The sequence below is a fragment of the Streptomyces sp. ISL-12 genome (assembly GCF_018614415.1).
GTDB lineage: Bacteria > Actinomycetota > Actinomycetes > Streptomycetales > Streptomycetaceae > Streptomyces.
Genome location: NZ_JAGGOO010000019.1, coordinates 1 through 56,232, shown reverse-complemented (window position 1 = coordinate 56,232; position 56,232 = coordinate 1). Strand labels below are relative to the sequence as shown.

Here is a 56,232-nt window from a genome sequence, read left to right as displayed (position 1 = left end):
CCGCCCGGGGGCGCGGGGTGCGCGAGCGACCGCGGACGGCCCGCACCCCGCGCACCACGGACCGTCCGACGGTGAAAGCCGGTGCTACCCCTTCTGCTCGTTCCACTCGGCCTGCGCCTCGTTGAGCTGGTCGGCCACCGTGTCCAGGAAGTCCTTCGCGCTCATCTTGCCGAGCAGCACCTTCTGGAAGTTCGGCTCGTTGTCGGCCTTGGAGATCGTGTTCCAGTCCGGCAGGTAGTACGGCAGCTGCACGATCGTCGTCGAACCGTCCGACAGCGCCTGGGCGGCCAGCTTCGTCGGCTCCGACTCCGAGACCCACCCGTCCTTCGCCGCGTCGGTGTTGGCCGGCACCTGGCCCGCCGACTCGTTGAACTTCGAGTTCGCCTCGTGCGAGACGGCGTACTCGATGAACTTCCAGGCCGCCTCCTTGTTCTTGGAGCTCTTGAACACGCCGAGCCCGTCGACCGGGTTGGAGACCTGCACCCGCTTGCCGCCGGGTCCGACCGGCTGCGGGATGCCGCGGAACTTGTCCTCGCCGAACGCCTTCACATGGTCCTGGTAGGAGCCCAGGTTGTGGTTGAGCATGCCGATCGTGCCCGAGTCCCACTGGGCGACCATCTTGGTGAAGTCGTTGTTGAGGTCGGCGGCCGGCGTGACCTTCTTGTAGAGCGCGGCGTACTTCTCCAGCGCCGCCACGTTCTTCGGGTCGTTGACGGTGGTCTTCTCCCCGGCGGCGTCCCAGAAGGAGGTGATCCCGGACTGCCCGTACATCGCGTCGAGGGCCTGGGCGACGGAACCGGCGCCGCCGCGGATGGTGTACCCGAACTCGTTGTCGCCGGCGTCGGTGAGCTTGTCGGCGGCCTCGAAGAAGGCGTCCCAGGACGAGGGCTCCTCCAGTCCCGCCTTCTCGAACAGGTCGGTGCGGTAGTACAGCACACCGTTGTTGGCGGAGGTCGGCACCGAGTACAGCGTGCCGTCGCCGCCGCCGGCCGCCTTCAGCGACTCGACCATGTCCTCGTTGAGCTTGCCGTTCAGGGAGGAGTCCGCGAGCCGGTCGTCCAGCGGCTCCAGCGCGTTCTGCGCGGCGAACCCGGCGAGCATGGCCGCGCCGACCCCGCCGACGTCGGGCAGCCCGCCGCCCTGGATGGACGTGTCGACCTTCGACTGGTACTCGGTGGAGGCGATGCCGACGTACTCGACGTCGATGTCCGGGTTGGCCTTCTCGAAGTCGGCGATGATCTCCTTCCAGATGTCGGTGCGGACACCGCCGTTGTTGTCCCAGAAGACGATCTCCCCCTTGCCGCTGCCCTCGGCCCCCTCGCTGCCGCCCGTGCCGCTGCCGTCGTCCCCGCAGGCGGTGGCGGTCAGCGCGAGTACGGCCCCCAGGGCGACGACGGCCGGTGTCCGGCGCCTGCCGGTGCTGCTGCGCATGCTGATCTTCATGAGTCGGCTCTCTTCTTCTGGATCAGGCTGGATGAAGCGGAGTGGAGCGGAGTGCTGGACGTACGGACGTGCTGAACGCGTGGGGGGAGTCAGTGGACCCCGATCCGCCGCTGCGGACCGGAGAAGCGCTCGACCAGTGCCGGGACGGCCGCCGCCGGGTCGAGCCGGTAGGTGTAGAAGTCGCCCGGCTCGAAGGCGTCGCCCCAGGTGTCGTGCCGGCCGGTGGTGTTCTCGGTCACCGAGCCGCGCTGCACCAGTTCGGCGGTGGCGTCCGCCTGGTAGGGGTGCTGGACACCGTCGTAGTAGCTGTTCTCGATGACCATCCGGGTGGCGCCCCGCGCCCAGTTCCCGTAGGTCCAGACGGGGTCGCCGTCGGCCACCTGGGCCGACAGGTAGTTGTTGTAGAGGTGCGCGTAGGCGCAGTTGTCGGCGGACGGGTTGCGCTGCTTGGTGCCGGCGAACCAGTTGTGGTCGATGGTGATCTCGGTCCGCGTGTTCTCCGTCCAGCCGATGCCCATCGCCTTGTTGTGGTCGGTGAAGCGGTTGTAGGAGACGGTGACGTACCGGCTGTCCTTGCGGATGTCGAGCAGTCCGTCGCCCATGTGCGTGAAGTGGTTGTGGTCGATCCAGACGTGGTGGACGGAGTCCATCTGGATCGCGTCGAAGTCGGTGGTCTTGCCGTCCCAGTCGCCCTCGACGTAGGAGTCACGGATCGTCAGGTTGCGGATGACGACGTTGTGCGTGCCGGGGTTCAGGTGCAGCTCGCCGTGGACGATCTCGCCGCTCGTGCCGACGCCGACGATCGTCTTGTCGGAGGCGACCGTGATGTCCGAGCCGAACGGCTCCACGGCGATCGAGCCCGCCACCCGGATGACGTACGGCTCCTCGGCCGCCGCGTACTTGGCCAGCGCGGCCTGGTCGGTGACGGTGACGACCTCGCCGCCCGCGCCGCCCGTGGTGCCGCCGGCCAGGGAGGCGAAGCCGTGCGGCCGGTCGGAGAAGCGGTCGGTCCCCGGCGGGGCAGCCGCGGCGGCCCGGGCCTCCCCGAGCGTCCCGAGGGTCAGGGCGGCCACCAGGCCGAGGACGGCGGCCAGTGTTCTGCCACCGCCTGGCAAGCGCTTGCTACGGAAGTGCGTCATTGCGGCTCCCCACAGGCGTACGGAGGTAGGAGGTACGGAGGTACGGGGGTACGGGGGTACGGGGGTACGGAGTTACAAGGCGGTGATCCGGAACCCGGTGGAGTCGGCCGTGCCCGCGGCCGGCTCTCCGGTGGGTGCGGCCTGCTCTCCGGTGGGTGCGACGGCGAACAGGCCGAGCAGGGCGCCGACCCAGCGCCAGGGAGTGGCGGCGAAGACCTGCCCCGAGGGGCGGAAGCCGTCCCCGGTGTCGGCGTGGAAGCGGCAGCGCGCGTGCGGGCCGATCTCGATCCGCAGCCGGGCCCGGCCCCCGGGGGCGAGCCGCGCGTGCGCCGCGTCCCGTTCCGCCTCCGCGACCGTCTCGCCGAACCGGTGCACCAGGTGCACCGCCCCGTCCGCGCCCCGCTGGAGCCCGATCCAGCTGAACGCGTCCCCGAGCACCACGAGCCCGGCCCGCGCGCCCGGTTCGTCGCTGTCGAGGCGCAGTTCCACCTCGACCGCGCACGGGGTGCCGGGCAGCCGCTGGGTGAGCACGTTCGGCAGCCTGCGCGGGTCGTGCGCGTCGGCCGAGCGGACGCAGGCCAGCCGCAGTCCGTCCCCGGTGTGCGGGACGGTCCAGCCGCCTCGGGGGTTGGCGGTCCAGGACCACTGGGGGCCGAACCGTCCGCCGGGGAAGTCGTCGTCGGTGGCGGGTGTTCCCGCCGAGGGCGGCAGCGCGGGCCGCCGGTGCTCGGTGACGGGCGCGCCGTCGTCGCCCAGCACCGGCCAGCCGTCCGGGTCCCAGCGCATCGGCTGGAGGTGCACCACCCTCCCGTACGCCCCCCGCTGCTGGAAGTGCAGGAACCAGTCCTCCCCGGCCGCCGTGCGCACCCAGCCGCCCTGGTGGGGGCCGTTGACGTCGGTGTCCTTCTGCTCCAGGACGATCCGTTCCTCGTACGGTCCGAAGAAGTCGCGGGAGCGGAAGGCGCCCTGCCAGCCGGTCTCCACCGACCCGGCGGGCGCGAGGATCCAGAACCAGCCGTCGTGCCGGTAGAGCTTGGGGCCCTCCAGGGTGAACCAGCCGGGGATGCGGTCGGCGTCGACGATCACCTTGCCGTCGTCGAGCAGGCCGGTGCCGTCGGGGCGCATGCGGTGGCCGGTGAGGCGGTTCTTGATACCGGAGCGGGACCGGGCCCAGGCGTGCACGAGGTACGCCTCGCCGGTCTCCTCGTCCCACAGCGGGCAGGGGTCGATCAGGCCCTTGCCCGCCTTGACCAGGTGCGGGCGGGTCCACGGGCCCTGGGCGTCGGGGGCGTTGACCTGGAAGATCCCCTGGTCGGGGTCGCCCCAGAAGATCCAGAGGCGGTCGTCGTGGTGCCGGATGGACGGGGCCCAGACGCCGCAGTCGTGCCGGGGCGCGGCGAAGGTCTCCGCCGGTTCCAGCCGGTCGAGCGCGTGGCCGAGCAGGGTCCAGTCGACCAGGTTCCGGGAGTGCAGCAGCGGCAGGCCGGGGGCGCGGCCGAAGCTGGAGGCGGTCAGGTAGAAGTCGTCGCCGACGCGCACGACGTCCGGGTCGGACCAGTCGGCGTTCAGGACGGGGTTGCGGTACGTACTGCTGCTGCTCACGGGCTGACCGCCTTCCGTACGAGGGCCGCGGCGCCGTCGGCGTCGAGGCGGCCGTCGGCGACGACGGTGACGATCCGGCGAACGGCCGTGTCGCCCGGGGCGACCGCCAGCCGGGTGGCGTGGGCGAGCGAGGAGCCGACGCCGGGATACTCCTCGGTGCGCACGAACCAGGGGTCCTCGCGGGTCCGTTCGGTGGCCCCGGCGAACACCAGCGACCAGCCGGCGCCGACCAGGGCGAGCCAGTCGGCGCGGCGGCCGTGCGCGGCGGCCTCGCCCTCGGCGTCCGGGGTGAGGACGTCCGGCGCCGCGTCCTCCTTGCGGGCCCGCCAGAAGAAGCCGCCGTAGGCCGCGCCGGGGCGGCCGTTGGTGGCGGGGCTGCCGAGGGTGAGCGGGCCGGAGGTGATGTTGGTGAGCGAGAAGGTGAGGTCCAGGGCCCAGGCCCGGTCGGTGAGCGCGGTGGCGGCCACCGTACGGCGCTCGCGCAGCAGCTCGGTGCCGGCGGCGACCCAGGACAGCTCCTGGACGAACCCGTCGGAGTCGCACAGCGGGAAGGCGGTGTGCCGCTGGGCGCCGTGGTTGTCCAGCTCGGTCGGGCCCCGGTCGCGGACGAAGGTGCGCCCGCCCCAGAAGTTGTGCCCCTCGACGTCGGGAACGGCGACACCGACGCCGAGGTGGTGGGCGTGGTCGGCGGGCGCGGACTCGGTGACCGGCGTGCCGGCCAGGGTGGTGACGGGGTGCAGGTAGGGGCGTGGGGAGAGGCGGGCGGGCAGCTCGGGCCGGGTGACGTACCGGGCGACGGGGCGGCCGGCGACGCGCAGGACCGGGGCGTCGGTGCCGGTCATCGGGCGGTCACCTCCTTGGCGGCCCAGGGGGCGCCGAGTTCGGAGTAGAGGGAGAGGGTGCCGGCGGCGGACTCGACCAGGGCGTCGACGCCGGGGACCACCCGGCGGGCCTCGGCGGCGATCCGGTGCCAGGCCGTCTCGGGCAGCGGTCGGGGGTCGGGGGCCCGGCGGATCGCCTCGACGACCCGCATGAAGGCGCCGGTGCCGTCGGGGGTGACCAGCAGATCGGTGCCGTCCGCCAGGTGGTCGAGGAGGTTCTCCAGCAGGTCGGTGCGGCCGTGCTCGTGCTCCTCGGGGCCGTGGCCGGCGCGCTGGATCAGGACGCGGTCCTGCTTGTACCAGAAGGTGATCCGGCCGCGGGTGCCGTGCACCAGGACGTACGGTTCGGCGGCGCGTTCGGCGCACAGGGTGGCGGCGACGGTGATCCGCAGGCCCGTCGGGGCGGTGACGCGGACGCAGGAGGTGTCGTCGGCCTCGATGTCGTTGGCGCGGTGCAGTTCGGTCTCGACGGCGGCGACGTCCTGGTCGCGGGTGGCGCCGCCGAGGGTCAGGGCGGTGGCGACGGCGTGCGCGAGGGGGTTGGTCAGCGCCCCGTCGACCACGTCGGTGCCGTCGTCCATGCGGCGCCGTCCGGCCCAGGGCGAACGCCGGAAGTACGCCTCGTCGCGCACCCAGGCGCCGGCCCCGCCGATGCCGGTGACCTCGCCGACCGCGCCGTCGGCGATCAGCTCCCGGACGGCGGGCACCGCGTGCGAGCCCAGCGACTGGAACCCGATCTGGCAGGCGACGCCCGCCTCGGCGACCCCGTCGGCCATCCGGCGGAACTCCGCGAACGACGGTGCCGGGGGCTTCTCCAGGAGCAGGTGCACGCCCCGGCGGGCGGCGGTCAGCGCGAGGTCGGTGTGGGTGGGGATCGGCGTGCAGACGACGGCGACCCGGGCGCCGGTGGTGTCGAGGAGGGCACCGAAGTCGGCGGACTGGGCGGGGAGTTCACCGCCGTACTCTCCCTCCGTCAGGGGGGTCAGCTCGCAGAGGCCGGCCAGCCGGACGCGGCCCGCCCGCTCCAGGCGGCGGAGGTTGGCGAGATGCCAGCGGCCGTGCCCGCGGGCGCCGGCGAGGACGACGGGCAGGGGTGCGCTCATGAGACCCTCCCCGCGGTGCCGGCGGTCAGGTCACGCTCGCCGGCGAAGCCGTAGGTGTGGTGGATGGTGCGCGGGTCGGCCGGTCCCCGTCTCATCAGCCCTTCACCGCCCCGGCGCTGAAGCCCGTGATCAGCCACTTCTGGATGAAGGCGAAGACGATGACGACCGGGACGGCCGCGATGATGCCGCCGGCGGCGAGCGCGCCGAGGTCGACGCTGTCCGCGCTCATCAGGGAGTTGAGGCCGACCGGGATGGTCTGCTTGTCCTGGTTGTTGAGGAACATCAGGGCGAACAGGAAGTGGTTCCAGGAGTGCACGAAGGCGAAGGAACCCACCGCGATCAGACCGGGCCGCAGCAGCGGCAGGACGACGATCCGGAAGGCCCGCATCCGCCCGCAGCCGTCGACCCAGGCCGCCTCCTCCAGGGAGTACGGCACGTTCTTGATGAAGTTGCTGATCAGGATCATCGACAGCGGCAGCTGGAAGACCGTCTCGGCGATGATGACGCTGCCGAGGGAGTTGATCATCTGGAGTTCGGCGAAGATCTCGAAGAGCGGCACGAGGAGCAGCGCGCCGGGCACGAACTGGGAGCAGAGCAGGGCGAGCATGAAGCCCCGCTTGATCCTGAAGTCGAACCGGGCGAGGGCGTAGCCGCCGGCCAGGGCGACGACCGTGGTCATCACCAGGGTGGCGACGCCGACCAGGACGCTGTTGCCGAAGTAGGTGCCGAAGTTGCGCTCCGTCCAGACCTTCTCGAAGTGGTCGAAGGTCATCGGCCAGGGCACCAGCGAGGTGGAGCCGGCCGGGCGCAGGGAGAAGAGCAGGATCCAGTAGAACGGGATGAGGGTGAAGACGAGGTAGATCCCGAGCGGGAGGTAGATCTGCCAGCGGGGGATCTGGTCCCAGGCGGGGCCCTCCTTCTTCGCCGGGCGCGGCGGGGCGGGGGCGGCCCGCTCGGCGGCGGGGGCGGCCGTGGTGGCCTCCTTGGTGATCACTTGTTCTCGCCTCCGAACTTGCTCAGCCGCAGGTAGACGATCGAGCAGAAGAGCAGGATCACGAACGCGACCGTGGTCAGCGCCGACGCGTAGCCGAAGTCATGGGCGTCGACGGAGGTGTTGGCGATGTAGAGCGGGAGGGTCGTGGTCTCGCCGGCCGGACCGCCGCCGGTCAGGGTGTAGAGCAGGTCGACGTTGTTGAACTCCCACACCGCGCGCAGCAGCGTGGAGAGGATGATCGCGTCCTTCAGGTGCGGCAGGGTGATGTGCCAGAACTGCTTGATCCGGCCGGCCCCGTCGACCTCGGCGGCCTCGTACAGGTCCTTCGAGACGGACTGGAGGTCGGCGAGGATGAGGATCGCGAAGAAGGGCACCCCGCGCCACAGGTCGGCGACGACCGCCGCCGGGAACACGGTGGAGGTGTCCGACAGCCAGCTCGTGCCGTAGGAGCCGATGCCCATGTCGGCGAGGTAACGGGTGATGCCGGTCTGGGAGTTGTAGAGCAGCACCCAGATCGCGGAGGTCAGCACGCCGGAGACGGCCCACGGGGAGAAGACCAGGGCGCGGCCCAGCCCCCGGCCCACGAAGGTCTGGTTGACGATCAGGGCGAGCGCGAGTCCGAAGAGCAGTTGCAGGCCGACCTCGACGAAGACCCACTTGGCGCTGAAGACCAGGGTGTCCCAGAAGACCGGGTCGTCGGTGAAGATCTTGGTGAAGTTGTCGAAGCCCGCGTAGCCGTTCCGCCACGGCTTGGTGGGGTTGTACTCCTGCAGGCTGTAGTAGAAGACGCTGATGACCGGGTAGGCGATGAAGCCCAGCATCAGCAGACCCGCCGGGGCGATCAGCAGGTACGGGAGCCTGCGCGGCGTGGCGGAGGCACGGCGCCGCCTCGGTGGCGCGGGCGGTTTCGCCACGGCTGCGGCTTGGGCCATGACTGTTCTCCGTTCTGGTACGTCGTGCGTGGGGCTTGCTTGCGTGGGGCGTGCTCGCGCGGGTCGTACGCGCGCGGGGCGTTCACTTGCGTAGTCGGATGTGCGTGGTGCGTACAGGAAGCGCTTTCTGTCGGTACAGGGGTGTGCGGAGGTTTTCTGTTGTCCGGGGGGTGTCAGCCCGCGTACGGGTCCTGCACCTTGCCGGGGCGGGCCAGGAACTCGAAGTCGCAGCCGGTGTCGGCCTGGGTGATCTGTTCGTTGTAGAGCGCGCCGTAGCCGCGCTCGTACCGTGCCGGGGGCGGCGTCCACGCGGCGCGGCGGCGCTCCAGCTCCTCGTCGTCCACGTTGAGCCGGAGGGTGCGGGCGGCGACGTCCAGGGTGATGGTGTCGCCGGTGCGGACCAGGGCGAGCGGTCCGCCGATGTACGACTCGGGCGCGACGTGCAGCACGCAGGCGCCGTAACTCGTGCCGCTCATCCGGGCGTCGGAGATCCGCACCATGTCCCGTACGCCCTGCTTGAGGAGGTGGTCGGGGAGGGGCAGCATGCCGTACTCGGGCATGCCGGGGCCGCCCTTGGGGCCGGCGTTGCGCAGCACCAGCACGTCGTCGGCGGTGATGTCCAGGGCGGGGTCGTTGATGGTGCGCTGCATCGTGCGGTAGTCGTCGAAGACGACTGCGCGGCCGGTGTGCTTGAGCAGGTGCGGTTCGGCGGCGATGTGCTTGATGACGGCGCCGTCCGGGCAGAGGTTGCCGCGCAGCACGGCGACGCCCCCCTCGGCCGCGACCGGGTTGTCGCGGGGGCGGATCACGTCGTCGTTGTGGACGAGGGCGCCTTCGAGCTGCTCGCGCAGGGTGTCGTGGCAGACCGTGGGCCGGTCCAGGTGGAGCAGGTCGGGGATGCGGGAGAGGAAGCCGGGCAGTCCGCCGGCGAAGTGGAAGTCCTCCATCAGGTACGTCTGTCCGCCGGGGCGGACGTTGGCCAGCACCGGGACGGTGCGGGCGATGCGGTCGAAGTCGTCGAGGGTGAGGGTGACGCCCGCGCGGCCCGCCATCGCGATCAGGTGGATCACGGCGTTGGTGGAGCCGCCGAGGCCGAGCACGGTGGTGACGGCGTCCTCGAAGGCGTCCGCCGTGAGGATGTCGCTCAGCTTGCGGTCCCGGTGGACCAGTTCGACGATGCGCAGCCCGGCCGCGGCGGCCATCCGGTCGTGCCCGGAGTCGACGGCGGGGATGCTGGAGGCGCCCGGCACGGTGACGCCGAGGGCCTCGGCGGCGGCGGTCAGGGTGGACGCCGTACCCATCGTCATGCAGTGACCGGGCGAACGGGCCAGCCCGCTCTCCAGTTCCTGCATCTCGCAGTCGCCGATGAGCCCGGCCCGCTTGTCGTCCCAGTACTTCCACATGTCGGTGCCGCTGCCGAGGGTCTCGCCCCGCCAGTGCCCGGGGAGCATCGGCCCCGCGGGCACGAACACGGCCGGCAGGTCGGCGGAGGCCGCGCCCATCAGCAGCGCGGGCGTGGACTTGTCGCAGCCGCCCATGAGGACGGCGCCGTCCACCGGGTAGGACCGCAGCAGCTCCTCCGTCTCCATGGCGAGCATGTTGCGGTAGAGCATCGGGGTCGGCTTCTGGAAGGTCTCGCTGAGCGTGGAGACCGGGAATTCCAGGGGGAAGCCGCCCGCCTGCCACACGCCCCGCTTCACGGCCTGGGCGCGGTCGCGCAGGTGGACGTGGCAGGGGTTGATGTCGGACCAGGTGTTGAGGATGGCGATGACGGGCTTGCCGAGGTGCTCCTCGGGCAGGTAGCCGAGCTGGCGGGTGCGGGCGCGGTGGCTGAAGGTGCGCAGGCCCTCGGTGCCGTACCACTGGTGGCTGCGCAGCTCCTCCGGGCGCTTGCGGCCGGTCATATCGACCACCCCGCGGCGATCTCGGCGACCTCGGCCCGCTCGCTCTCGGGGAGCGGGCGGCTCGGCGGGCGGACGTCGCGGCGGCACAGGCCGAGCGAGGCGAGGGCCTCCTTGACGACGGTGACGTTGTTGGCGGAGCCGTTGGCGGCGCGCAGTTCCTCGAAGCGGCGGATCTGCTCCCAGACCTTCATGGCGGCCGGGTAGTCGCCCGCCCGCAGCGCCTCGATCATGTTCCGGGAGACGGCCGGGGCGACGTTGACCAGCCCGGAGGTGAAGCCGGTGGCGCCGGCCGAGAAGTAGGCGGGGGCGTACGGTTCGGCCAGCCCCGCCACCCACACGAACCGGTCGAGCCCGGCGTCGCGGGCGAAGGCGGCGAACTTGGCCGCGTCCGGCACGGCGTACTTCACGCCGATGACGTTGGGGCAGGTGTCCGCCAGCTCGGCCAGCCGCGCCCCGGCCAGCTGCGGATTGCGGATGTAGGGGACGACGCCCAGCTCGGGGACGGCCTCGGCGACGGCGCGGTGGTAGTCGACCCAGCCGGCCTGGGAGACGTAGGGGTGGACGGGCTGGTGCACCATCACCATGGTGACGCCCAGGTCCCGGGCGTGCCGGGCGGAGGCGATCGCGGTCGGCACGTCGTGGCCGACGCCGGCCAGGATGCCGGCCCGGCCGCCGGCCTCCTCGACGGTCAGCTCGGTGACCTGACGGCGCTCGGCCGGGGTGAGGGCGTAGAACTCGCCGGTGTTGCCGTTGGGGGTGAGGGTGGTGATGCCGGCGTCCAGCAGGCGACGCAGCAGGGCCCGGTACGTGGCGGGGTCGACGGAGCCGTCCGCGGCGAACGGGGTCACCGGGATCGCCACCACGTCGGCCAGGGCCGCCCGCTGGGTCTCGAACGTCGTTGTCATGCCTGACCGTCCTCTTCCTGGGTCCGCCCGGCCTCGTGGTCCGCTGCCGGGAAGGCCCGCTCGACGAAGAACGCGATGTGCGCGTGGAGGGCGCGTGCGGCACCGTCCGCGTCCCCGGCCAGGGCGAGCCGCAGGATCTCCTGGTGCTCGCCCGCCTCCCGCTCCCAGGAGGGGTCGGCGGCCCAGGCGACGGCGGAGACCAGGGCCGCCTGGTCGCGGACCTCGTCGAGCATCCGGCCGAGCAGCGGGTTGCCGCAGGGCAGATACAGGGCGCGGTGGAACTCCCGGTTGGCCAGCGACCGTTCGGCGGTGTCGGTGGCCCGGTCGGCGCGGGCCAGCGCGGACCGGGCGGCGTCCAGGGAGGCGCCGCGCCGCACGGCGCGCTTGAGTGCCTCCGGCTCCAGGAGCAGCCGCACGTCGTAGACCTCGCGTGCCATGTCCGCGTCCACCATGCGCACCGTGGCGCCCTTGTACTGGCTCATCACGACCAGTCCGGTGCCGGCCAGGGTCTTGAGCGCCTCGCGCACCGGGGTCTTGGAGACCCCGAACTGTGCGGCGAGCTCGGTCTCGACCAGGGCCTGACCGGGTGTCAGCCGGCCGGTGAGGATGCGGCGTTTGATCTCCTGGAGCACGTACTGCGTGCGGGAGGGGATCGGCGTGGGCACAGAGGTCATGTGCGCCTCTCGGATCTCGCATATCGCGTCTCATATATGACGTACGGAGTACGACGCGTTGAAGGTAGGAGGGGCGCAATGTTTCGTCAATGCTTCTGACAGAAGAAGCGCGGATCGGTTCTTCAGGCGCTGGTGGTGACGCCCTCGCCGGCAGTCCCGGCCGGCCCGCCGAACACCGCGGCGGCCACGGTCGCCGCCCCGGCCGTCAGGGAGCCCTGCGCGGGTCACTGCGGCGCCCGGCAACCGCGCCGTGGCACCACAGGCCCGGAACTGTCGGATGATCCAAACGTTCGCTACTCGAACATTCGAACTTTCTCACAAATGAGTAACAGGAGAGCCCAGCATCTACGCGCGTAGGAACCAGGGCTCTACAGTGACGAGCGCCGCCGCCAGGGTGGCGGTGAGCCTCAGATCGGAGGAACGATGTCCGAAAACACCAATACGTCGGCATGGGAGAAGATGCGAAGTATTTCGGGCGTGACTGCGTCTCTCTGCGGAATCGCGTTCTACGCCCTTTCTGGTCTTTTCCTTGTCGACAGCGCGTGCCGGACCGACGCACACACGCTCCCACTTGCCGAATCCATCTGCACCGCGGTACTTCCTGCTGATAACGACGTCAATGATGACGCTACGCATGCTGATGACCCGAGTTCCACGCCGAAGTAGAATCGGAAGTTATACGTAACACTCGATGAGTCACCGGGGCGTTCTCCCTCAGGGGAGGACGCCCCCACTGGGTCCGGACGACGCCCGGCACGGTCACCCCCGGTACGGACGCCCGCCCAGCCCCCTCCGCACCGCCGCCAGATCCCCGTCCGACGCCAGTCCGGCGTGGTACAGCCGCAGTTCCGTGGCCCCCAGGTCGGCGGCGCGGGCCGCGTCGGCGGCGAGGGTGCCGGGGCTGCCGCCCATGCCGGAGACGACGGTGAAGTTGGCGGCGATGACCGTGCCGTCGTGGGCCTGCTCGGCGAAGGGGGTGAGCAGGCCCGCACCGCCCGTGCAGGGCACGACCACCCCGTCCGCGACGGACAGGATGTGCGCGGGGTCGACCCCGGCGTTGGCGCCGCAGTGGTACGAGACCGGGTCGGCGTGCAGCAGGACCTGGAAGCCCTCGGGAGCGGCGGCGCGGACCGCCGCGACGGCCGCCTCCTGCAGCGAACGGGCGGTGGTGTCCCGCCACGCGCGCGTGGCGCCCGCCCGCGTCTCGCCGAGCAGCTTCTCCACGCCCGCCCAGCCCCCGTCCGAGGGCGCCGTCCCCCGCCACACCGGCTCCAGCGCGTCGCGGACGGCGACGGCCAGTTCGTCCGGGTCCAGGCCCTGTCCGCCGTACCCAGCCCGGCAGTCGGGGCAGAAGCAGAGCGACATCAGGTACTGCCCGGCGTCTCCGAGGCCCACGCCGGCGGTCTTGTCGTGGGCGTGCAGATGGGCCAGGCCGTACCAGCCGAGGGACTCCAGTTCGGTGCCGCGCGCCCCCGGCCGCACCGCCGCCTCGGCGGCCAGGTCGACGAGGTACGCGCGCGTGGCGGGCTGCGCGATGCAGGGCGCCCAGGGGTAGCGGTCGCCGTAGGCGTTGACGACGGAGGTGTGCGGATGCTCGGCGCCGAGACGGGAGTTGTGGGCCAGCACGACCCAGGTGTGCACCTCCAGGCCCGCGTCCGCGAGCGCGTCGGCAGCCACGCCGTAGGCGTCCCCGGGCGCCCAGTCACCGGCCGGGTACGGGCGCGGGTCCCGTCCGGCCCAGCGGCCGGCGTCCGGCGGGTAGAGGACGGCGGCGTGCTCGGCGGTGACGATCCGGTGGCGCGGGTGGCGGGGGGTCAGGGCGCGGGTGGAGTGGTAGGCGGCGGCGAGCGTCACCTGTTCCACGCCGAGTCCCGCGACCGTCTCCGGCGCCCGCGGGTCGCCGTCGACGTCCCAGGGGTAGACGAATGCCGATGCCTTCACCGTGCCTCCTCCAGGAGCGCGTGGCCGCGCTCGATCACCTCGGCGAGCCGCTTGACATGATCCCCGGTCGGCTCGTGCAGCGGGGGCCGCACCTCGCCCACGTCCAGGCCGCGCAACCGTACCCCGGCCTTCACCAGGGCGACGGCGTACCCGCGTCCCTGGGCGCGCAGTTCGGTGAAGGGCCGGTAGAAGCCGTCCAGCAGGCGGTGCGCGGTGGCGTCGTCGCCGGTGCGCAGCGCCCGGTGGAAGGCGAGGGCGATCTCGGGGACGAAGCAGAACACGGCCGAGGAGTACAGCGTGACGCCGAGTCCGCGGTAGGCGAGCTGGGTCTGCTCGGCGGTCGGCAGCCCGTTGAAGTAGAGGAAGTCACCGGGCACCTCGGTGCGCACGGCGCTGACGGTCCGCTGCATCAGGTCGAGGTCGCCGAGGCCGTCCTTGAGGCCGACGATCCCCTCCGTGCGGGCCAGTTCGACCACCGCGCGGGGGGTGAACACGGCGTTGTCGCGCTGGTAGACGATGACGGGCAGGGACGTCGCGGCGGCCACCTCCCGGTAGTGCCGCAGCAGCCCCTCCTCCCCGGCGAGCACCAGGTACGGCGGCATGGCGAGCAGCCCGTCGGCGCCGGCCTCCTCGGCGAGGCGCGCGTAGCGGACGGCGAGGGCGGTGCCGTAGCCGGCGCCCGCCAGGACCGGGACGCGGCCCGCCGTCTCCTCGACGGCCGCCCGGACGCAGTCCTGGAACTCCTCGGGCGTGAGCGCGTGGAACTCCCCGGTGCCGCAGCAGGCGAACACGGCGGCGGCGCCCGCCTCCACCCCCTGGCGCACATGGGCGCGGTAGACGTCGAGGTCGACCTCGCCGCCGGGGCCGTACGCCGTGACCGGAAAGAACAGCGGGCCCCGAGGGGCGGTGAGCCGAGCGGCGAGCGGGGCTGACGTCACAGGTTCTCCCGTTTGCATGCGTGTCCGGTGTTTATATTTCTGAACATGCTCACGCTAAGACGCCCCTGGAGGGCGGTCAAGCGTCCGCGCTCTTGACGCGTGACGACGCGCATCTTTAGCGTGTCCACGCTTGTGAATGACGTATTCAGATGTGTACTCACATGTGCACTTTGACACCCGTACTCAGATGTGCACTCAGATGCGTACTCGTGCAGTCAAGGAGACCCGAGGATGCCCGCTCCCCGCACCGTTCTGCTCACCGGCGCCGCCGGCGGCCTCGGCACCCTGATGCGGGAGCTGCTCCCCGCCCACGGCTACGACCTGCGCCTGTTCGATCTGCGTCCGATCGAGGGCGCACCGGACGCCATCGTCGCCGACCTCGCCGACAAGGACGCCGTGCGCGAGGCGGTCCGCGGCGTCGACGCGATCGTCCACCTGGCCGGCATCTCCCTGGAAGCGTCCTTCGACAAGATCCTGAAGGCCAATATCGAGGGCACGTACAACGTCTACGAGGCCGCCCGCGAGGAAGGCGTCGGCCGCGTCGTCTTCGCCTCCTCCAACCACGCCGTCGGCTGGACCCCGCGCCCCCAGGGCGACGACCCCCTCATCCCCATCGACATCCGGCGCCGCCCCGACACCTTCTACGGCCTGTCCAAGTCCTTCGGCGAGGACCTCGCCCAGTTCTACTGGGACAAGCACGGTCTGGAGACCGTCTCCGTCCGCATCGGCTCCTGCTTCCCCGAGCCGACCAGCGTCCGGATGCTCTCGGTGTGGATGAGCCCCGCCGACGGCGCCCGGCTCTTCCACGCCGCGCTGACCGCCGAGGGCGTCGGCCACACGGTCGTCTACGGCTCCTCCGCCAACACCCGCCTGTGGTGGGACCTCACCACCGCGCGCGCCCTCGGCTACGAGCCGCAGGACGACTCCGAGCCGTACGCCGCGAAACTCATCGCCGAACAGGGCGAACTGGACCCGGACAACCCGGCCCACGCCCGCCTCGGCGGCCACTTCGTCACGGACCCGCCGATCTGGCCGTACTGACCGAAACACACGGCAGCACCGAGGAGGACGGGCACCGAACGGGCCCGTCCTCCTCCCCGTTCGGGCATCCGCGCTGCCCGATCAGACGTCCCGCCTCGCCGCACCCCTGGTCCACGACGCTCCCCCGTCCACCGAAACGGGCCCAAGCGGGCAGTATCGGCTCCGCAACAGACCTGGTCAGCGCCGCGTACCCGCTGTAGAACTCTTCACCGGGGCCTTACCGGGCCCGAACGGGCAACGGCGCGCGTGAGGCAGGTGTGACATGGGCACGAGATCGGCGGAAGAGCGCCAGCGGGAGATCGTGCGGGCCGCCCGTGCCTCCGGCTCGGTCGACGTCACCGTCCTCGCGGCCGAACTCGGCGTGGCCAAGGAGACCGTGCGCCGGGATCTGCGCGCCCTGGAGGACCACGGTCTGGTCCGCCGCACCCACGGCGGCGCCTACCCCGTGGAGAGCGCCGGGTTCGAGACGACCCTCGCCGTGCGCGCCACCAGCCACGTCCCCGAGAAGCGCCGGGTCGCCGCCGCGGCGGCCGAACTGCTCGGGGACGCCGAGACGGTCTTCGTCGACGAGGGCTTCACCCCCCAGCTCATCGCCGAGGCACTGCCCGTGGACCGGCCGCTGACCGTGGTCACCGCGTCCCTGCCGGTGGCCGGCGCGCTCGCCGGGCGCGGCGACACCTCCGTGCTGCTGCTCGGCGGCCGGGTCCGCCCGGGCACGCTGGCCACCGTCGACCACTGGACCACCAAGATGCTGGCCGGCTTCGTCCTCGACCTGGCCTTCATCGGCGCCAACGGCATCTCCCGCGAACACGGCCTGACCACGCCCGACCCGGCGGTCAGCGAGGTCAAGGCACAGGCCGTGCGGGCGGCGCGGCGCACGGTGTTCGCGGGGGTGCACACCAAGTTCGGGGCGGTCAGCTTCTGCCGGTTCGCCGAGGTCGGCGCCCTGGAGGCGATCGTCACCAGCACCCAGCTGCCCGCGTCCGAGGCCCACCGCTACTCCCTGCTGGGCCCTCAGGTCATCCGAGTCTGACCCCGTCCCCTTCCTCCCCCTCGTGGGACGGGGTCACCCCTTACCGCCCGATACCTCCCCCTATGTTCAGGAGCGATCCATGCGAACCCAGAGCCGACGGAGGCCGCGAGCCACGCTCGCCACGGCCGCCGCAGGGACGCTGCTCGCCCCGCTGCTCTCCGGCTGCTGGGTCGGGGCGGGCGGGGCGGGGTCCGGCGGCGACGCCATCAACGTCCTGATGGTCAACAACCCCCAGATGGTCGAGTTGCAGAAGCTCACCGCCGACCACTTCACCGAGGAGACCGGCATCAAGGTGAACTTCACCGTGCTGCCGGAGAACGACGTCCGCGACAAGATCAGCCAGGACTTCGCCAACCAGGCGGGCCAGTACGACGTCGCCACCCTCTCCAACTACGAGATCCCCATCTACGCCAAGAACGAGTGGCTGCACGAGATGGACTCCTACGCCGCGAAGGACACCGCCTACGACGAGCAGGACGTCCTCAAGCCGATGCGCGAGTCCCTCACCGGCGAGGACGGCAAGCTCTACGGCCAGCCCTTCTACGGCGAGTCCTCCTTCCTGATGTACCGCAAGGACATCTTCGAGAAGGAGGGCCTGACCATGCCCGACCACCCCACCTGGCAGCAGGTCGCCGACCTCGCCGCGAAGGTCGACGGCGCGGAGTCCGGCATGAAGGGCATCTGCCTGCGCGGCCTGCCCGGCTGGGGCGAGGTGATGGCCCCGCTCACCACGGTCGTCAACACCTTCGGCGGCACCTGGTTCGACCAGGACTGGAAGGCCCGCCTCGACTCCCCCGAGTTCGAGAAGGCGGTGAAGTTCTACGTCGACCTGGTGCGCGAGCACGGCGAGTCCGGCGCCCCGCAGGCCGGCTTCGCCGAGTGCCTGAACAACATGACCCAGGGCAAGGTCGCCATGTGGTACGACGCCACCTCCGCCGCCGGCTCCCTGGAGGCGGCCGACTCCCCCGTCAAGGGCAAGCTGGGCTACGCCCCCGCCCCGGTCGAGAAGACCGAGTCCTCCGGCTGGCTCTACACCTGGGCCTGGGGCATCCAGCAGGCCTCCCGCAACCCCGACAAGGCGTGGAAGTTCGTCTCCTGGGCGTCCAGCAAGGAGTACGAGCAGCTCGTCGGCGACGAGATCGGCTGGTCCAACGTCCCGGCCGGCAAGCGCGCCTCCACGTACGAGAACCCGGCCTACCGCGCGGAGGCCGGCGCCTTCCAGGAGATGACCCGGGAGGCGATCGAGGCGGCCCGGCCCAACGACCCGGGGGTGCAGCCGCGCCCGGCGCCCGGCATCCAGTTCGTCGGCATCCCGGAGTTCACCGACCTCGGCACCAAGGTCTCCCAGGAGATCAGCGCGGCCATCGCCGGACGCCAGTCCGTCGAGTCGGCCCTGAGGAAATCGCAGGAGCTCGCCGAAGAGATCTCCGAGGAGTACGAGGGACGATGACCGCCACGACAACGGCCCCCGTGGCCGCACCTGAGCTGCGCACCCCGCCGAACCAGCCCTCCGCGCGGCTGCGCGCCTGGGCCACCCGGGCCCCGCTCCTCCCGGCCCTGATCTTCATGATCGCGGTCACCCAGCTGCCCTTCGTGGCGACGCTGGTGATCTCCTTCTTCGACTGGAACGCGCTCTACCCCGACGCCCGCCACTTCACCGGCCTCTCCAACTACGGCGACGTCCTCACCGACCCCGACCTGCGCAAGTCGGTCTGGACGACGATCCTGCTGACGGTCGCGGTGGTGCTGGCCAGCCTGGTCCTCGGCCTCGCCCTCGCGCTGCTCCTGGACCGGAGGTTCAAGGGCCGCGGCGTGGTCCGCACCCTGCTGATCGCCCCGTTCCTGGTGGTCCCGGTCGCGGCGGCCCTGCTGTGGAAGCACGTGCTCTACAACCCCGAATACGGCCTGCTGAACGGGTTGTTGCACTACGTCGGCGGCCCCCAGCCCGACTGGATCTCCAACACCCCGCTGCTCGCGGTGGAGCTGTCCCTGGTCTGGCAGTGGACGCCGTTCATGATGCTGATCCTGCTGGCGGGGCTGCAGAGCCGCGACCAGCAGCAGATCGAGGCGGCCCGGGTGGACGGCGCCGGCGACTGGCAGATCTTCGTCCACCTCACCCTGCCCCACCTGCGCCGCTACCTCGAACTCGGCGCCCTGCTCGGCTCGATCTACATCGTGCAGAACTTCGACGCGGTCTTCACGATCACCTCCGGCGGCCTGGGCACCGCCAACCTGCCGTACACCGTCTACCAGAGCTTCTACCAGGCCCACGAGAACGGCCTCGCCTCGGCCGCCGGCGTCCTGGTCGTCATCGGCTCGATCATCATCGCGACCTTCGCCCTGCGCGTGGTGTCGTCCCTGTTCCGCGAGGAGGTGGGCCGCGCATGAGCGCCGTGACCACGACTGCAGGAGTCAGCCGTCGCAAGCGCGGGGCCGGTCTGGGCCTGGTGGCCTGGCTGCTCGGCATCGTCTTCTTCCTCCCCATCGCCTGGATGGCGCTGACCTCCTTCCACTCGGAGGAGGACGCCGCCACCAACCCGCCGTCCTTCGCGGCCGCCCTGACGCTGGACGGCTACCGCGAGTTCTTCGGCGCGGACGGCGGCGCGAGCCCCTGGCCGGCGCTGGCCAACTCGGTCGTCGCGTCGGTCGCGTCGACCCTGTTCGTCCTCGTCCTCGCCCTCCCGGCGGCGTACGCGCTGTCCATCCGCCCGGTGAAGAAGTGGACGGACGTCCTGTTCTTCTTCCTGTCGACGAAGATGCTGCCGGTGGTGGCCGGCCTGCTCCCGATCTACCTCTTCGCCAAGAACACCGACATGCTGGACAACATCTGGCTGCTGGTCATCCTCTACACCTCGATGAACCTGCCGATCGCGGTGTGGATGATGCAGTCCTTCCTCGCCGAGGTCCCGGTCGCCATCATCGAGGCGGCCCGGGTGGACGGCGCGAAACTGCCGACGATCCTGGCGCGGGTGGTCGCCCCGATCGCCCTGCCCGGCATCGCCGCGACCTCCCTCATCTGCTTCATCTTCAGCTGGAACGAACTGCTCTTCGCCCGGGTGCTGACGGGTGTGGTCGCCGAGACCGCCCCCGTCTTCCTGACCGGTTTCATCACCAGCCAGGGCCTGTTCCTGGCCAAGGTGTGCGCCGCGTCGCTCGTCATCTCCCTGCCGGTGCTCGCCGCGGGGTTCGCCGCCCAGGACAAGCTGGTCCAGGGCCTGTCGTTGGGAGCCGTGAAATGAAGGCCGCCGTCATCGAGTCCGTGGGCCGCGCCGTCGTCGCCGAGATCCCGGACCCGACGCCAGGACCGCGCGAGGTCGTCGTCCAGGTCGCCGCGTGCGGGCTGTGCGGCACCGACCTGCACATCCTCCAGGGGGAGTTCGCGCCCAAGCTGCCGATCACGCCGGGGCACGAGTTCGCCGGCGAGGTGGTCGGGGTCGGCACGCGGGTCACCGAGGTGTCGGTCGGCGACCGGGTCGCGGTGGACCCGTCCCTGTACTGCTACGAGTGCCGCTACTGCCGTAACGGCCACAACAACCTCTGCGAGCGCTGGGCGGCCATCGGCGTGACGACGGCGGGCGGCGCGGCCCAGTACGCGGTGGCGCCCGTGGCGAACTGCGTGAAGCTCCCCGAGCACGTCCGCACCCAGGACGCGGCCCTGATCGAGCCCCTGTCCTGCGCGGTGCGCGGCTACGACGTCCTCCGGTCCCGCCTCGGCGCCCACGTCCTGATCTACGGCTCCGGGACGATGGGCCTGATGATGCTGGAGCTGGCCAAGCGGACCGGCGCGGCCAGCGTCGACATGGTCGACCTCAACCCGGCCCGCCTGGAGACCGCCAAGGGCCTGGGCGTCTCGGGTGCCGCCGCCACCCCCGACGAACTGGACCGCCCTCAGGGCTGGGACCTGGTCATCGACGCGACCGGCAACGCGGCGGCGATCCAGGACGGCCTGGACCGGGTCGCCAAGGCCGGTACGTTCCTCCAGTTCGGCGTGGCGGACTACGCGACGCGGGTCCAGATCGACCCGTACCGCATCTACAACCAGGAGATCACCATCACCGGCTCGATGGCGGTCCTGCACAGCTACGAGCGGGCGGCGGAACTGTTCGCGAACGGCGTCCTGGACCCGGACGCCTTCATCAGCGACCGCATCCCGCTGGAGCGGTACCCGGAGGCACTGGAGCAGTTCGCGGCGGGGGTGGGCCGCAAGATCGTGGTGGTGCCGTAGCTCACCATGTGAACGCCGGAGGGGCTGATTCCAGCCCGTCCGGCGTTTTGCAGCCCGTCCGGCGTTCGCGGACGAGGCCGTTCAGGCCGAAGCGGGGGTCCGGGGCGGCAGTCCCCGGGGACGGGAAGGGCAGGGGCGGCGGGGGCGAGAAACACCCGGTCACCGATCAGCCCACGGTAAGGGAACGGCAAAACGCCCCCGCTCGTTCACCCGGCATGACAGCTATGACCCCCGGCTCGAACATCCCCCTGTCCGCCGCCCGCGTGACGGTGGACGTCGCCGCGCCCGTGCGCCTCGACGTATCGGGCCTGCTGCTCACCGCCGACGGCAAGGTGCGCTCCGACGACGACTTCATCTTCTACAACCAGCCCACCGGTCCGGGCGTGACCTACCGCTCCGGCGGCGGCTCCGCCCCGGACGCGATCACGATCGACACCAGCGCGGTCCCCCCGGGCATCGAGAAGATCGTCGTCACCGCCAGCCCGGACGCCGCGGGCCAGACCTTCCAGGGCATCGAGCCCACGGCCACCATCCGCAGCGCGGACGACAACTCCGTCCTGGCCACCTTCACGCCCCCGCAGCTCGGCAGCGAGACGGCCCTGGTGATCGTCGAGGTCTACCTCCGCAACGGCGCCTGGAAGGCCCGCGCGGTCGGCCAGGGCTACGCCAACGGCCTCGCCGGCATCGCCACCGACTTCGGCGTCTCGGTGGAGGAGCCGGCCGCGCCCGCCGCCCAGCCGGTCACGCCGCCCCCGGCCCCGGCCGCCGTACAGCCGCCGCCCGCGCCGGTCGCCACCCCCGCCGCCCCGCCGGCCCCGCCCGCCGCGCCCGCGGCCCCCGCCCCCGGGGCCGGGAAGATCAACCTGGACAAGGGCCGCGTCAGCCTCCAGAAGAACCAGACCGTCTCCCTGGTCAAGGGCGGCCGCCCGGTCCTCTCCCAGGTCAAGATGGGCCTGGGCTGGGAGCCGGCGTACCGCGGCAAGGACATCGACCTGGACGCCTCGGTCATCGCGTACGGCCCGCAGCGCAACCACATCGACAGCTGCTACTTCGGCAAGCTGTCCATCGTCGGCGGCGCCATCAAGCACTCCGGTGACAACCTCACCGGCGAGGGCGGCGGCGACGACGAGGTGATCGTCGTCGACCTCGGCCGGCTCCCGCAGGAGGTCACCGGTCTGGTCTTCACGGTCAACTCCTTCACCGGGCAGAAGTTCACCGAGGTCGCCAAGGCGTACTGCCGCCTGCTGGACGCCGCGACCGGCGAGGAACTGGTCCGCTTCGACCTCACCACCGCCGAGCCGCAGACCGGCGTGATGATGGCCAAGCTGATCCGGCAGTTCTCCGGGGAGTGGGACATGACGGCGATGGGCGAGTTCGTCAAGTCCCGCACGGTCCGCGGGATGGTGAAGCCGGCCGCCAAGTCGCTGTGACCGCGGACGGCCCGGGTCCGGCACGGAACCCGGGCCGTCCCGCTCAGCGCCGCTTCTGCCGCTTCCAGGGCCCGGTGATCGCCAGCATGATGCCGGGCGTCTGGATGTTCGCGTAGAGGGTGCGTCCGTCGGGCGAGAAGGTGACACCGGTCATCTCGCTGTACTCGGGCTCCTCCTCGGTCCCGGTGTTCAGCTCGTTGCGGGCGATGGGGTACGTCCGTCCGCTGTCGGTGGCGCCGAACAGGTGCTGCACACCGTCGCCGTCCTCGGCGATGACCAGACCGCCGTACGGGGAGACGGTGATGTTGTCGGGGCCGTCGAAGGCGCCGTCCGCCGACGGGTCGGGGTTGACGCCGAGCAGCACCTTCAGGGTGAGGGTGCGGCGCTTGGGGTCGTAGAACCAGACCTGGCCGTCGTGCGGCTTGCCGGGGCTCTCGTCGCGGGCGAAGGACGAGACGACGTAGGCGCCGCCGTCCGCCCACCACATGCCCTCCAGCTTGCGGGCGCGGGTGACCTGGCCGTCGGTGAACTGCTTGCGCACGGAGACGGTCTTCGCGTCACGGTCGGGGACCTCGACCCAGTCGACGCCGTACACGGTGCCGGTCTTCGTCGCGCGGGAGAGGTCGTCGACGAACTTGCCGCCGGAGTCGAAGCACTTGAACGCCTCCAGGCGCCCGGCGTCGTCGGCGAGGGTGCGGAGCCTGCCGCGGCCGTGCCGGAAGCCCTCCGGCGGGGTCCAGCGGTAGAACAGGCCGTTGGGTCCGGAGGCGTCCTCGGTGAGGTAGGCGTGGCCGCGCCTGGGGTCGATGACGACGGCCTCGTGGGCGTACCGGCCGAGCGCCTTGACGGGCTTCGGGTCGCGGTTGGCGCGGCGGTCGGCGGGGTCGACCTCGAAGACGTAGCCGTGGTCCTTGGTCATGCCGTTGGACCCGGCCTTGTCCTCGGTCTCCTCGCAGGTCAGCCAGGTGTTCCAGGAGGTGGCGCCGCCCGCGCAGTTGGTGGCGGTGCCGGCGATGCCGACCCACTCGGCGACCTCGCCGCCGGGGCGGACCTCGACGACGGTGCAGCCGCCGGAGGCCGCCGGGTCGTAGACGAGGCCCTCGGTGAGCGGGACGGGGTGCGGCCAGTTGGCGCGGGGACCGCCCAGTTCGTGGTTGTTGACCAGCAGGGTGGTGCCGCGCGGGCCGTCGAAGGTGGCGGTGCCGTCGTGGTTGGAGGGGGTGTACTCGCCCGACTCCAGCTTGGTGCGGCCGCTGTAGGTGATGACCCGGTAGGAGAAGCCGGCGGGCAGCGCGAGGATGCCGTCCGGGTCGGGGAGCAGCGGCCCGTAGCCGACCCCGCCGTGCCCGTGCTCGTCGTCCGTCCCCTCGGTCTCCGTGGAGGCCAGGGCGTTCGGAGCGGTGGCGAGGGCGCCGACGCTGCCCGCCAGCGCGACCCCGGCGCCGGTGAGCGCGGAGCGGGTGGCGAAGTCCCTGCGGGTGAGCGACATGGTGTGTCTCCTGTGACGGTGGGCGTGCCAGGAAGGGGGGTGGCGCTGCGCGGTGCGGCGCAACCGTCCCGCCCACCGCTTAACGGAGGCTGAACTCCGTACGACACTCCGTGCCCCGCTTGTGTGAATCCGCCCGGCGGCGCGTCACGAGGCCGCCATCGGCGGTCATCCCCGGGCGGTCACCGGCCGTCCTCCCCCGGGCCGCCACCGGCCGTCATCCGCCGGGCGGTCACCGGCCGTCCTCCCTCAGGCCACCACCAGCCGTCATCTCCCAGGCCACCACAGCCGTCCTCCCCAGGCCACCACAGCCGTCCTCCCCAGGCCGCCACCAGCCGTCGTCCGCCGGGCGGTCACCGGCCGTCATCCGCCGTGCTGCGACCGCGCCTTGAACGCCGCCTTGCGGGCCTCCTTGGCGATCTTCTTGTCGGGGTGCAGCCGCCCCATCGCCTCCAGGACGTCGGCGGTGGCGGGGTGGTCGACCCGCCAGGCGGTGGCGAAGAAGCCGCTGTGCTGCGCGGCCAGTCCCTCCACCAGGGCGCGCAGTTCCTCGGAGTTGCCCTCGGCGGCGAGCTGCGCGGCCACCGTGTCGACGGTCAGCCAGAAGACCATGGACTCCGGCGGCGGCGGAACGTCGCGGGCCCCGTGCTCGGCCAGCCACACCCGGGCCAGCCCGCCCAGCTCCGCGTCGTCGAGGACCTCGCGCAGCGCGGGCTCGGCGTCGGCGCCGACCAGGGCCAGCGCCTGCTGGCAGCGCAGCCGGCGCAGCGGCGCCCCGGCGTCCGCGCCGCGCGCCGCCGCCAGCAGCTCCCGGGCGGCGGCCAGCGGCTCGCGGCGGGCCAGCCACCCCTCGGTCTCGGCGTGCGCGGCGGCCGGCGGGAAGCCGGCCGTGCCGTCGAGCAGGGTGTCGGCGCCCTTGTCGGCGAGTTCACCGACGGCCGGGGCGGTGAACCCGGCCTCCAGCAGCCGGGCGCGCAGCCCGTACAGGCCGAGCGGGGTCAGCCGCACCATGCCGTAGCGGGAGACGTCGGTGTCGTCGACGGGCGCGGCGGGCTCCTCGTCGCCCTCGGCCATCAGCGCCTCGTCGACCGGCTGGTAGGTGACCAGCCCGATCGGCTCCAGCAGCCGGAACTGGTCGTCCAGCCGCATCATCGCGTCGGAGACCTGCTGCAGCACGTCGTTGGTGGGCTCGCCCATGTCGCTGGGGACGAGGACGGAGGCGGCGAGCGCGGGCAGCGGCACCGGGGCGTCGCCGGGCGCGTCCTCACCGACGGTGAGCAGGTACAGGTTGCCGAGCACCCCGTCGAGGAACTCCGCCTCGGCCTCGGGGTCCCAGTCCAGGGAGGAGAGGTCCAGCTCGCCCTCGCCCTCGGCCATCGCGTCGACCAGGGCACCGAGGTCGGGCGCGCTCGCGTCGGCGAGGACGGTCTCCAGGGCGGCGAGCCACACGCCGAGCACGTCCTGCGGGGAGCCGCCGGTGAGCAGCGCCAGTTCCTCGCCCGCCGTGACGGTGCCCTCGTCCTCGTCGACGATCTCGACCAGCCCGGCGTCCAGGGCGACCCGCCACGCCTCGCTCGCGTCCGCCACCGCGTCGCCGCCGCTGAGCCCGAGCGCCTCGGCCGCCGCGCCGAGCTGTTCCTCGACCAGCTCTCCCCCGGCCTCCACCCGGGTGTCCGGCCCGGCCCAGCGGGCGAGCCGGACGGCCCGGGAGAGCAGCGGGGCGGAGAGCGCGTCGCGGGCCAGCTCCGCTTCGGGGTGGAGCCGCGCGGGCGGCAGGGTGGAGCTGTCTGACATGGGCTGTTTTCTCCTCGCGCGCCTCGACGGCCGTACGGCCACCTGGACGCCGTACGGCTCAGCCGCTCAGCCTAGACGGGTTTCCACCCATGCCGCCCGGTTCATCTCCCTGTCGGCTGCCGTACATGGCCGAAACCTTGACAAGGACCTTGGCCGCACAGGAGATTGACGCGCGTAGAAACAGGGGGGGCACGAGTGTTCATGCGGGCATGCGCGCTCCCCTCCCGATGCTTCCCGCCCCACGCTTCCCGGCGCTTGACGTCACGTCCCCGGAGGGACCCCATGCCGAGCAAGTCGTCCGCGCGCCTCGCCGCGCTCACCGTCGCCGCCGTCTGCTCAGCGGCGTCCACCGTCGTCCTCGTCCCGTCCGCGCACGCGGCCTCGGTGCGCGTCCACGACGTCCAGGGCACCACGAGGCTCTCCCCGTACGCCGGTCAGCAGGTCACCGACGTGGCCGGAATCGTCACCGGCACCCGGACCTACGGCTCCTCCAAGGGCTTCTGGATCCAGGACCCGTCCCCGGACGCCGACCCGGCCACCAGCGAAGGCATATTCGTCTTCACCAGCTCCACCCCGAAGGTCACGGTCGGCGACGCGGTCACCGTCTCCGGCACGGTCTCGGAGTACGTCCCCGGCGGCACCTCCTCCGGCAACCAGTCGCTGACCGAGATCACCCGCCCCACGGTCACCGTCGTCTCGTCCGGCAACACGGTCCCGGCCGCGACCCGGATCACCGCCCGCTCGGTGCCGCGCGCCTACACCCCCGAGGCCGACGGCGGCTCCGTCAACACCCTGCCGCTGCGCCCCTCCCGCTACGCCCTGGACTACTACGAGTCCCTGGAGGGCATGAACGTCCAGGTCACCGACACCCGCGTGGTGGGCGCCACCGACCCGTACACCGAGCTGTGGGTGACGGTGAAGCCCGAGGAGCACCCGAGCGCGGGCGGCGGCACGGTCTACGGCTCCTACGACTCCCAGAACACCGGCCGGCTCCAGATCCAGTCCCTGGGCGCGGTCGCCGACTTCCCCGACGCGACCGTGGGCGACACCCTCGCCGGCACCACGGCGGGCCCGCTGGACTACAACCAGTACGGCGGCTACACCCTCGTGGCCAACCGGCTCGGGACCCTGCGCGACGGCGGCACGGAGCGCGAGACCACCCGCGCGCAGCAGCGCGACGAGCTGGCGGTGGCGACGTACAACGTCGAGAACCTCGACCCGTCCGACGACACCTTCGCCGCGCACGCGGAGGCGATCACGCACAACCTCGCCTCGCCCGACATCGTGTCCCTGGAGGAGATCCAGGACGACAACGGTGCCGTGAACGACGGCACGGTCGCCGCCGACGAGACGATGGCGAAGCTGATCGACGCGATCGTGGCGGCGGGCGGCCCGCGCTACGACTGGCGCTCGGTCGACCCGGCCGACGGCGAGGACGGCGGCGAGCCCGGCGGCAACATCCGCCAGGTGTTCCTGTTCAACCCGGAGCGGGTCTCCTTCACCGACCGCGCGGGCGGCGACGCGACGACGGCCACGGAGGTGACGAAGGTCCGCGGCAAGGCGGCGCTCACCCTCTCCCCCGGCCGCGTCGACCCGACGGACGAGGCCTGGGAGAACAGCCGCAAGCCGCTGGCCGGCGAGTTCGTCTTCCGCGGCAAGACGGTCTTCGTCATCGCCAACCACTTCGCCTCCAAGGGCGGCGACCAGGGGCTGACCAGCCAGTACCAGCCCCCGACGCGCGGCTCCGAGACGCAGCGCCACCTCCAGGCCACGGCCGTCAACGCCTTCGTCAAGGACATCCTCGCCACCCAGAAGAACGCCGACGTCGTCACCCTCGGCGACATCAACGACTTCGAGTTCTCCACGACCACCAAGCTCCTGGAGGACGGCGGGGCCCTGTGGTCGGCGGTCAAGTCGCTGCCGCGCGACGAGCGTTACTCGTACGTCTACCAGGGCAACAGCCAGGTCCTGGACCAGATCCTGGTCAGCCCGTCGATCCGGCGCGGCGGGCACTTCCGTTACGACAGCGTGCACGTCAACGCCGAGTTCCACGACCAGATCAGCGACCACGACCCGCAGGTGCTGCGGTTCCGTCCGTAGCGGACGGGCCCGGCACGAGGCCGAGGGCGTGGCCGTACCGGCCGCTGGTGAAGCCGCGCAGCCCCGGCCAGGTCCGGGCCCCGTCCCAGTGAGCGGCCGGCACGTCGTCGTACGCGCCGGCGCTCTCCCACTCGGCGTAGTTCAGGACGTGGGTGCCGTCGGTGCTCAGGTGGAAGTGGGCGGAGATCAGCCCGTGGCCGCGCTCGACCGTCCCGAGGAGCAGGTCGACCCAGCCGGCGCGGCGCTCCGCGGCCTCCGGTGCGAAGTCGGCGCGCACGATGACGACGAGGCCGGGGACGCGCGTGTCCCCGGCCGCCCGCTCCAGGCCGCCGTGCCGGCGGTACCGCCCGAGCCCCAGCCGCTCGATCCCCGGCACGGCGGTGTCGATCTCGTCGACCCGTTCCTGCCGGTGCGTCTTGACGAACGCCTCGTACGCCTGCTCGCTCGCCCACTGGGAGTGGTGCAGCAGGGTCTCACCGTCATGGCCGGTGTAGACGTGATAGCTCCGCAGGCCGTCGGCGGGCCACGGCCGCCGCTCCCAGGTCCGGGCGATCGCCTCCACCGCCTGTCGCTGCCGCTCGGGCGTGCCTACCCGCCAGGTACTGAAGAAGGGTGCCCCGGCGTCCGGACGGGTGAGATCGGGGTGGGTGTCGGTACGGCGGGTCATGCCGGCCTCCGTCGAGTGGGTGATCGTCGCCTGCGCCCACCACCCTCCGACCTCAACCGGACTTGAGGTCAAGGAAGACCCCCGACTCCACGTCAGCGGCGTCCGCCGCCCCGCCGCCACAGCACCCCGACCGCGACGACCGCGCCCACCACCGCGCCGGCGATCAGCACCGGCCGCGGCTGCCGCAGCCCCGTCCGCACCGGTTCCGGCACACCGCGGCCGGCCCGGCTCGCCCGGTCCTGCACCGTGTGCCCGGCCCGCGCGGCGCTGCTGCGCAGTTGCACGGTCAGCGCACCGGCCTTGTCCCGCAGGTCGGCGGCGCGTGCCGTCGCCCGCCCCTTCACATCCGCCCGGCCCGCCAGCTCCCCGACGGTGTCCCCGAGCCGCTCGCGGACCTCCTCGATCTGACGCCGCAGCTCGTCGGGCCCCTTGGCCCCGACCGCCGCCGTACCGCTGCCGCCCCTCGACTTCGTCATCAGTGCGCCCTCCCTCGGCCTGCTCCGTTCCTGGCGGCCCCGGGTACCCGGCCCCGCCGCCCGCTACGCACGCTCCTTCCCGGGCGGCCCGGTGCGCGGCCGTGCACGACATTTCAGCGACGCTTACCGGAAATCGGTAGGGATATTAAGTGGAGCTGCACACTCCACCGGCCGACACTCCTCCCATGACGACCACCGCCCCTCCCTTCGGCCGCGCCCTGTGCGCCATGGTCACGCCCTTCACCGACGCCGGCGCCCTCGACCTCGACGGCGCCGGCCGCCTCGCCGACCACCTCGTGACGCGGGGCTGCGACGGCCTGGTCCTGTCGGGGACGACGGGCGAGTCCCCCACCACCACGGACACCGAGAAGACCGAGCTGATCTCGGCGGTACGGGAGGCGGTGGGCGACCGGGCGACGATCGTGGCCGGGGTGGGCAGCGCCGACACCCGCCACACCACGGCCCTGGCCCGCGCGGCCCAGCGCGCCGGCGCGGACGGCCTGCTGGTGGTCACGCCGTACTACAGCAGGCCGCCGCAGGACGCGCTGGAGGCCCACTTCCGCGAGGTCGCCGACGCGTCGGACCTCCCGGTCATGCTCTACGACATCCCGGCCCGCACCGGCACCCGCGTCGAACCCGCCACACTGCTCCGCCTCGCCGGCCACCCCCGGATCGTCGCCGTCAAGGACTGCGCGTACGACCTCCTCGGCACCCAGCGGGTGCTGTCCCGCACCGACTTGGCGTACTACACCGGCTGCGACGAGTACGCCCTGGCGCTGTACGCGACGGGCGGCACCGGCTACGTCAGTACGGTGGCGAACGTGATCCCGGGCCGCATGCGCGCGATCCTGGACGCCCACGACGCGGGCCGCACGGCCGAGGCGGCCCGGCTCCAACTGGGGGCGAGCGAGCTGATCGAGGCGATGATGGCCGCGGGCCTGCCCGGAACGGTGACCGCCAAGGCCCTCCTCCACCACCTCGGCCTCCCCGGGGGCCCGGTCCGCGCGCCCCTGCGCCCCGCCGGCCGGGAGGCGGCCGACGGGCTGCGGGCGGCGTACGAACGCCTGGCCGCGGACGTCACCGGGTGACGAACACGGGCTCCCACTCCTGACGGTCGAAGTCGTCGTCCGGCACCCGCGTACCGGACAGCTGGGTCACTTCGTCGCTCCCGAGGGTCACCAGGACCAAGCGTGGCCGGTACTCCGCCACTCCCGGCGCCCGTTCCCAGGCGATGAGCCGACGGTCGTCCGCCCAGGCGAGCAGGGTGGCACCGCGCACCTCGGTGACCTCCTCGCCGGTCCGCGGATCCCGGATCGACGACCATGACGTGTCCTTCCGCTCCTTGGCCAGCCCGAGCGCGGCGAGCCGTCCGTCCGGGGAGAGCCGGGCGGGTACGTCGGAGCGCAGATACCGCTCGTCGGCGGGCGCGGCGGTCTTCGCTCCGCTCAGGTCGTAGAACCGCTGGAGTCCGTCCCGCTCACCGACGACCCGCGAGTAGACCAGCTGTCCGGTGCGGGAGAAGGCGAAGTCCTCGCGGGCGTTGACGTCACGGCCGGCCGGTACGGCGCTCCAGGTGCTCTCGTCGGTGACGACGTCGAGGACCAGGAACCCGGTACGGCTCGTCCCGCCGGACTCCGACATCCACGCCTCGCCGCCGCCCTCGGCGGCCTGGACCCGTACCCGCAGATCGGGGTTCTCGTCGTAGGTCGTCGCGACGATCCGGCCGCCGTCCCGGGAGTAGGCGAGCCCGCCGACCCCGTGGCCCACCTTGACCCACCGGTCGACGTCTCCCGTGGCGAGGTCGAGGATGCCGATGCGGTCGGCCGGCAGGTCCCGTTCCAGGACGGCCGCCGTCCGCATCCCGGGCGCGACGGCGACGTACGACCACCGGTCGTCCTTCTCGTACCGTCCCGTGGCCGGGTCGAGCAGCCAGTAGGTGCGCCGGCTGACGCCCTCGCCGGCGGTCCGTTCGACGGTCTCGGCCGTGTAGTAGGCGGCCAGGGCCACGTCCCCCGCCGCGATGAGATCACGGGGTGGCGACTGGTCCGGGTGGGCGCTGATCCCGTTCCCGGCGGCCGGGGGTTCGTGCCGGCCGGAATCCCGGCCGGAGTCCAGCAGGGGGACCCCCACGGCGATCGCGATCACGGTGGTGACGACGGCGGCCACGGACGCCAGCCCCCGCACCCTGCGCCGACGCCGACGGACCGCGAGCACCCGGTCGGCGAACCCGGGCTCCACCGCCCGCTGCCCGGCGGCCTGTTCCCGCAACGTGTCCCGCACCAGGCTCTCGACGTTCACGAACGCACCTCCAGGGGCGAGGGGTTGCCGACCGGCCGCGGCCCCGCCGGGCCCAGGGCGGCCAGTTCGGGGGCGACGGCCCGCAGCCGGGCCAGCGAACGATGGGTGGTGGACCGTACGGTGCCGACGGAACACCCCAGCAGCCGGGCGACGTCGGCCTCGGGAAGGTCCTCGAAGTAGCGGAGCACCAGCACCGTCCGCTGCCGCGCGGTCAGCCGGGCGAGCGCCCCGCGCATGACGAGCCGCAGGTCGGCGGCGGCCACGGCGTCGGCGTCCGTACCGGTCTCGGGCGGCCGGCCGACGCTCACCTCCCGCCTCGGCCACTTCAGCCGCCAGCGGCTGACCTGCTGCCGGTACAGGACCTGCCGGACGTACGCCTCGGGCTCCTCGACCCGGTGCCAGCGCCCCGCCACCTTGATCAACGCGTTCTGCAGCAGGTCCTCGCCCGCGTGCCGGTCGCCGCCGCTCAGCAGGACGGCGGTCTTCAGCAGCGCGGACGACCGGTTCGCCACGAACTCGCGGAAACTCTCCTCGGCCTGCGCATCCATCGTCACCTTCTCGTGCCCCGGGCGGACCCGCTGTCCGGCCCCCGTGCCCCTGGTGACGCGTGCGACCACCCACCACTATGCCTGCGCGCCGGAACCCGCGTGACGGCCCCCGGCGCTCACCGGCACACGTACGTCAGGTCACTGCCAGCGGTAACCGTCCCCGAACAGCAGCGTGTGCTCCAGCACGTCCTCCATCGGGTCGTCGACCTGCCCGACGTTCACCAGCCCGATCCGGGGCCCGTTGTGCGAGTCGGTGTTGGTCTCGTCGGCGTGCGCGGCCCCCGCCGGAAGCCAGCAGACCACGGCCGCGGCCCCCGCCCCGGTCACCCAACGCGCCACACCCTTCGCCCGCTCGTTCCTCATACCAGGACCTCGTTTCGTCGGTTCGGCGTCTGATCGGACAGAAGCGTCCGCCTGTTCATCTGCCGAACCCCTCCGGAGGTCACGCCCGGCTTCCCGCCGCTGCGGGAGACCACCGGCCCGACGGACATGATCAGGGAGCAGCGCCCCGCGCGAAGAGGCGGTGAGCAAGGGTCCGCCCCGCTCCGGACAGCTCGTCACTGCCGAAGCGGGGCGGAAGCTCCCGTGCTCAGTTGTGGCTGTGCAGCACGTCGTTCAGCCCGCCCCACACCGCGTTGTTCGGCCGGGCCTCCACCGTCCCCGTCACCGAGTTGCGGCGGAAGAGGATGTTGGACGCGCCGGAGAGTTCGCGGGCCTTGACGATCTCGCCGTCGGGCATCGTGACGCGCGTGCCGGCGGTGACGTAGAGGCCGGCCTCTACCACGCACTCGTCGCCCAGCGCGATGCCGACGCCCGCCTCGGCGCCGATCAGGCAGCGCTCGCCGATGGAGATGATGACGTTGCCGCCGCCGGACAGCGTGCCCATCGTGGAGGCGCCGCCGCCGATGTCCGAGCCGTCGCCGATGACGACGCCGGCGGAGATGCGGCCCTCGACCATCGACGTGCCCAGCGTGCCCGCGTTGAAGTTGACGAAGCCCTCGTGCATGACCGTGGTGCCCTCGGCGAGGTGCGCGCCCAGGCGGACGCGGTCGGCGTCGGCGATGCGCACGCCCTTGGGGGCGACGTAGTCCGTCATGCGGGGGAACTTGTCGACCGAGGTGACCTGGAGGTGCAGGCCCTCCGCGCGGGCGTTCAGCCGGACCTTCTCCAGGTCGTCGACGGCGACCGGGCCCAGCGAGGTCCAGGCGACGTTGGCGAGGTGGGCGAAGATGCCGTCCAGGTTCTGGCCGTGCGGCTTGACCAGGCGGTGGGAGAGCAGGTGGAGGCGCAGGTAGACGTCGTGCGCGTCGATCGGCTTCTCGTCCAGGGAGGCGATGACCGTGCGGACCGCGACCACCTCGACGCCCCGGCGGGTGTCCGGGCCGACGGCGGCGGTGGCGCCGCCGCCGAGGAGTTCGGCGGCCTGTTCGGCGGTGAGGCGCTCGGTGCCGGACGGGCCGGGCCCGTCGACCAGTTCGGGGGCGGGGAACCAGGTGTCGAGAACGGTGCCGTCGGCGGCGACGGTGGCCAGGCCGGCGGCCACGGCACCGGTGGTGCGGGGAGCAGTCGTGTCGGTCATGGGGGCAACTTAACCGGCCGGGCGTGCCGAGGGCGAACCAGCCCACTGGGACGCCTCACCCGCCGGTCGCCGCCCGGCCGAGCACCCGGCCCGGCACCCCACCGGCCCACCTCGTCCGCCGGTCACCGGCCGGGCCGAGCATCCGGACCGGCAGCCCGCCGGGCACCTCACCCCCCAGTCACCGGCCGGGCCGGACATCCGGACCGGCAGCCCGCCGGGCACCTCACCCGCCGGTCGCCGCCCGGCCGAGCACCCGGCCCGGCACCCCACCGGCCCACCTCGTCCGCCGGTCGCCGCCCGGCCGAGCACCCGGCCCGGCACCCCACCGGCCCACCTCGTCCGCCGGTCACCGGCCGGACCGAGCACCCGGACCGGCAGCCCGCCGGGCACCTCACCCGCCGGTCGCCGTCCGGCCGAGCACCCGTCCCAGCACCTCCCGCGCGTACCCCTCGTCGTACGCCGTCCCCGTCAGCAGCACCTGCAGGCAGATCCCGTCCATCAGCGCGACCACCGCCCGCGCGGTGACCGGGTCGGTGCGGGGGGCGAGCAGGTCGGCCACGCCGTCCGCCCACTCCGCCGCCACCGGGCGCAGGGCGGGCCGCCGCAGGGCCGCCAGGTACAGCTCGTACTCCAGCTCCACCCCCGTGCGGTCGCCCGCCAGCCACTCCCCCAGCACCCGGGCGAGTCCCCCGGCCAGGTCGGCGGCCGGGTCCCTGAGCGCCGGGTGGGCCGCCAGCACCTCGGCGAAGCCCTCGTTCGCCTGGCGCAGCGCCGCCACCAGCAGCTCGTCCAGCGTCGCGAAGTGGTACGTCGTGGAGCCGAGCGGTACGTCCGCCTCCGCGGCGACCGTGCGGTGGCTGAGCCCCGCGATGCCGCCCCGGCCCACCACCCGGATCGCCGCGTCGATGATCCGCTGCCGGCGGCCGGGGTCGTGGCGGCGGGGCATCAGTGCGCCCCGCCCAGGTTCAGCACCACCACTCCTACGATGATCAGCCCGATCCCGGCGGCCTTGGCGGCGGTCATGCCCTCGCCCATGAAGACGACGCCGATCGTGGCGATGGCGGCCGTGCCGAGGCCGGACCAGATGGCGTAGGCCGTGCCGACGGACAGCGTCTTCAGGGTCTGGGCCAGCAGGGTGAAGGAGATGACGTAACCGGCCACCGTGAGCAGGCTCGGCACCAGTCTGCTGAACCCCTCGCTGTACTTCATCGCGGTGGTGCCGGCGACCTCCGCGGCGATGGCGCCGACGAGCAGCAGGTATCCCATGCGGACGAGCGTACACAGGAGTCGTGTACGGGCGTACACATAACAGGTGATCAGATGCCGGGCGGCACCTCCGCGACCGGGCCCCGTTCCCTCTGCCGTGTCCGCCGGTCGCGCAGCCGCCGCCTGGCGTGGGCCGCGCGGCGCAGTGCCGACACCCGGCGGTAGCGGAGCAGCTCGCCGGGGGCGGGGCGGACCGCGCCGCTCGGCTCGTAGCCGGCCCGCGTCAGCCGGTCGCCGAGCGCGGCCTCGCACAGGCGGATCTGGTCGGGAGTGAGCCGCTGCCGCCAGGTGCCCGAGCGGGAGGCGTCCAGCGCGCCGTGGGTGTTGCGGTGCCAGGTCTTGCGGGCGGGCACGGCGACCTCCGCGAGCCGGTACGGCTCGGTCATCGAGGGGTCGTACTCCTCGCCCAGGTAGGCGCACAGCCCCCGCAGCACCGGTTCGGGGTCGGTCAGCAGATCCTCGTAGCGCAGTTCGTGCCAGCTGTCCGGGCCCAGGCGGCGGGCGTGGCGGCGGGTGGTGTCCATGACCTGGGACCAGGTGGCGACCGCCTCGTGGAACCCGGCGTGCCACCACGGCATCCGCAGCAGCGAGGCGACGCAGTCCCGTCCGTCGCGCACCAGGTGCACGAACTGCGCGTCGGGGAAGAGGCGCAGGATCTCCGGGACGTGCAGGGCGTACGCCGGGCGCTTGTCGCCCCAGCGGGTCTTGCCGTGCTGTTCGGCGTAGGCCCGCAGCGCGGTGCCCAGCGCAGAGCCGAGGGTCGGCGGTCCGTCGGTGATGCGGGACGCCACGGTCGCCGTGTCGAGTCCCAGCTCGTGGAAGCGGGTCTCCTGCCGCCCGGTGATCCACTGGGCCAGCCCGGCCCGGTTGCCGCGGTCGCGCAGGTCGCCGAAGGCCAGCCGGCGCTCGTAGGCCGGGAGCACGAAGCGGTTCTCCGGCGGCAGCGCGATCCTCGGGTGGGCGTGCAGCATCAGCTGGAGCAGGGTGGTGCCGGAGCGGGGACAGCCGAGCAGGAAGACGGGGCGGGTGGAAGCGGTCACCGGCCCACGCTGCCGCGCGGGTCTGAGCGGAGGCTGAGAGCGAGGGGAGAAAGGGATGTGAAACGGCGACGGCCCCCGGCGGGTCGCACCGGAGGCCGTCGTACGGCGAGGGGTGGCTCAGACGTTGAAGCCGAGCGCGCGCAGCTGCTCCCGCCCGTCGTCCGTGATCTTGTCGGGGCCCCACGGCGGCATCCAGACCCAGTTGATGCGCAGTTCGCTGACGAGGCCGTCCGTGGCGGACTTGGCCTGGTCCTCGATGACGTCGGTCAGCGGACAGGCCGCCGAGGTCAGGGTCATGTCGACGGTCGCGATGTTGGCGTCGTCGACGTGGATGCCGTAGATCAGGCCCAGGTTGACGACGTCGATGCCCAGCTCGGGGTCGACGACGTCCATCAGGGCCTCGCGCAGCTCCTCCTCGGAAGCCGGCTTCATCTCAACGGTCTCGGTCATGCCGTCTTCCTTTCGGCGTCGGTGCCGGCGCCGTCCAGCGCCTGGGCCGTCGCGTCCTTCCACGCCATCCAGCTCAGGAGGGCGCACTTGACCCGGGCCGGGTACTTCGACACCCCGGCGAACGCGACGGCGTCCTCCAGGACGTCCTCCATCGCGTCGTCGGGCTCCAGCTTGCCCTTGGACTGCATCAGCTCCAGGAAGGTCTCCTGGATCTTCTGCGCCTGGGTGAGGTCCTTGCCGACGAGCAGGTCGTTCAGTACGGAGGCCGACGCCTGGCTGATGGAACAGCCCTGCCCCTCGTACGAGACGTCCTCGATCGTCGTGCCGTCGTACTTCACTCGGAGGGTGATCTCGTCGCCGCACGTCGGGTTCACGTGGTGAACCTCGGCGTCGCCATCGCGCAGACCACGCCCGTGCGGGTTCTTGTAGTGGTCCAGGATGACTTCCTGGTACATGGAGTCCAGCTTCACGCCTCAGCCCCTCATCCGAAGAAGTTCCGTACGTGCTCCAAGCCGTCGACCAGGGCGTCGATCTCGGCCGGCGAGGAGTACAGATAGAACGACGCTCGCGTGGTCGCAGGAATTCCGTAGCGGAGGCAGACGGGCCGGGCGCAGTGGTGGCCGACCCGGACCGCGATGCCCTGCTCGTCGAGGACCTGACCCACGTCGTGCGGGTGGATGTCACCGAGCGTGAAGGAGATCGCGGCGCCGCGCTCCTCCGACGACGTCGGGCCGATTATGCGGAGGTCCGGGACCTCCATCAGCCGCTTGACCGCGTAGTCGGTCAGGGCGTGCTCATGGGCGAGGATCTTGTCCATGCCGATCGCCGACAGGTAGTCGATCGCCGCGCCGAGGCCGACCGCCTGGGCGATCGGGGGCGTGCCCGCCTCGAACTTGTGCGGGGCGGGCGCGTAGGTCGAGGAGTGCATCGACACCGTCTCGATCATCTCGCCGCCGCCGAGGAACGGGGGCAGGTCCTCCAGGAGTTCCTGGCGGCCCCACAGGACGCCGATGCCGGTCGGGGCGCACATCTTGTGGCCGGTGAAGGCCACGAAGTCGGCCTGGAGGGCCTGGACGTCCAGCGGCATGTGCGGCGCGGCCTGGGAGGCGTCGATGCACACCAGGGCGCCGACCTCCTGGGCGCGGCGGACGATCGCCTCGACCGGGTTCTGGGTGCCCAGGATGTTGGAGACCAGCACGAAGGAGACGATCTTCGTCTTCTCGGTGATGATCTCCTCGATGTTGGACAGGTCGAGGCGGCCGTCGTCGGTCAGGCCGAACCAGCGGAGCTTCGCGCCGGTGCGCTGCGCGAGCAGCTGCCACGGCACGATGTTGGAGTGGTGCTCCATCTCCGTGATGACGATCTCGGTGTCGGAGTCCACGCGGTAGGGCTCGTCGGCCCAGCCCAGCATGTTCGCGACGAGGTTGAGCGACTCGGAGGCGTTCTTGGTGAAGACCACCTCGTCGCGGGAGGGCGCGTTGATGAACTCCGCGACCTTGTCGCGCGCGCCCTCGTACAGCGCCGTGGCCTCCTCGGCGAGGACGTGCACGCCACGGTGGACGTTGGCGTTGTAGCTCTCGTAGTACTCGCTGAGAGCGTCGAGCACCTGACGCGGCTTCTGCGACGTCGCCGCGTTGTCCAGGTACACGAGCTTGCGCCCTTCGTGGACCTGGCGGTCCAGGATGGGGAAGTCCTTGCGGATCGCCTCGGTGTCGAGGAGGCCCGGCAGCTGTGTCACGCGGATACGCCACCCTTCGTGTATGCCTCGTAGCCCTCTTCCTCCAGCTTGTCGGCGAGTTCGGCGCCGCCGGACTCCACGATGCGGCCGCCTGAGAAGACGTGGACGAAGTCGGGCTTGATGTAGCGCAGGATGCGCGTGTAGTGCGTGATCAGCAGGGTGCCGACCTCGCCGGACTCGCGGACGCGGTTGACGCCCTCGGACACGATGCGCAGCGCGTCGACGTCGAGGCCGGAGTCGGTCTCGTCGAGGATCGCGACCTTCGGCTTGAGCAGCTCCAGCTGGAGGATCTCGTGGCGCTTCTTCTCACCGCCGGAGAAGCCCTCGTTGACGTTGCGCTCGGCGAAGGCGGGGTCCATGTTGAGGCGCTCCATGGCCTCCTTGACCTCCTTCACCCAGGTACGCAGCTTGGGGGCTTCGCCGCGGATGGCGGTGGCGGAGGTGCGCAGGAAGTTGGAGACGGAGACGCCGGGGACCTCGACCGGGTACTGCATGGCGAGGAAGAGGCCGGCGCGGGCGCGCTCGTCGACGGACATCTCGATGACGTCCTCGCCGTCGAGGGTGACGGTGCCGCCGGTGATCGTGTACTTGGGGTGACCCGCGAGGGAGTAGGCGAGGGTCGACTTGCCGGAGCCGTTGGGGCCCATGATGGCGTGCGTCTCGCCCTGCTTCACGGTCAGGTCGACACCCTTGAGAATCTCCTTCGTGGCGTTGTCGGCCTCGACGGTGACGTGCAGGTCTCGGATTTCAAGCGTTGCCATGGGTGCCTCAGGACTCCTGGGTGAGGGAGACGAGCACGTCGTCCCCTTCGATCTTTACGGGGTAAACGGGGACGGGGCGCGTCGCCGGAAGACTGTCGGGCTTGCCGGAGCGGAGGTCGAAGCGCGAGCCGTGCAGCCAGCACTCGATGTGGCAGTCGTCGACCTCGCCCTCGGAGAGGGAGACGTTCGCGTGCGAGCAGATGTCGTTGACCGCGAACACCTCGCCCTCCGTGCGGACGACGGAGACCGGCGTGCCGTCGAGTTCCACCCTTTTCGGGGTGTCCTCCTCCAGCTCGCTCAGCCCACAGGCGCGTACGTAGGTCATGCGACCGACGCCTCCAGCTCCTGTTCGATCTTGGCGATCAGGCGCTCCTCGATGTCCGGGACACCGATCTGCTGGACCAGTTCGGCGAAGAAGCCGCGGACCACCAGACGGCGGGCGTCCAGCTCGGGGATGCCGCGGGCCATCAGGTAGAAGAGCTGCTCGTCGTCGAAGCGGCCGGTGGCGCTGGCGTGGCCGGCGCCGACGATCTCGCCGGTCTCGATCTCCAGGTTGGGGACCGAGTCGACGCGGGCGCCGTCGGTGAGGACGAGGTTGCGGTTCATCTCGTAGGTGTCGGTGCCCTCGGCCTTGGCCTCGATGAGCACGTCGCCGATCCAGACCGCGTGCGCGTCGTCGCCCTGGAGCGCGCCCTTGTAGACGACGTTGGACTTGCAGTGCGGCACGTTGTGGTCGACCAGGAGGCGGTGCTCCTGGTGCTGGCCCTTGTCGGTGAAGTAGAGGCCGAACAGCTCGGCCTCGCCGCCGGGGCCGGCGTACGTGACGCGCGGGTGCAGGCGGACGACGTCGCCGCCGAAGGTGACGACGACCGACTTGAAGGAGGCGTCGCGGCCGATCAGCGTGTTGTGCTGGGCGACGTGGACGGCCTTGTCGTCCCAGTCCTGGACGGAGACGACGGTGAGCTTGGCGCCGTCGCCGAGGACGTAGTCGACGTTGGCGGCGAGCACCGCGTCACCGGTGTGGTCGATGACGACCACGGCTTCGGCGAACGCGCCCAGCTCGATCACCTGGTGGGCGTAGGCGACCCCGCCCTGGCCGTGCACGGCGATGCGGACGGGCTCGGTGAGCACCGTCTCCTTGGGGACGGTGATGACCGAGGCCTGCTCGAACGCCGAGTACGCCTGGGCCGCGATCCGGTCCACCGGGGTGCCGGCCTTGCCGAGCCGCGCGTCGTCCCGGCCGACGGTCTCGACGGTGACGCCCGCGGGGGCCTCGATGTCGGCCTTGACGCCGTCACCGGAGGCGGTCGCGGTGCCGTCGTGCAGGCCGCGCAGCCGCTCCAGCGGGGTGAACCGCCACTCCTCCTCCCGGCCGTGCGGGACCGGGAAGTCGGCCACGTCGAAGGACGGGGGCGCGCTCATGCGGGTGGCGACGGTCGAGTCGGCCTCGGCGGCCACCGCGATCGCACCGGCGGTGGTGCTTCCCACCGGGATGTTCTGAGCCTCAGCCATGGCTGTCGTAGTGCTCGCTTTCCGTTACGTAAGGGTTTGACGGTACGGCGCGGGGGTCAGCCGACCGCGCCTTCCATCTGCAGCTCGATCAGCCGGTTGAGTTCGAGGGCGTACTCCATCGGCAGTTCCTTGGCGATCGGCTCGACGAAGCCGCGCACGATCATCGCCATCGCCTCGAACTCGGTCAGACCGCGGCTCATCAGGTAGAAGAGCTGGTCCTCGGAGACCTTGGAGACGGTCGCCTCGTGGCCCATGGACACGTCGTCCTCGCGGACGTCCACGTAGGGGTAGGTGTCGGAGCGGGAGATGGTGTCCACCAGCAGCGCGTCGCACAGCACGTTGGACTTGGCGCCCGGGGCGCCCTCGCCGATCTCGATCAGACCGCGGTAGGAGGTACGGCCGCCGCCGCGCGCCACCGACTTGGAGACGATGTTGGAGGACGTGTTCGGGGCCATGTGGACCATCTTGGCGCCGGCGTCCTGGTGCTGGCCCTCGCCCGCGAAGGCGATGGACAGGGTCTCGCCCTTGGCGTGCTCGCCCATCAGGTAGACGGCCGGGTACTTCATCGTCACCTTGGAGCCGATGTTGCCGTCGATCCACTCCATGGTCGCGCCCTCGTACGCCACGGCGCGCTTGGTGACCAGGTTGTAGACGTTGTTCGACCAGTTCTGGATGGTCGTGTAGCGGCAGCGGGCGTTCTTCTTGACGATGATCTCGACCACGGCGCTGTGCAGCGAGTCCGACTTGTAGATCGGCGCCGTGCAGCCCTCGACGTAGTGCACGTAGGCACCCTCGTCGACGATGATCAGGGTCCGCTCGAACTGACCCATGTTCTCGGTGTTGATCCGGAAGTAGGCCTGGAGCGGGATCTCCACGTGCACGCCCGGCGGGACGTAGATGAAGGAGCCGCCGGACCACACGGCGCTGTTCAGCGACGCGAACTTGTTGTCGCCGACCGGGATGACGGTGCCGAAGTACTCCTTGAAGAGCTCCGGGTGCTCCTTGAGCGCGGTGTCGGTGTCCAGGAAGATGACGCCCTGCTCCTCCAGGTCCTCGCGGATCTGGTGGTAGACGACCTCGGACTCGTACTGGGCCGCGACACCGGCCACGAGGCGCTGCTTCTCCGCCTCCGGGATGCCGAGCTTGTCGTACGTGTTCTTGATGTCCTCGGGCAGGTCCTCCCAGGACTCCGCCTGCTTCTCCGTGGAGCGCACGAAGTACTTGATGTTGTCGAAGTCGATGCCGGAGAGGTCCGAGCCCCAGTTCGGCATGGGCTTCTTCTCGAACAGCTTCAGGCCCTTGAGGCGGAGCTTGGTCATCCACTCCGGCTCGGACTTCTTGGCGGAGATGTCGCGGACGACGTCCTCGTCGATGCCGCGCTTCGCAGAGGCGCCGGCCGTGTCGGAGTCGGCCCAGCCGTATTCGTACTTGCCCAGGCCGTCGAGCTCAGGGTGGGCAGTCTCCGTGGGGAGAGTCATGCGGGGTTCCTCCCGGCCGTGCTTACGGATGCGTTGTCGGTGGTCTTGGAAGTCTTCGGAATGAACGTCGTGCAGACGCCGTCGCCGTGCGCGATGGTCGCCAGCCGCTGTACGTGAGTACCGAGCAGCTCGGCGAAAAATTCCGTCTCGGCCTCGCACAGCTGCGGAAACTTCTCGGCGGCGTGGGCGACCGGGCAGTGGTGCTGGCAGAGCTGCTCCCCCTGCTGGGGGTGGGGAGCGCTGCGCGCGGTGGCAGCGTACCCGTCCGCGCTCAGGGCCTTGGCCAGCGCTTCCGCCCGCCGCTCCGGGGGCGCCGCCTCGACGGCCTTGCGGTACGCGCCGCTCTGGGCGGCGATCCGGGCGCGGGCGAAGGCGGCGACCGCCTGCTCCCCGCCCTCGCGCTCGGCGATCCAGCGCAGCGCGTCCACGGCCAGCTTGTCGTAGGACTGGTCGAAGGCGTCCCGGCCGCAGTCGGTCAGCGCGAACGCCTTCGCGGGCCGCCCGCGCGTGCGCGTGCCGTAGACGCGGCGGTCGCGGGGCTCCACGACGTTGTCCGCGGTCAGCGCGTCGAGGTGGCGACGGACGGCGGCCTGGGTGAGGCCGAGGCGGCCGGCCAGCTCGGCGACGGTCGACGGTCCGTGGTCCAGGATGGACCGCGCGACGCGGTTGCGCGTGGAGCGCTCACCGGTCGCGAGCTCCTCGTGGGGCACCTCGCCGACGTATTTCACAACGCCATTGTTGCGTAATTCTTCCGACCCCGGCAAGCCACGCCAGGACCCCCGACGGTGCCGTGCGTCACTTAGGTGTACCTAATCTGACCTGCGGAAACGATCACTGATCGATCAAAAACGGTAGCGCCTCCCGGCCCCCTCGGGGACACTCGCCAGCATGTCCGCACCCCCTCCCACCGGCCCACTCGTCACCCGAGGCACCCTCGCCGGCGAACTGCGCGCCCTCGGCGTGCGCTCCGGCGAGATCCTCCTGGCCCACTCCTCGCTGCGCTCCCTCGGCTGGGTGTGCGGCGGTGCCGTGGCCGTGGTCCAGGGACTCCTGGACGCCCTCGGCCCGGACGGCACCCTGGTCGTGCCGACCCAGACCGCCGACCTCTCCGACCCGGCCCTGTGGGAGAACCCGCCGGTGCCCGCCGAGTGGTGGCCCGCCATCCGCACCGCCATGCCCCCGTACGACCCGCGCACCACCCCCGCCCGCGGCGTCGGCGTGGTCCCGGAGACCGTACGGACCTGGCCGGGCGCCCTGCGCAGCGCCCATCCGCAGACGTCGTTCGCGGCCGTCGGCCCGCGCGCCGCCGAGGTCGTCGCGGACCACGCCACGGACTGCCGGCTCGGCGAGCGCAGCCCCCTCGCCACCCTGGAGCGGCTCGGCGCCCGGGTCCTCCTCCTGGGCGCCGGCTACGCCTCCTGCACCGCCTTCCACCTGGCCGAGTACCGCATACCCGCCCCGCTCGTCGAGGTGGGCCGCCCCGGTCCGTACGGCTGGGAGCGGGTGACGGAGGTGTCGATCACCTCGGACCGGTTCGACGAACTGGGGCACGACTTCGAACGGGACCGGCCCGTCGTACGCGGCACGGTCGGCGCGGCCGACGCGCGCCTGTTCCCGGTGGCGGACGCGGTGGCCTACGCCGAGCGGTGGCTGGCGCTGCACCGTCCCCGCGAGGAGGAGACCGCGTACCGCCGCGCCTGAACCCCTCCGGTCGGATCGCGGACCCCGCCACCGGCCCCGCACCCTCCCCGTGCGGAGGACATCGCGCACCCCCGCGCCCGGGCCCCCGCGCGCCTCCCTAGACTCGTGACCCATGCGAAGCGAGCCCGTGGTCCAGGTCCAGGCCCTGGTGAAGCGGTACGGCACGAAGACCGCGGTGGACGGCCTCGACCTGGTGGCCCGGGCGGGCGTGACCGCCGTCCTCGGTCCCAACGGGGCGGGCAAGACGACCACGGTCGAGACCTGCGAGGGGTACCGCGGGCCGGATTCCGGCACGGTGCGCGTCCTGGGCCTCGACCCCCGGCGCCAGGCCGCGGAGCTGCGGCCCCGCATCGGCGTGATGCTCCAGTCCGGCGGCGTCTACTCCGGTGCCCGCGCCGACGAGATGCTCCGCCACGTAGCCAGGCTGCACGCGCACCCGCTGGACGTGCCCGCCCTGATCGAACGCCTGGGCCTCGGCTCCTGCGGCCGGACCGCCTACCGCCGGCTCTCCGGCGGCCAGCAGCAGCGGCTCGCGCTGGCGATGGCCGTGGTGGGGCGCCCGGAGCTGGTCTTCCTGGACGAGCCCACCGCCGGCCTGGACCCGCAGGCCCGCCGCGCCACCTGGGACCTGGTCCGGGACCTGCGCGCCGACGGCGTCTCGGTGATCCTGACCACGCACCACATGGACGAGGCCGAGCAGCTCGCCGACGACGTCGCGATCATCGACGCGGGCCGGGTGATCGCCCAGAGCTCACCCGAGGAGCTGTGCCGCGGCGGCGCCGAGAACACCCTGCGCTTCACCGGCCGTCCCGGCCTGGACGTGGCGAGCCTGCTCAAGGCGCTCCCGGCCGACTCCTCGGCGGCCGAACTGACACCGGGCGCCTACCGGGTCACCGGCAAGATAGACCCGCAGCTGCTGGCGACGGTGACGTCCTGGTGCGCCCAGCACGGGGTGATGCCGGACCGGATCTCGGTGGAACGGCACACCCTGGAGGACGTCTTTCTGGAGCTGACCGGCAAGGAGCTGCGCTCATGATTCCGGCCCGCACGGGGACCTGCCGGGGGTCCGGGGGTCGTCCCCCGGGAAGACACAGCCTGGAACTCACCGGCAAGGAGCTGCGCTCATGACCACCGGCCTCTACACCCCGAAGCCCGGTGCCGCGCCCCTGCCCCGCATGATCGCCGCCCAGGCCGTCCTGGAGACGAAGATGCTGCTGCGCAACGGCGAGCAGCTGCTGCTGACGGTGATCATCCCGACGCTGCTGCTGGCGCTGTTCAGCACGGTGGACATCATCGACACCGGCGCGGGCGAGGCCGTCGACTTCCTCGCCCCCGGCATCCTCGCGCTCGCCGTGATGTCGACGGCGTTCACGGGGCAGGCCATCGCCACCGGCTTCGAACGCCGGTACGGAGTGCTGAAGCGGCTGGCGTCCTCGCCGCTGCCCCGCTGGGGCCTGATGACCGCCAAGACCCTGTCCGTGCTGGTCACGGAGGTACTCCAGGTCGTCCTGCTCACGGTGATCGCGTTCGCGCTGGGCTGGTCGCCGCACGGCAACCCGTTCGCCGTGCTCCTCCTGCTGGTGCTCGGGACGGCGGCCTTCTCCGGCCTCGGCCTGCTCATGGCCGGCACCCTGAAGGCCGAGGCGACGCTGGCCGCCGCCAACCTCGTCTTCCTGCTGCTGCTGGTGGGCGGCGGCGTGATCGTGCCGCTGGACAAGTTCCCCGACGCCGCGCAGAGCGTCCTGGGCCTGCTGCCCATCTCCGCGCTCTCCGACGGGCTGCGGGACGTGCTCCAGCACGGGGCCGGGATGCCCTGGGCCGACCTGGGGATCCTCGCCGTATGGGCGGTCGTGGCCCTGGGCGCGGCGGGGAAGTTCTTCCGCTGGGAATGAGACGGAGCCGGACCCTCGTGAACGCGTGCACAAGCGGCCCCCTACGATGGACCGCGTGCCAAACGTGACCCGCGACGACCTCGCAGCCGCCGTGCGCAACCCGCTCGCCTTCATCGCCGCGCGCTGGACCCCGCAGCCCCGCACCGTCCAGCGGTCGGCGCTGTCCGCCCTCGTGATGTCGGTGATCATCGTCGGCACCGGCGGCGCCGTGCGCCTGACCGGCTCGGGCCTGGGCTGCCCGACCTGGCCCAAGTGCACGGACGAGTCGCTCACCACCACCAGCGAGATGGGCTTCCACGGCATCATCGAGTTCGGCAACCGGCTGCTGACCTATGTGCTGTGCGCGGCGGTCGGCTGGGCGATCATCGCCGCCCGGTCCGAGAAGCCGTACCGGCGCTCGCTGACCCGGCTGGGCTGGGCGCAGTTCTGGGTCGTGATGGGCAACGCGATCCTCGGCGGCATCGTCGTCCTGGTCGGTCTGAACCCGTACACCGTCGCCGCCCACTTCCTGCTGTCCACCGCGCTGATCGCGGTCGCGACCGTGATGTGGCAGCGCACCCGGGAGGGCGACGCGGCACCGCGCCCCCTGACCGGCACGTCCGTCCAGCAGCTGGTGTGGGTGCTCGTCGTCGTCTCCGTGCTGCTGATCGCGGTCGGCACGGTGGTCACCGGCGCCGGCCCGCACGCGGGCGACTCCAGCGAGGTCCCGCGCATGCCGCTGGACTGGGAGACGGTGTCCAAGGCGCACGCCGTGCTGGCGTGGATCGTGGTGACGCTGACCTTCGCCCTGTGGTTCGTGCTGAAGGCGGTCGACGCGCCCCAGGGGCCGCTGGCCCGCACCCGGGACCTGTTCCTGATCCTGCTGGCGCAGGGCGTCATCGGCTATGTGCAGTACTTCACCGACCTGCCCGAGGTCCTGGTCGGCCTGCACATGGTCGGCTCGTGTCTGGTGTGGATCGGCGCCCTGCGCGTCCTGCTGGCGCTGCGCGAGCGGCCGCGGGAGGACGCCCCGGTGCCCGGCCCGGCGACGGAAGCCGCGCTCACCCGGGCCTGACCCGGCTCACTTCAGGCCGTACACCGAGGTCCGCCCCGGGCTCACGCCAAGCCGTACACCCGCACCGCGTTCCCCGCTGCGATCATCCCCGCCACCCGCTGCGCGTCCGCCAGGGACCACGCCCCCTCGGTCACCCAGGTGCCGAGCACCCGGCCGAGCGCCTCGCGGAACAGCCGGGCGCCCACCACGTGCAGCTCGGGCAGGCCCCCGCCGCCGCTGGAGAAGAGGATCTTGCCGAAGGGGGCCAGCTCCAGAATCTCGGCGAGGACGGTGGCGGCGCGGGCGCCGGTACGGACCAGGGCGGCGCCCGAGTCGGCGTACACGTGCGAGAAGGCACCGGCGAGGTGGGCGGCGTGCCGGTGGTACGGGTAGCCGTGCAGCAGGACGAGGTCGGTGCCGAGGCCGGCGGTGGCCCGGACGAAGCCGGTGAGCAGCACCGGGTCGGTGCGGTCGGTGTGCGGGCCGGGCTCGCCGAGCCCCGCGTGGAGCTGGAGCGGCCGTCCCGAGGCGACGGCGATCCACAGCAGGTGGCGCAGCAGCACCGGGTCGCTCAGCTCGCCGCCGGCCCGGCGTCCGGCCAGCCAGCGTCCGGCGGCGCCGCGCACCTCGCCCGGCTCCGGCGGCTCGGGCGCCAGCGCGAGGCCGTGCCGGACGCCCGCCACCGAGGTGAAGGCGACGGCGTGGGCGGCGGCGCCGTGCACCGCCTCGGCGAGGTTGGCGAGGAAGGACTCCACCGTGCCGGAGGTGTCGGCCACCTGTTCGGCCAGCGGTTCGAGCCGCACGATCTCGTGGGCGTCGGCGTCGGCGGCCGAGGCCAGCTCGGCCGGACCGGTGAGGTCGCCGGGCAGCCCCGTGTCGACCAGGTACGTGGTGATACCGCTGCCGCGCAGCAGCTTGCGGTCCGCCTCCAGGACGCCCAGTTCGCGGCGCCGGGCCAGATAGCGGGCCGGCGGGCAGTGCGGTTCCAGGCCGAGCAGGGGCGGACACCAGCGGCGTACGGCGAACCCGGTCTGGGTGTCGAACAGGGTGGTGCCCGGGGCGGGCGGACCCTCGGTGCGGCCGAGCTGGGCCTCGAAGGTGCCGAGGCCCAGCTCTGTCCGGAGGACGCCGTGGCAGTACTGGTCCACCAGGGACGGCGTTTCGATCATCCGGGCTCCCCGTGTAGACGCCGTGCTGCTGCTCACGAGTCCTAACGGGTGAACGGGGTCTCAGGTGATGCCCTGGCCGCGTCTCAGGTGACGCCCTCCGCGCCTCGGGCACGGATCCACCGGGATTCAGCCGTTGCGCGGGCCGCCGAGCTGGAGGCCGGCCATCCGCGACCACTCGTACGGGCCCGTCCGCACCTTGCCCGCGAACTCCCCGTCGAAGGACTCGTGGACGGTGATCCCCGCCTTCCCGACCGCCTTCTCGGCGATCTCGTACGACGGCGCGACCAGGTCGCCCCAGTCGCCGTCCGCGCCGACGAGCACGATCCGCGCGCCGCGTCGGCCGAGGTGGGACACCTGGCCCTCGGCACCGCCGTGCTCCTTGGCGAAGGCCCCGATCCGCCCGGCCAGCCGGCCCGCCGTGCGCTCGGCCTTCGCGGCGGCCTTCTCGACGCCCTTCTCGACGCCCTTCTCGGGGCCCTGCTCCGTCTCTGCCTGCTCCGTGTCTGCCATGGCCAGGATGCTACCGACGGGTAGCGGAAACGGCGACGGGCGGGGTACGTGGCCCGGGCCACGTACCCCGCCCGTCGGACGTCGGGAAGGTCAGCGCAGGAACGGATCGATCGCGACCGCGAGGAACAGCACCGACACATAGGTGATCGACCAGTGGAACAGCCGCATCTCCTTGAGCTTGGCGCCCGTCGCCTCGGCCTTGGCGCGGTTCTGCAGCCCGTGCGCCTCCCACAGCCACATGCCGCCCGCGAGCAGGGCGACGGCCGTGTAGAACCAGCCGGTGTAGCCCAGCGGGGTCAGCAGCAGGGAGACGACGACCATCACCCAGCTGTAGATGACGATCTGCTTGGCGACGACCTTGTTGGAGGCGATGACCGGCAGCATCGGCACGCCCACGCGCGCGTAGTCGTCCTTCACCTTCATGGACAGCGGCCAGTAGTGCGGCGGCGTCCAGAAGAACATCACCAGGAAGAGGATGACCGGCGCCCAGGAGATCGAGTCGGTCACCGCGGACCAGCCGATCAGCACCGGCAGACAGCCGGCGATGCCGCCCCAGACGATGTTCTGCGAGGTGCGGCGCTTGAGGATCATCGTGTAGACGACGACGTAGAAGAGGAGCGCGCCGAGGGAGAGCCAGGCCGAGAACCAGTTGACGGTGAGGCCGAACAGCAGGGTGGAGACGACCGCCAGGGCGATGCCGAAGACCAGGCACTCGACCGGGCTGACCATCCCGGTGACCAGCGGGCGCTGGGAGGTGCGGTCCATCAGCGCGTCGATGTCCCGGTCGATGTACATGTTCAGCGCGTTGGCGCCGCCCGCGGAGAGGTAGCCGCCGATACAGGTCAGCAGCACCAGCTTCAGATCGGGCACGCCCTGTTCGGCGAGGAACATCACCGGAACGGTGGTGATCAGCAGAAGCTCGATGATCCGCGGCTTGGTCAGCGCCACGAACGCCTTGACACGGGCCCCGAACGGCCGGTGACTCGGGCTCTGGCTCGTCCCGATAACCCCCGCAGGACGGGATTCAACGGCCGTCACGCACACCCCTGACAGAGACATCCCAGCGAGCTTCCCGTGCATCCCCGTGTGAAGTGCGGGTAAAGGCTCGCGCGTACCACGCCACTTTAGACGTTGCCCCTACCCCGGCCTTCGCGGGGGTGGGGTCGTGTTGGCGGCCGTGCTCCGACGTGCGTACGCGGAGTCGATTGAGCAGTCAGATGAGCGCCTCCGTATTCACTTGCCGAATGCCGTTTCACCCGGTCGACAGGCGGATCACACAGACTCCCGGCAGTCTGGAATAGCGGGGAAAAGCGCACGTACTTACGGGGGTAGGCTCGACAACGGCCGGCCGATGCCGAAAGAACGCCGGCAGCCGGTGGGCGTTTCGCGCACACCGGCAACCGACATGTGGAGAGGAGCCCTGACCCAGGGTGAGCACCAAGCCGACCACCACAGACCTCGAGTGGACCGAGCTGGACCAGCGGGCCGTAGACACGGCCCGTGTCCTGGCCGCCGACGCCGTACAGAAGGTCGGTAACGGCCATCCGGGTACGGCGATGAGCCTGGCACCTGCCGCCTACACCCTCTTCCAGAAGGTGATGCGGCACGACCCCGCCGACGCGGACTGGGTCGGACGCGACCGCTTCGTGCTGTCCGCCGGACACTCGTCCCTGACCCTCTACACCCAGCTCTACCTGGCCGGCTTCGGCCTGGAGCTGGACGACCTGAAGTCCTTCCGGACGTGGGGTTCGAAGACCCCGGGCCACCCCGAGTACGGCCACACCACCGGTGTGGAGACCACCACCGGCCCGCTGGGCCAGGGTGTCGCCAACGCGGTGGGCATGGCGATGGCCGCCCGTTACGAGCGCGGCCTGTTCGACCCCGAGGCCCCGGCCGGCGAGTCGCCGTTCGACCACTTCATCTACTGCATCGCCGGTGACGGCTGCCTCCAGGAGGGCATCTCCGCCGAGGCGTCCTCCCTTGCGGGCCACCAGAAGCTCGGCAACCTGATCCTGCTGTGGGACGACAACCACATCTCGATCGAGGGCGACACCGAGACGGCCGTCTCCGAGGACACCGTCAAGCGCTACGAGGCCTACGGCTGGCACGTCCAGCGCGTCGCCCCGAAGCCGGACGGCGACCTGGACCCCCACGCCCTCTACGACGCGATCGAGGCGGCCAAGCAGGTCACCGACCGGCCGTCGTTCATCGCCATGCGCTCGATCATCGCCTGGCCCGCGCCGAACGCGCAGAACACCGAGGCCGCGCACGGCTCGGCGCTCGGCGACGACGAGGTCGCGGCCACCAAGCGCGTGCTCGGCTTCGACCCGGAGCAGTCCTTCGAGGTCTCCGACGAGGTCATCGGCCACACCCGGGGGGCGCTGGAGAAGGGCCGGGCGGCCCGTGCCGTCTGGGAGAAGGCGTACCAGCAGTGGCGGGACAACAACCCCGAGCGCGCCGCCGAGTACGACCGCATCGCCAAGGGTGAGCTGCCCAAGGGCTGGGAGGAGAAGATCCCGGTCTTCGAAACCGGCAAGGGTGTCGCCACCCGTGCCGCCTCCGGCAAGGTGCTCCAGGCGCTCGGCGCGGTCGTGCCCGAGCTGTGGGGCGGCTCCGCCGACCTGGCCGGCTCGAACAACACGACGATCGACAAGACGTCGTCGTTCCTGCCCGAGGGCAACCCGCTGCCGGAGGCCGACCCGTACGGCCGCACCATCCACTTCGGCATCCGTGAGCACTCCATGGGCGCGGAGATGAACGGCATCGCGCTGCACGGAAACACCCGTATCTACGGCGGCACCTTCCTGGTGTTCTCCGACTACATGCGCAACGCCGTCCGCCTCTCCGCCCTGATGCACCTGCCGGTGACGTACGTGTGGACGCACGACTCCATCGGTCTCGGTGAGGACGGCCCGACGCACCAGCCGGTCGAGCACCTGGCCTCGCTGCGCGCCATCCCGGGTCTGAACATCGTCCGCCCGGCCGACGCCAACGAGACGGCCATCGCCTGGCGCGAGATCCTGCGCCGCTGGACGAAGGAGTTCGGCAAGGGCCAGCCGCACGGTCTGGCGCTGACCCGCCAGGGCGTGCCGACGTACGAGGCCGACGACGACGCGGCGCGCGGCGGCTATGTGCTGTTCGAGGCGGAGGGCGGCGAGCCGCAGCTCATCCTCATCGCCACCGGTTCCGAGGTGCACCTCGCCGTCGAGGCGCGCGAGCGGCTGCAGGCCGACGGCGTGCCGACGCGCGTGGTCTCCATGCCGTGCGTGGAGTGGTTCGAGCAGCAGGACCAGGGGTACCGGGACAGCGTCCTGCCCCCGTCCGTGAAGGCCCGCGTCGCCGTCGAGGCCGGGATCGGTCTCACCTGGCACCGTTACGTCGGGGACGCCGGCCGCATCGTTTCCCTGGAGCACTTCGGTGCTTCCGCCGACGGCAAGGTGCTCTTCCAGGAGTTCGGTTTCACTGCGGAGAACGTCGTCGAAAAGGCGAGGGAATCGATCGCCGCGGCCCAGCGCTGACGCTCGTATAACGACACGTAGGAGATGCATTTTCGATGACAGACGCACTCAAGCGCCTCTCCGATGAAGGCGTCGCGATCTGGCTGGACGACCTGTCGCGCAAGCGGATCACGTCCGGCAACCTCGCCGAGCTGATCGACCAGCAGCACGTCGTGGGCGTCACCACCAACCCGACCATCTTCCAGAAGGCGATCTCCGAGGGCGACGGTTACGACCAGCAGCTCTCCGACCTGGCCGCCCGGAAGGTGACCGTCGAAGAGGCCATCCGCATGATCACGACGGCGGACGTCCGCGACGCCGCCGACATCCTGCGCTCGACCTACGAGGCGACCGGCGGCAAGGACGGCCGGGTCTCCATCGAGGTCGACCCGCGGCTGGCGCACGACACCAAGGCGACGGTGGCCGAGGCCAAGCAGCTCGCCTGGCTGGTGGACCGTCCCAACACGCTGATCAAGATTCCGGCGACCGAGGCCGGCATCCCGGCCATCGCCGAGGTCATCGGCCTGGGCATCAGCGTCAACGTGACGCTGATCTTCTCGCTGGAGCGCTACCGCAAGGTCATGGACGCGTTCCTGACCGGCCTGGAGAAGGCCAAGGAGCGCGGCCTGGACCTGTCCGACATCCACTCGGTCGCGTCCTTCTTCGTCTCCCGCGTGGACACCGAGATCGACAAGCGGATCGACGCGCTCGGCACCGACGAGGCCAAGGCGCTGCGCGGCAAGGCCGCCGTCGCCAACGCCCGGCTGGCCTACCAGGCGTACGAGGAGATCTTCTCCGGCGAGCGCTGGGCGGCCCTGGAGAAGGCCGGCGCCAACAAGCAGCGTCCGCTGTGGGCGTCGACCGGCGTGAAGGACAAGGCGTACAGCGACACCATGTACGTCACCGACCTGGTCGCCCCGAACACCGTGAACACCATGCCGGAGGCGACCCTGTTCGCCACCGAGGACCACGGCGAGATCACCGGCGACACCGTCTCCGGCACCTACGAGCAGGCCCGCGCCGACCTCGACGCGGTCGAGGCGCTCGGCATCTCCTACGACGAGGTCGTCCAGCTCCTTGAGGACGAGGGCGTGGAGAAGTTCGAGGGTTCCTGGAACGACCTGCTCAAGTCGACCGAGGCCGAGCTCCAGCGCCTCGCCCCCTCGGAGGGCTGAGATCCTTGTCGAGCAGCAACCCGCTGCGTGACCCCGCAGACCGACGGCTCCCGCGTATCGCGGGGCCGTCGGGCCTGGTCATCTTCGGCGTCACCGGCGATCTGTCACGCAAGAAGCTCATGCCCGCCGTCTACGACCTCGCCAACCGGGGTCTGCTGCCGCCGGGCTTCTCGCTCGTCGGCTTCGCCCGCCGCGACTGGGAGCACGAGGACTTCGCCCAGGTCGTGCACGACGCCGTCAAGGAACACTCCCGTACGCCGTTCCGCGAGGAGGTCTGGCAGCAGCTCATCCAGGGGATGCGCTTCGTCCAGGGCACCTTCGACGACGACGAGGCCTTCGAGCGGCTGCGCGGCACCATCGAGGAGCTCGACAAGGCGCAGGGCACGGGCGGCAACTTCGCCTTCTACCTGTCCGTGCCGCCCAAGTCCTTCCCGGTGGTCATCCAGCAGCTGAAGAAGCACGGGCTGGCCGACCAGTCCGGCGGCTCCTGGCGGCGCGCGGTCATCGAGAAGCCCTTCGGCCACGACCTGAAGTCGGCCGAGGAGCTCAACTCCATCGTCCACGAGGTCTTCGCCCCGGACCAGGTCTTCCGCATCGACCACTACCTGGGCAAGGAGACCGTCCAGAACATCCTGGCGCTGCGCTTCGCCAACACCATGTTCGAGCCGATCTGGAACCGGTCCTACGTCGACCACGTCCAGATCACCATGGCCGAGGACATCGGCATCGGCGGGCGTGCCGGGTACTACGACGGCATCGGCGCCGCCCGTGACGTCATCCAGAACCATCTGCTCCAGCTGCTCGCGCTGACCGCGATGGAGGAGCCGGCCTCCTTCGACGCCGACGCGCTGGCCGCGGAGAAGACCAAGGTGCTCGGCGCGGTCCGGCTCCCCAAGGACCTGGGCCGGGACACCGTCCGCGCCCAGTACGCGGCGGGCTGGCAGGGCGGCGCGGCGGCGGTCGGCTACCTCGAAGAGGACGGCATCGACCCCGCGTCGAAGACCGACACCTACGCCGCGATCAAGGTCGGCATCGACAACCGCCGCTGGGCGGGCGTCCCCTTCTACCTGCGCACCGGCAAGCGTCTCGGCCGCCGGGTCACGGAGATCGCGGTCGTCTTCCAGCGGGCCCCGCACTCCCCCTTCGACTCCACGGCCACCGAGGAACTCGGGTCGAACGCGATCGTCATCCGCGTCCAGCCCGACGAGGGCGTCACCGTCCGCTTCGGCTCCAAGGTGCCCGGCACGTCGATGGAGATCCGGGACGTGTCGATGGACTTCGCCTACGGCGAGTCCTTCACCGAGTCCAGTCCCGAGGCGTACGAGCGCCTCATCCTGGACGTCCTCCTCGGCGACGCCAACCTCTTCCCGCGCACGGAGGAGGTCGAGCTGTCCTGGAAGATCCTCGACCCGATCGAGGAGTACTGGGACACCCACGGCACCCCGGCCCAGTACCCGGCGGGTACCTGGGGACCCGTCGAGGCGGACGAGATGCTGGAGCGAGACGGACGGAGCTGGCGCCGGCCATGAAGATCGACCTCACGGACACCACGGCCAGCAAGATCAACAAGGCGCTGGTGCAGGGCCGCCGCGCCATCGGCACCCCGGCCGTCGGCATGGTGCTCACCCTCGTCATCGTCACCGACGAGGAGAACGCCTACGACGCGCTGAAGGCCGCGAGCGACGCCGCGCACGAACACCCCTCGCGCACGCTCCTGGTCATCAAGCGCGTCTCGCGCTCCCCCCGGGACCGCACCCGCTCCCGGCTGGACGCCGAGGTCCGCCTCGGCGCCGACGCGGGCACCGGCGAGACGGTGGTGCTGCGGCTGTACGGCGACGTCGTCGACCACGCCCAGTCGGTGGTCCTGCCGCTGCTGCTCCCCGACGCCCCCGTCGTGGTGTGGTGGCCGGTGAACGCCCCGCTGGAACCGGCCAAGGACCCGCTCGGCGCCCTGGCCCAGCGCCGGGTCACCGACACCTACGCCTCCGAGGAACCGGTACGGGAGCTGGCGGCCCGCGCCGGGGCCTACGCCCCCGGCGACACCGATCTGTCCTGGACCCGCATCACGCCGTGGCGCTCGATGCTGGCGGCGGCCCTGGACCAGGTGGACTGCGAGGTGCAGGGCGTCGAGGTGGAGGGCGAGGAGTTCAACCCGAGCTGCGAGCTGCTCGCCATGTGGCTCGCGGACCGGCTGGACGTGCCGGTCAAGCGGACGCACTCCGCCGGTCCCGGTCTCACCGCCGTCCGGATGGAGACGGACTGCGGTCCGATCGCCCTGGACCGGGCGGACGGCACGCTGGCCCACCTCTCCGTCCAGGGGCAGCCCAACCGGGCGGTGGCGCTCAAGCGCCGGGACACCGCCGAGCTGATCGCGGAGGAACTGCGCCGGCTCGACCCGGACGACACCTACGCCTCGGCGCTGCGCTACGGCGTGGAGCGGCTGCACGAGAAGGCGGCCACAGCGGGTGCCGCCGGTGGCAAAGGAGGGGAGGCCGTCGCGGTCCCCACTCCCGTCGAGGACGCCGCCAAGGCACCTGCGAAAGACGCGGCGCAGAAGAAGGCGCCGGTGAAGAAGGGGGCGGCGAAGTGAGCACGCACACTCCGCAGCTGGTCGTGCACCGCGACAAGGAACTGATGGCCCAGGCCGCCGCGGCCCGGCTGATCACCCGCGTCGTGGACGCCCAGGCCTCCCGGGGCTACGCCTCCGTGGTCCTGACCGGCGGCCGCAACGGCAACGGCCTGCTGGCCGCCCTGGCGGGCTCCCCCGCCCGGGACGCCATCGACTGGGGCCGGCTGGACCTGTGGTGGGGCGACGAGCGGTTCCTGCCGGAGGGCGACCCGGAGCGCAATGTCACGCAGGCCTGCGAGGCCCTGCTGGACTCGGTTCCGCTGGACCCGAAGCGGGTGCACGCGATGCCGGCCTCCGACGGCCAGTACGGCCCCGACGTGGACGCCGCCGCGGCGGCGTACGCGGAGGAGCTGGCCCAGGCCGCCGGTCCGGAGAACCACGCCCCCGTGCCGACCTTCGACGTCCTGCTCCTCGGCGTCGGCCCGGACACGCACGTCGCCTCGCTCTTCCCGGAGCTGCCGGCGGTGCGCGAGACCGAGCGCACGGTGGTCGGCGTCCACGGCGCCCCCAAGCCGCCGCCGACCCGGGTGTCCCTGACCCTCCCGGCGATCCGGGCCGCCCGCGAGGTGTGGCTGCTGGCGGCCGGCGAGGACAAGGCGCAGGCCGCGGCGATCGCCCTGTCCGGCGCGGGCGAGATCCAAGCCCCGGCGGCGGGGGCCCGGGGCCGGGCCCGCACCCTGTGGCTGCTGGACTCGGCGGCCGCTTCCCAGCTGCCGCGTTCGCTGTATCCGCCGGCCTCGGCGTAGCCGTCCTCCGGCACACGGGCCCCCGCCGCCTTCGGGCGCGCGGGGGTCCGCGCTCTTCTCTCGCGCTTACTGCCGTCCGCGCAGCTCCCGGTAGGCGCCGACCAGGGCCTTGGTCGAAGCGTCCAGCCCCGGTACCTCCGCGCCCTCGGTGAGGGCGGGTTCGACGCGCTTGGCGAGGACCTTGCCGAGTTCGACGCCCCACTGGTCGAAGGAGTCGATGTTCCACACGGCGCCCTGGACGAACACCTTGTGCTCGTAGAGGGCGATGAGCTGGCCGAGGACGGACGGGGTCAGCTCCCGCGCGAGGATCGTGGTGGTGGGGTGGTTGCCCTGGAACGTCCTGTGCGCGACCAGTTCCTCCGCGACGCCCTCCGCCCGGACCTCGTCGGGGGTCTTGCCGAAGGCGAGGGCCTGGGTCTGGGCGAAGAAGTTGGCCATCAGCAGGTCGTGCTGGGCCTTCAGCCGGTCGTCGAGTTCGGCGACCGGGCGGGCGAAGCCGATG

At 71.7% G+C, this 56,232-nt stretch carries 51 protein-coding genes and 2 pseudogenes; 18 read left to right on the top strand and 35 right to left on the bottom strand.

Features of this window, described 5'->3' with window-relative positions; genetic code table 11:
* Window positions 1-84: 84 nt before the first annotated feature.
* From J7I94_RS05675 to J7I94_RS05620, 12 genes and pseudogenes are all read right to left on the bottom strand, one after another.
* Entirely contained in the window at window positions 85-1,443 is a 1,359-nt protein-coding gene (locus J7I94_RS05675; protein WP_215165603.1) for a sugar ABC transporter substrate-binding protein, read from the bottom strand.
* Window positions 1,444-1,541: 98 nt separating this feature from the next.
* Window positions 1,542-2,582 (bottom strand): annotated as a pseudogene (locus J7I94_RS05670) (polysaccharide lyase family 1 protein); the annotation flags it as partial.
* A gap of 72 nt (window positions 2,583-2,654) precedes the next feature.
* On the bottom strand, window positions 2,655-4,184 hold the full coding sequence (locus J7I94_RS05665) for a glycoside hydrolase 43 family protein (RefSeq protein WP_215165601.1): 1,530 nt from the start codon (window positions 4,182-4,184) through the stop codon (window positions 2,655-2,657).
* Window positions 4,181-5,026 (bottom strand): PmoA family protein, encoded by an 846-nt coding sequence (locus J7I94_RS05660; protein WP_215165599.1) that lies wholly within the window; start codon window positions 5,024-5,026, stop codon window positions 4,181-4,183. The genes J7I94_RS05665 and J7I94_RS05660 overlap by 4 nt, the downstream gene beginning before the upstream one ends.
* The gene (locus J7I94_RS05655) at window positions 5,023-6,168 is read right to left on the bottom strand and encodes a Gfo/Idh/MocA family protein (protein WP_215165597.1); all 1,146 of its coding nucleotides are present in this window, start codon (window positions 6,166-6,168) and stop codon (window positions 5,023-5,025) included. The genes J7I94_RS05660 and J7I94_RS05655 overlap by 4 nt, the downstream gene beginning before the upstream one ends.
* Window positions 6,169-6,262: 94 nt before the next feature.
* Window positions 6,263-7,162: a carbohydrate ABC transporter permease gene (locus tag J7I94_RS05650; protein WP_215165595.1), complete on the bottom strand. Its 900-nt coding sequence runs from the start codon at window positions 7,160-7,162 to the stop codon at window positions 6,263-6,265.
* On the bottom strand, window positions 7,159-8,094 hold the full coding sequence (locus tag J7I94_RS05645; protein WP_215165593.1) for a carbohydrate ABC transporter permease: 936 nt from the start codon (window positions 8,092-8,094) through the stop codon (window positions 7,159-7,161). Before J7I94_RS05645 ends, J7I94_RS05650 begins: the two co-directional genes overlap by 4 nt.
* A gap of 173 nt (window positions 8,095-8,267) precedes the next feature.
* The gene (gene araD / locus J7I94_RS05640) at window positions 8,268-9,998 is read right to left on the bottom strand and encodes an L-arabinonate dehydratase (protein ID WP_215165592.1); all 1,731 of its coding nucleotides are present in this window, start codon (window positions 9,996-9,998) and stop codon (window positions 8,268-8,270) included.
* On the bottom strand, window positions 9,995-10,903 hold the full coding sequence (locus J7I94_RS05635; protein WP_215165591.1) for a dihydrodipicolinate synthase family protein: 909 nt from the start codon (window positions 10,901-10,903) through the stop codon (window positions 9,995-9,997). The genes araD and J7I94_RS05635 overlap by 4 nt, the downstream gene beginning before the upstream one ends.
* Window positions 10,900-11,577 (bottom strand): GntR family transcriptional regulator, encoded by a 678-nt coding sequence (locus J7I94_RS05630; protein ID WP_215165590.1) that lies wholly within the window; start codon window positions 11,575-11,577, stop codon window positions 10,900-10,902. Before J7I94_RS05630 ends, J7I94_RS05635 begins: the two co-directional genes overlap by 4 nt.
* A gap of 759 nt (window positions 11,578-12,336) precedes the next feature.
* Window positions 12,337-13,518, bottom strand: coding sequence for a hypothetical protein (locus tag J7I94_RS05625; protein ID WP_215165589.1), 1,182 nt, complete (start codon window positions 13,516-13,518; stop codon window positions 12,337-12,339).
* Window positions 13,515-14,474: a 5-dehydro-4-deoxyglucarate dehydratase gene (locus tag J7I94_RS05620; RefSeq protein WP_215165588.1), complete on the bottom strand. Its 960-nt coding sequence runs from the start codon at window positions 14,472-14,474 to the stop codon at window positions 13,515-13,517. The genes J7I94_RS05625 and J7I94_RS05620 overlap by 4 nt, the downstream gene beginning before the upstream one ends.
* A gap of 213 nt (window positions 14,475-14,687) precedes the next feature.
* On the opposite strand from J7I94_RS05620, the gene J7I94_RS05615 reads away from it, so the two are divergent.
* The 7 genes from J7I94_RS05615 to J7I94_RS05585 all read left to right on the top strand — a co-directional run bounded on the left by J7I94_RS05615 (window position 14,688) and on the right by J7I94_RS05585 (window position 22,185).
* Window positions 14,688-15,497 (top strand): NAD(P)-dependent oxidoreductase, encoded by an 810-nt coding sequence (locus tag J7I94_RS05615; protein WP_215165586.1) that lies wholly within the window; start codon window positions 14,688-14,690, stop codon window positions 15,495-15,497.
* A 262-nt stretch (window positions 15,498-15,759) separates the two neighbouring features.
* Window positions 15,760-16,530 carry a DeoR/GlpR family DNA-binding transcription regulator gene (locus J7I94_RS05610; protein ID WP_215165584.1) on the top strand — a complete coding sequence of 257 codons (771 nt, stop codon included), beginning with the start codon at window positions 15,760-15,762 and terminating at the stop codon, window positions 16,528-16,530.
* A gap of 79 nt (window positions 16,531-16,609) precedes the next feature.
* Window positions 16,610-17,980 (top strand): sugar ABC transporter substrate-binding protein, encoded by a 1,371-nt coding sequence (locus J7I94_RS05605; RefSeq protein ID WP_215165582.1) that lies wholly within the window; start codon window positions 16,610-16,612, stop codon window positions 17,978-17,980.
* A complete protein-coding gene (locus J7I94_RS05600; RefSeq protein ID WP_215165580.1) occupies window positions 17,977-18,918 on the top strand; it encodes a carbohydrate ABC transporter permease in 942 nt (313 codons plus the stop codon). Before J7I94_RS05605 ends, J7I94_RS05600 begins: the two co-directional genes overlap by 4 nt.
* The gene (locus tag J7I94_RS05595; protein ID WP_215165578.1) at window positions 18,915-19,769 is read left to right on the top strand and encodes a carbohydrate ABC transporter permease; all 855 of its coding nucleotides are present in this window, start codon (window positions 18,915-18,917) and stop codon (window positions 19,767-19,769) included. The genes J7I94_RS05600 and J7I94_RS05595 overlap by 4 nt, the downstream gene beginning before the upstream one ends.
* Complete coding sequence (locus J7I94_RS05590) at window positions 19,766-20,755, top strand: zinc-dependent alcohol dehydrogenase family protein (RefSeq protein ID WP_215165576.1); 990 nt, start codon at window positions 19,766-19,768, stop codon at window positions 20,753-20,755. Before J7I94_RS05595 ends, J7I94_RS05590 begins: the two co-directional genes overlap by 4 nt.
* Window positions 20,756-20,979: 224 nt before the next feature.
* The gene (locus J7I94_RS05585) at window positions 20,980-22,185 is read left to right on the top strand and encodes a TerD family protein (RefSeq protein ID WP_215165607.1); all 1,206 of its coding nucleotides are present in this window, start codon (window positions 20,980-20,982) and stop codon (window positions 22,183-22,185) included.
* A gap of 43 nt (window positions 22,186-22,228) precedes the next feature.
* On the opposite strand, the gene J7I94_RS05580 is transcribed toward J7I94_RS05585, so the two are convergent.
* The gene (locus J7I94_RS05580) at window positions 22,229-23,674 is read right to left on the bottom strand and encodes an alkaline phosphatase PhoX (protein ID WP_215165574.1); all 1,446 of its coding nucleotides are present in this window, start codon (window positions 23,672-23,674) and stop codon (window positions 22,229-22,231) included.
* Window positions 23,675-24,034: 360 nt separating this feature from the next.
* Window positions 24,035-25,465, bottom strand: coding sequence for a hypothetical protein (locus tag J7I94_RS05575; RefSeq protein ID WP_215165572.1), 1,431 nt, complete (start codon window positions 25,463-25,465; stop codon window positions 24,035-24,037).
* Window positions 25,466-25,747: 282 nt separating this feature from the next.
* Between J7I94_RS05575 and J7I94_RS05570 the strand changes: the two genes are divergently transcribed.
* Window positions 25,748-27,565 carry an endonuclease/exonuclease/phosphatase family protein gene (locus tag J7I94_RS05570; RefSeq protein WP_215165571.1) on the top strand — a complete coding sequence of 606 codons (1,818 nt, stop codon included), beginning with the start codon at window positions 25,748-25,750 and terminating at the stop codon, window positions 27,563-27,565.
* On the opposite strand, the gene J7I94_RS05565 is transcribed toward J7I94_RS05570, so the two are convergent.
* Both J7I94_RS05565 and J7I94_RS05560 read right to left on the bottom strand, forming a co-directional pair.
* Entirely contained in the window at window positions 27,525-28,232 is a 708-nt protein-coding gene (locus tag J7I94_RS05565) for an antibiotic biosynthesis monooxygenase (protein WP_215165570.1), read from the bottom strand. The genes J7I94_RS05570 and J7I94_RS05565 overlap by 41 nt on opposite strands.
* Window positions 28,233-28,324: 92 nt before the next feature.
* Complete coding sequence (locus J7I94_RS05560; protein ID WP_215165569.1) at window positions 28,325-28,708, bottom strand: DUF3618 domain-containing protein; 384 nt, start codon at window positions 28,706-28,708, stop codon at window positions 28,325-28,327.
* A 185-nt stretch (window positions 28,709-28,893) separates the two neighbouring features.
* On the opposite strand from J7I94_RS05560, the gene dapA reads away from it, so the two are divergent.
* Window positions 28,894-29,796 (top strand): 4-hydroxy-tetrahydrodipicolinate synthase, encoded by a 903-nt coding sequence (gene dapA, locus J7I94_RS05555; RefSeq protein WP_215165568.1) that lies wholly within the window; start codon window positions 28,894-28,896, stop codon window positions 29,794-29,796.
* Here dapA and J7I94_RS05550 read toward each other — a convergent pair.
* The 15 genes from J7I94_RS05550 to J7I94_RS05480 all read right to left on the bottom strand — a co-directional run bounded on the left by J7I94_RS05550 (window position 29,786) and on the right by J7I94_RS05480 (window position 42,106).
* Complete coding sequence (locus tag J7I94_RS05550) at window positions 29,786-31,006, bottom strand: WD40 repeat domain-containing protein (protein WP_215165567.1); 1,221 nt, start codon at window positions 31,004-31,006, stop codon at window positions 29,786-29,788. The genes dapA and J7I94_RS05550 overlap by 11 nt on opposite strands.
* On the bottom strand, window positions 31,003-31,554 hold the full coding sequence (locus J7I94_RS05545) for a SigE family RNA polymerase sigma factor (RefSeq protein ID WP_215165566.1): 552 nt from the start codon (window positions 31,552-31,554) through the stop codon (window positions 31,003-31,005). The genes J7I94_RS05550 and J7I94_RS05545 overlap by 4 nt, the downstream gene beginning before the upstream one ends.
* 138 nt (window positions 31,555-31,692) lie before the next feature.
* Window positions 31,693-31,917: a hypothetical protein gene (locus tag J7I94_RS05540; protein WP_215165565.1), complete on the bottom strand. Its 225-nt coding sequence runs from the start codon at window positions 31,915-31,917 to the stop codon at window positions 31,693-31,695.
* 226 nt (window positions 31,918-32,143) lie between these two features.
* Window positions 32,144-33,133 carry a 2,3,4,5-tetrahydropyridine-2,6-dicarboxylate N-succinyltransferase gene (dapD, locus tag J7I94_RS05535; protein ID WP_215165564.1) on the bottom strand — a complete coding sequence of 330 codons (990 nt, stop codon included), beginning with the start codon at window positions 33,131-33,133 and terminating at the stop codon, window positions 32,144-32,146.
* 391 nt (window positions 33,134-33,524) lie between these two features.
* Window positions 33,525-34,079, bottom strand: coding sequence for a TetR/AcrR family transcriptional regulator (locus tag J7I94_RS05530; RefSeq protein ID WP_215165563.1), 555 nt, complete (start codon window positions 34,077-34,079; stop codon window positions 33,525-33,527).
* Complete coding sequence (locus J7I94_RS05525) at window positions 34,079-34,399, bottom strand: multidrug efflux SMR transporter (RefSeq protein WP_215165562.1); 321 nt, start codon at window positions 34,397-34,399, stop codon at window positions 34,079-34,081. Before J7I94_RS05525 ends, J7I94_RS05530 begins: the two co-directional genes overlap by 1 nt.
* A 50-nt stretch (window positions 34,400-34,449) precedes the next feature.
* Entirely contained in the window at window positions 34,450-35,439 is a 990-nt protein-coding gene (locus J7I94_RS05520; protein WP_215165561.1) for a sulfotransferase, read from the bottom strand.
* A 117-nt stretch (window positions 35,440-35,556) separates the two neighbouring features.
* Window positions 35,557-35,889, bottom strand: a complete 333-nt coding sequence (locus J7I94_RS05515) for a metal-sulfur cluster assembly factor (RefSeq protein ID WP_215165559.1) — start codon at window positions 35,887-35,889, stop codon at window positions 35,557-35,559.
* Window positions 35,886-36,359, bottom strand: a complete 474-nt coding sequence (gene sufU, locus J7I94_RS05510; protein WP_215165557.1) for a Fe-S cluster assembly sulfur transfer protein SufU — start codon at window positions 36,357-36,359, stop codon at window positions 35,886-35,888. The genes J7I94_RS05515 and sufU overlap by 4 nt, the downstream gene beginning before the upstream one ends.
* An 11-nt stretch (window positions 36,360-36,370) precedes the next feature.
* Complete coding sequence (locus J7I94_RS05505; RefSeq protein ID WP_215165555.1) at window positions 36,371-37,627, bottom strand: cysteine desulfurase; 1,257 nt, start codon at window positions 37,625-37,627, stop codon at window positions 36,371-36,373.
* Entirely contained in the window at window positions 37,624-38,388 is a 765-nt protein-coding gene (gene sufC / locus J7I94_RS05500) for a Fe-S cluster assembly ATPase SufC (protein WP_215165553.1), read from the bottom strand. Before sufC ends, J7I94_RS05505 begins: the two co-directional genes overlap by 4 nt.
* A 7-nt stretch (window positions 38,389-38,395) precedes the next feature.
* Entirely contained in the window at window positions 38,396-38,713 is a 318-nt protein-coding gene (locus J7I94_RS05495) for a non-heme iron oxygenase ferredoxin subunit (protein WP_215165551.1), read from the bottom strand.
* On the bottom strand, window positions 38,710-39,900 hold the full coding sequence (sufD, locus tag J7I94_RS05490) for a Fe-S cluster assembly protein SufD (RefSeq protein ID WP_215165549.1): 1,191 nt from the start codon (window positions 39,898-39,900) through the stop codon (window positions 38,710-38,712). The genes J7I94_RS05495 and sufD overlap by 4 nt, the downstream gene beginning before the upstream one ends.
* A 56-nt stretch (window positions 39,901-39,956) precedes the next feature.
* On the bottom strand, window positions 39,957-41,378 hold the full coding sequence (gene sufB / locus J7I94_RS05485; protein ID WP_215165547.1) for a Fe-S cluster assembly protein SufB: 1,422 nt from the start codon (window positions 41,376-41,378) through the stop codon (window positions 39,957-39,959).
* Entirely contained in the window at window positions 41,375-42,106 is a 732-nt protein-coding gene (locus J7I94_RS05480; RefSeq protein ID WP_215165546.1) for a metalloregulator ArsR/SmtB family transcription factor, read from the bottom strand. The genes sufB and J7I94_RS05480 overlap by 4 nt, the downstream gene beginning before the upstream one ends.
* Before the next feature lie 160 nt (window positions 42,107-42,266).
* Here J7I94_RS05480 and J7I94_RS05475 point away from each other — a divergent pair, with 160 nt between their 5' ends.
* The 4 genes from J7I94_RS05475 (at window position 42,267) to J7I94_RS05460 (ending at window position 46,025) form a co-directional block, all read left to right on the top strand.
* Window positions 42,267-43,079: an aminoglycoside N(3)-acetyltransferase gene (locus J7I94_RS05475; protein ID WP_215165545.1), complete on the top strand. Its 813-nt coding sequence runs from the start codon at window positions 42,267-42,269 to the stop codon at window positions 43,077-43,079.
* A 112-nt stretch (window positions 43,080-43,191) separates the two neighbouring features.
* Window positions 43,192-44,115, top strand: coding sequence for an ABC transporter ATP-binding protein (locus J7I94_RS05470; protein WP_215165544.1), 924 nt, complete (start codon window positions 43,192-43,194; stop codon window positions 44,113-44,115).
* 88 nt (window positions 44,116-44,203) lie between these two features.
* Window positions 44,204-44,971 (top strand): ABC transporter permease, encoded by a 768-nt coding sequence (locus tag J7I94_RS05465; RefSeq protein ID WP_215165543.1) that lies wholly within the window; start codon window positions 44,204-44,206, stop codon window positions 44,969-44,971.
* A 46-nt stretch (window positions 44,972-45,017) separates the two neighbouring features.
* Window positions 45,018-46,025, top strand: a complete 1,008-nt coding sequence (locus J7I94_RS05460; protein WP_215165541.1) for a heme A synthase — start codon at window positions 45,018-45,020, stop codon at window positions 46,023-46,025.
* A gap of 41 nt (window positions 46,026-46,066) precedes the next feature.
* Here J7I94_RS05460 and J7I94_RS05455 read toward each other — a convergent pair whose 3' ends face one another.
* The 3 genes from J7I94_RS05455 to J7I94_RS05445 all read right to left on the bottom strand — a co-directional run bounded on the left by J7I94_RS05455 (window position 46,067) and on the right by J7I94_RS05445 (window position 48,727).
* Window positions 46,067-47,173: an amidohydrolase family protein gene (locus J7I94_RS05455; protein WP_215165538.1), complete on the bottom strand. Its 1,107-nt coding sequence runs from the start codon at window positions 47,171-47,173 to the stop codon at window positions 46,067-46,069.
* 126 nt (window positions 47,174-47,299) lie between these two features.
* Window positions 47,300-47,683 carry a hypothetical protein gene (locus tag J7I94_RS05450; protein WP_215165536.1) on the bottom strand — a complete coding sequence of 128 codons (384 nt, stop codon included), beginning with the start codon at window positions 47,681-47,683 and terminating at the stop codon, window positions 47,300-47,302.
* A gap of 90 nt (window positions 47,684-47,773) precedes the next feature.
* On the bottom strand, window positions 47,774-48,727 hold the full coding sequence (locus tag J7I94_RS05445) for a heme o synthase (protein WP_215165606.1): 954 nt from the start codon (window positions 48,725-48,727) through the stop codon (window positions 47,774-47,776).
* 386 nt (window positions 48,728-49,113) lie between these two features.
* Here J7I94_RS05445 and tkt point away from each other — a divergent pair, with 386 nt between their 5' ends.
* The 5 genes from tkt to pgl are packed head-to-tail and all read left to right on the top strand — an operon-like array spanning window position 49,114 to window position 55,730.
* A complete protein-coding gene (gene tkt / locus J7I94_RS05440) occupies window positions 49,114-51,201 on the top strand; it encodes a transketolase (protein WP_215165534.1) in 2,088 nt (695 codons plus the stop codon).
* A 35-nt stretch (window positions 51,202-51,236) separates the two neighbouring features.
* Window positions 51,237-52,355 (top strand): transaldolase, encoded by a 1,119-nt coding sequence (gene tal, locus J7I94_RS05435; RefSeq protein WP_215165532.1) that lies wholly within the window; start codon window positions 51,237-51,239, stop codon window positions 52,353-52,355.
* 5 nt (window positions 52,356-52,360) lie between these two features.
* Window positions 52,361-53,884 carry a glucose-6-phosphate dehydrogenase gene (gene zwf / locus J7I94_RS05430; protein ID WP_215165530.1) on the top strand — a complete coding sequence of 508 codons (1,524 nt, stop codon included), beginning with the start codon at window positions 52,361-52,363 and terminating at the stop codon, window positions 53,882-53,884.
* On the top strand, window positions 53,881-54,945 hold the full coding sequence (gene opcA, locus J7I94_RS05425; RefSeq protein ID WP_215165529.1) for a glucose-6-phosphate dehydrogenase assembly protein OpcA: 1,065 nt from the start codon (window positions 53,881-53,883) through the stop codon (window positions 54,943-54,945). Before zwf ends, opcA begins: the two co-directional genes overlap by 4 nt.
* The gene (pgl, locus tag J7I94_RS05420) at window positions 54,942-55,730 is read left to right on the top strand and encodes a 6-phosphogluconolactonase (RefSeq protein WP_215165527.1); all 789 of its coding nucleotides are present in this window, start codon (window positions 54,942-54,944) and stop codon (window positions 55,728-55,730) included. The genes opcA and pgl overlap by 4 nt, the downstream gene beginning before the upstream one ends.
* A 66-nt stretch (window positions 55,731-55,796) precedes the next feature.
* Here the strand turns inward: pgl and J7I94_RS05415 are convergent.
* A pseudogene (locus tag J7I94_RS05415) lies at window positions 55,797-56,232 on the bottom strand (glucose-6-phosphate isomerase); the annotation flags it as partial.

Coding starts and splice junctions, on each gene's coding strand:
- J7I94_RS05675 (WP_215165603.1), bottom strand. CDS start 1,443: ATGAAGATCAGCATGCGCAGCAGCACCGGCAGGCGCCGGACACCGGCC.
- J7I94_RS05660 (WP_215165599.1), bottom strand. CDS start 5,026: ATGACCGGCACCGACGCCCCGGTCCTGCGCGTCGCCGGCCGCCCCGTC.
- J7I94_RS05655 (WP_215165597.1), bottom strand. CDS start 6,168: ATGAGCGCACCCCTGCCCGTCGTCCTCGCCGGCGCCCGCGGGCACGGC.
- J7I94_RS05645 (WP_215165593.1), bottom strand. CDS start 8,094: ATGGCCCAAGCCGCAGCCGTGGCGAAACCGCCCGCGCCACCGAGGCGG.
- araD (WP_215165592.1), bottom strand. CDS start 9,998: ATGACCGGCCGCAAGCGCCCGGAGGAGCTGCGCAGCCACCAGTGGTAC.
- J7I94_RS05635 (WP_215165591.1), bottom strand. CDS start 10,903: ATGACAACGACGTTCGAGACCCAGCGGGCGGCCCTGGCCGACGTGGTG.
- J7I94_RS05630 (WP_215165590.1), bottom strand. CDS start 11,577: ATGACCTCTGTGCCCACGCCGATCCCCTCCCGCACGCAGTACGTGCTC.
- J7I94_RS05620 (WP_215165588.1), bottom strand. CDS start 14,474: ATGCAAACGGGAGAACCTGTGACGTCAGCCCCGCTCGCCGCTCGGCTC.
- J7I94_RS05615 (WP_215165586.1), top strand. CDS start 14,688: ATGCCCGCTCCCCGCACCGTTCTGCTCACCGGCGCCGCCGGCGGCCTC.
- J7I94_RS05610 (WP_215165584.1), top strand. CDS start 15,760: ATGGGCACGAGATCGGCGGAAGAGCGCCAGCGGGAGATCGTGCGGGCC.
- J7I94_RS05605 (WP_215165582.1), top strand. CDS start 16,610: ATGCGAACCCAGAGCCGACGGAGGCCGCGAGCCACGCTCGCCACGGCC.
- J7I94_RS05600 (WP_215165580.1), top strand. CDS start 17,977: ATGACCGCCACGACAACGGCCCCCGTGGCCGCACCTGAGCTGCGCACC.
- J7I94_RS05595 (WP_215165578.1), top strand. CDS start 18,915: ATGAGCGCCGTGACCACGACTGCAGGAGTCAGCCGTCGCAAGCGCGGG.
- J7I94_RS05590 (WP_215165576.1), top strand. CDS start 19,766: ATGAAGGCCGCCGTCATCGAGTCCGTGGGCCGCGCCGTCGTCGCCGAG.
- J7I94_RS05585 (WP_215165607.1), top strand. CDS start 20,980: ATGACCCCCGGCTCGAACATCCCCCTGTCCGCCGCCCGCGTGACGGTG.
- J7I94_RS05580 (WP_215165574.1), bottom strand. CDS start 23,674: ATGTCGCTCACCCGCAGGGACTTCGCCACCCGCTCCGCGCTCACCGGC.
- J7I94_RS05575 (WP_215165572.1), bottom strand. CDS start 25,465: ATGTCAGACAGCTCCACCCTGCCGCCCGCGCGGCTCCACCCCGAAGCG.
- J7I94_RS05570 (WP_215165571.1), top strand. CDS start 25,748: ATGCCGAGCAAGTCGTCCGCGCGCCTCGCCGCGCTCACCGTCGCCGCC.
- J7I94_RS05565 (WP_215165570.1), bottom strand. CDS start 28,232: ATGACCCGCCGTACCGACACCCACCCCGATCTCACCCGTCCGGACGCC.
- J7I94_RS05560 (WP_215165569.1), bottom strand. CDS start 28,708: ATGACGAAGTCGAGGGGCGGCAGCGGTACGGCGGCGGTCGGGGCCAAG.
- dapA (WP_215165568.1), top strand. CDS start 28,894: ATGACGACCACCGCCCCTCCCTTCGGCCGCGCCCTGTGCGCCATGGTC.
- J7I94_RS05545 (WP_215165566.1), bottom strand. CDS start 31,554: ATGGATGCGCAGGCCGAGGAGAGTTTCCGCGAGTTCGTGGCGAACCGG.
- J7I94_RS05540 (WP_215165565.1), bottom strand. CDS start 31,917: ATGAGGAACGAGCGGGCGAAGGGTGTGGCGCGTTGGGTGACCGGGGCG.
- dapD (WP_215165564.1), bottom strand. CDS start 33,133: ATGACCGACACGACTGCTCCCCGCACCACCGGTGCCGTGGCCGCCGGC.
- J7I94_RS05530 (WP_215165563.1), bottom strand. CDS start 34,079: ATGCCCCGCCGCCACGACCCCGGCCGCCGGCAGCGGATCATCGACGCG.
- J7I94_RS05525 (WP_215165562.1), bottom strand. CDS start 34,399: ATGGGATACCTGCTGCTCGTCGGCGCCATCGCCGCGGAGGTCGCCGGC.
- J7I94_RS05515 (WP_215165559.1), bottom strand. CDS start 35,889: ATGACCGAGACCGTTGAGATGAAGCCGGCTTCCGAGGAGGAGCTGCGC.
- sufC (WP_215165553.1), bottom strand. CDS start 38,388: ATGGCAACGCTTGAAATCCGAGACCTGCACGTCACCGTCGAGGCCGAC.
- J7I94_RS05495 (WP_215165551.1), bottom strand. CDS start 38,713: ATGACCTACGTACGCGCCTGTGGGCTGAGCGAGCTGGAGGAGGACACC.
- sufD (WP_215165549.1), bottom strand. CDS start 39,900: ATGGCTGAGGCTCAGAACATCCCGGTGGGAAGCACCACCGCCGGTGCG.
- sufB (WP_215165547.1), bottom strand. CDS start 41,378: ATGACTCTCCCCACGGAGACTGCCCACCCTGAGCTCGACGGCCTGGGC.
- J7I94_RS05475 (WP_215165545.1), top strand. CDS start 42,267: ATGTCCGCACCCCCTCCCACCGGCCCACTCGTCACCCGAGGCACCCTC.
- J7I94_RS05470 (WP_215165544.1), top strand. CDS start 43,192: ATGCGAAGCGAGCCCGTGGTCCAGGTCCAGGCCCTGGTGAAGCGGTAC.
- J7I94_RS05465 (WP_215165543.1), top strand. CDS start 44,204: ATGACCACCGGCCTCTACACCCCGAAGCCCGGTGCCGCGCCCCTGCCC.
- J7I94_RS05460 (WP_215165541.1), top strand. CDS start 45,018: ATGGACCGCGTGCCAAACGTGACCCGCGACGACCTCGCAGCCGCCGTG.
- J7I94_RS05455 (WP_215165538.1), bottom strand. CDS start 47,173: ATGATCGAAACGCCGTCCCTGGTGGACCAGTACTGCCACGGCGTCCTC.
- J7I94_RS05450 (WP_215165536.1), bottom strand. CDS start 47,683: ATGGCAGACACGGAGCAGGCAGAGACGGAGCAGGGCCCCGAGAAGGGC.
- tal (WP_215165532.1), top strand. CDS start 51,237: ATGACAGACGCACTCAAGCGCCTCTCCGATGAAGGCGTCGCGATCTGG.
- opcA (WP_215165529.1), top strand. CDS start 53,881: ATGAAGATCGACCTCACGGACACCACGGCCAGCAAGATCAACAAGGCG.